Here is a 57,671-nt window from a genome sequence, read left to right as displayed (position 1 = left end):
CTCGGCTGGGGGTGAAAGTGCTTTCCTGGCTTTTGATCCCAACAATCCCAGATACGTCCTGGGAGGAAGCTATCAGGGTACCATTGAGGTACTCGATATGGAAACCCAAGGCTCCACCAACATTATGGCCGCTCCAATCCAGTACCTCGGCATGGACGCCAAGGACATGAAGTACCGCTACAACTGGAACGCACCGATCATCTGGTCTCAGCACGAACCAAATACGTTTTACCATGCCGCTCAAGTCCTGCTGAAAACTCAGGATTGGGGCAAAACCTGGACGGAAGTCTCTCCTGACCTGACCCGAAATGAGAAGGCCAAGCAGGGCAAAGGCGGCGTGCCTTACACCAATGAAGCCGTTGGTGCCGAAAACTACGGCACCATCGCTTATGTGATCGAAAGCCCACACGAAGCCGGAGTGATTTGGACCGGAAGTGACGACGGCTTGGTTCAGCTGACCCGAGACGGAGGAAAAACCTGGACGAATGTTACACCAAAAGGCTTGGCAGAATGCTTAGTAAATGCCATTGAAGTATCTCCTCACGATCCAGCCACCGCTTACATCGCCACTACCCGCTACAAATTCAACGACTACACCCCGGGACTCTACAAGACCACGGACTATGGAAAGACCTGGACCAACATCTCCAAGGGCATCCCAACCGGTGCCTTTACCAGAGTGGTGCGGGAAGACACCCAAGTGAAAAATCTCCTCTTCGCAGGAACGGAGACCGGGATGTATATCTCCAGAGACGGAGGAGCAAATTGGAATCCGTTCCAACTCAACCTGCCTCTCACACCGATTACCGATCTGAAAGTCGCCCACAACGACCTGATCGTGGCGACTGCAGGTCGCTCCTACTGGATTCTGGACGACTTGAACGTTGTGCGTGAACTTCAGGCCAAAGCCGATAAAATCACCGTGTACAACCCCGACGAAACCATTCTCGGCAATTGGTACAGTGCCATGAACGGTGACCTGACGGATTTCAAAGGAACGGATTCCTTCACTGGCATCAATCCGGCCAGCGGTATGGTGATCTATTACCACCTGCCGGAGACCGTATCGGATACCACCTCCCTGACCTTGGAAATATTGGACTCAAGCGGCAAACTGGTACGAAAAATCAGTTCCAAGAAAAATCCTGATTTCAAATCCTATGCTGGAGGTCCTTCTCCTGAGCCAGTTATTTCGGTGAAAAAAGGCCTCAACCGATTCGTATGGGATCTTCGTTATCCGACCGTGCCGGGAATTCCCACCGCTTACATCGAGTCCAGCTACAGGGGACACAAGGCGATTCCGGGTACCTACACCCTAAGAATCAGCTCAGGAAAAGAAACCGCTGAAGCGAAAGCCATCATCAAAGATGTACCGGGATACAACCTCACCCCGGCGGATTACCAAGCCTATCACGAATGGATGAGCAAACTGGAAGCAGAAGTCACTACGATGCACACGATGGTCAACACCGCCAAAGCCTACCAGGATCAACTGGGCGAATTGATGAAAAAGCTGGAAGGAAAAGCGGAATTCGCTGCTTTGAAGACCGAAGGAGAAAAACTGATCAAGGAATTGAAGGCTTGGGACGAGCAGATGATTCAGCGCAAGTCCACCGCTTACGATGACGTGGAAAACTTCCCTAACAAGTTCACCGCCAACTTTATGTTTATGATGAACCACGGGGAAAGCAGCATTCCGAAAATCAACGAAGGCACCAAAGCCCGCTATGCCGAGCTATTGGAGCAGTGGAAACCGCTGGAAACAGAAGGAAAACGACTGATTGAATCCGCTGTTCCGACTTTCAACAAACTCGCGACCGAAAAGGGAGTTGGGGTGTTGTTTGTGAAATAGAAAAATAAAAATTAGCCGGGTACTGGGTGGGGTTCCTATTCCACCTGGCATCCGGCTAAATTCAAAAGGTATAAAGAAGAACCTACGCCAACAGTGGGAATTGATTTAAGCCAATTTTATTTAGTTATTCACCCAACATCTGGAAAGTAAAAACCACTGATTGCATCCACTTTATTCCGCATGAGTACAATTTCAAATACGCCTAAACCTTTTTATAAAATTGCCGGAAGATTTCTTTTGGAATTCTTTCGTTACTCCAAAACCTATCCTATTCCATGGAAGGCTTTTTCCGAATTTCCTGTTTACTACAGCTATAATAAGATACTGAAGAGTCCTGCTGAATTAGGTTTGCCCTGGATAGCGCATGGAGCCTTTTTGTATAAGGAAAATTATTTGACGCCTACCATGCGGATTCTGGAGTTTGGCTGCGGCGGAAGCACACTGTATTTTGCCAAAAAAGCATGTCAGGTTATCAGCATTGAGGATAACCATGAATGGTATTCGGTAATGAAAGAGCGGACAAAAACTTTTTCAGATGTTGAATTAAGGCATATTCCAGTCGATAAAGAGTTTGTAGGCGGGGAATTTGCGAGTAACATGGATGAATTAAAACACACAAATTCCTATAAAAATTATGCTCTTGGCGCTTCCGATGTTCAGGATGAGAGTATCGACGTTTTAGTCATTGATGGGCGGGCAAGAATAGGATGTTTGAGAACTAATTTGAGTAAGCTAAAAAGAAATGGCATAGTGCTTTTTGACAATACCGACAGGACTGCTTATGCTGGTGGAATTCAGGAAATATTGGGAGAATGGGATCGTTTGGATTTTTCGGGTGTAACGGTGAGTGAGTATTACTTCACCCAAACGAGTATTTTCAAACGAAAGGCCCAATAGTCCTGTGTTATAAAGATTTCCTATTTTGTATAAAGGAATCCTGCCCAAGTCTGAATTTCTAAAAAGTCCCTGCATACTTTCCTAAAAGTCAAATTGTTTAGTGGTGACAGGAAGGCGGGATGTTGTTTGTGAAGTAATTGGATAAGTTAACCAATGGTATTTAGGTAAGGATTGAAGGGGTAAATTTGAAACTCTACCCTTCCCTTTTAAAATTTTGATTAATCCTAGCGATGGAGGCATTCTGTCCTCTTTTCATTCAGGTAGTTGAAATATCGGAGTGTTTGGTTTTTTAGTGTGGTATCCTAAACCCAAAATGGATTTATGAGTCATGAATTTACCCAGCCCATTCAGGCAAATGAACGTGCAGATATTTTAGATATACTTAGGGGTTTTGCCTTACTCGGGATTGCACTGGCCAATTATGGTACGCTTTCTCAATATTTCTTTATATCGCAAGAAACCCGACTAGCCCTCCCCACAGCAAATGTGGATCAATGGCTCAATGGAATAAACACCATTTTCATCAATGGAAAATTTTACTCGCTCTTTTCATTGCTTTTTGGTGTTGGCTTTGCCATTGTGTTTTCACGAAACACTGCACGAGGCCAAAATGGGGTGTCCGTCTTTTACAGAAGGCTTGGTGTTCTGGCCTTGTTTGGGCTTATTCATTGCCTGTTGATTTGGGATGGAGACATCCTCTTTTTCTATGCAGTGGTTGGCTCGTTTTTGCCCTTGTTCAGGAATGTGAGTGATAAAAATTTACTGCTCGTAGCCTTGGTGCTTATTTTTTCACCGCTACTGTTTGATGCAGTTAAAGTGGTCAGTGATGGAAATTGGAGCATGGGTAACTTAATTATTGGGCACCTTCAAAAAATCGATCAATCTCTTGGAATAACTGATGAAAATGTCGGAACCTGGTTGCAGGTAAATTCGAGTTATAAGGATCTCCTCCAATGGAATTCATCGGGGTTTCTATGGGGCTGGCATTTGCGATTGGATTCCAATCGCATTCCCAAAGTCCTGGCCATGTTTCTGATCGGCTTGTATGTGGGAAGAAACGGGCTTTTTCTTAAGCCGGAAAAGAACAAAAAACTCCTGCAAAAACTACAGGTTGCAGGCTTAACCATTGGTATTTCAGCAGGACTTGCCTCGCTTTGGTTTGAACATGACAATCAGCGGTTACCGGAAGCGGGTGGGCTGTGGGACACCCTGTTTCATGCACTCAATGTTGCACCGTTAAGCATTGCCTATGCAGCAACGCTCGCACTTTGGTACTTGAATCCAAAAACTAAAAAAATACTTCTAACCCTTCGTCCGGTAGGCCGAATGGCCTTGACCAATTACATCATGCAAGCAGTATTTGGAATAATAATCTTCTATGGTATTGGGTTTGGATTAGGTTCAGATCTTGGCCCGGCATACTACATGCCTATCGCGATAGCAGTATTCAGTTTTCAGATAATTTACAGCCATCTATGGTTTAGGCATTTCACTTATGGCCCACTGGAGTGGATTTGGCGACAGCTCACGTACGGAAAGCGATTGTCAATCCGAAAAACTGAAATCAAATTAACATGAAACCTCTCATTCGTTTTCTTAGCCTTCCTCGGATCATCCTACCTGAATTAGAGGTTGAACTATTCAGAAACCGAACAATATTGAAATCATCTTGCTCATTAAAAATCAATGGATAAAGAAGAATAAATTAAAATAATGCAAGCAGATATGGAACAGATAACGGCCCAATCTTACCAGTGGAGTGTATTTAAAAAGATGACTTTCCGTTTTGCGTTCATCTTTTTTATCCTGTTCATCCTATGTCTTGACTGGTCAGTTAATCCTGTTTTATCCTATCTCTTCTATGAGGGATACCTCGCAGAACTTTTGGATGGGGCTGTTCAATGGACAGGAAAAAATCTGTTTCACATCCCCTATACCATTATATCGCCCTATGACGGTCAACACAACGATCGAACCTATATCTATTTACTTTATTTCATCATGGCAGCTGCTGCTGTGCTGGGAACAGTGGTTTGGAGTATGTTGGACAGAAGAAAAGCCAACTATGACATACTGTATTATTGGCTCACGACCGTTCTCCGCTACTATTTAGCGTTCACGTTGTTCCTTTTTGCTTTGGAGAAGTTTTTCAAAGTGCAATTTCCTGATCTGGACCTGTATACATTGACCCAGACTGTAGGAGATATGTCGCCTATGAGTTTGGCCTGGACTTTTTTCGGTTATTCTTATGGTTACAATATTTTCATGGGTATTGCCGAAAGCGCGGCCTTGCTCTTGCTGTTCCGCAGAACAATGACCTTTGGTGCCATTCTTACAATATTTACTCTTGCCAACGTCATGGCCGTGAATTACAACTATGATGTTCACGCCAAAATGTACCCGACGGCCTTATTGGTCATGACCCTTTTTCTTTTGCTCCCCAGCATACACAGTTTATTCAAATTTTTCTTTACCGGTCAACCCACTTCCCTTCCCGTAATCCAAGCCCCTGTGTCTAAAAAACGCTGGGTTAATTATTCCAAAACGGCCCTCAAAATTTTGGTAATAGGATGCACTTTAGTTTTTATACTTAATGATTATGCTGATTACAAAAATCAATTAATCGCAAGCGAGTTGAGCAAAGCGCAAAGCGGACTTTCAGGAGTTTATGACATATCCTCCTTTGTACGCAATCAGGATACCTTATCAAGTGGAGACCCAATGCGGTGGCAGGAAATTATTATTGGGGGTGCCAGAGAAAGGATTCGTCTTCAGGGTGACAGCATTGCCTTTTTAAATGTATCAGAGGATAATCATGAAATTCTTGTTCATGGAGACCGACTAAGCTTGGGTATAAAAGAGCAGGAGATCTACAATGAGCTCGGTCTGACTATCAGTACTTACGACAACATGGATTCAATTATGGTTGCTCAACAGGCAAAAAGTCGATTGCAGTTCGAGTTGACTGATTCCGTCACACTGAAGCTAAAAGGCAAAATCAAAAACGATTCTGTATTCGTGATTGCTATAAAAAGGCCGGTTACTTTTAAAGACTTCCGCTTAATGAAAAGGGATTTTCATTGGATAAACGAAGTGGTTTATATGTATTAAAAAGAGAGTACATCGCCATTCAGCTGAAATTTGCCTATCTCTCCTATTAATTGATTCCACCTTTTGGAATTTTAACTTCCCGGCCAAGTGTAGTTTGACGCTTGCCTGAGCATAATTTGAAACCATGCTCTTCTATCCTTTCAAATTTGTTCTTCGCCCCCTCTAGGCTCAGTTTCTTCTCTGCAACTCTGAAGTTCGATATAGTGCTGAGTGAAGGCCCTGTTCGGATTTTGACCAAAATGGAATTTTTCTTGTGCTATCATGAACACCTTTCACTGCCCAAAACCCGCCAAGTCGATGATTTTTAAGCTTTTGTTGGATTGGCATGGTGTATGACCTGATTAACTTGAATTTTTCCAGTTCTATCTACCATTATGAACAAATCCCTCTTCCGAAGTTTTGAAGTGCCTATTATCGGATTGGCTTTTTTGGTTACGCTTATGGTAGTCCTTCGGGAGCATTTCTTGGGGGGAGTCGTGACGCACCATCTCTTGGCTCAGAAGGATCTCCCGGGCTTTTCAAATTGGTGGGGCCTGATTTCAATTCCTATGTTGACTTTGATAAGCCTCAAGGCCATTTTCTGGCGGGAAAAAAGAGCGAAAAGTCTGGGAATTTTTACGGAGAAATTTACATCATCTGTGGTATACTCCTTTCTTGGGGCCTTAGCCTTTGGAATTTTTTGTTCACTCCTTTATGAGTTTGACTTTATTGAACTGTTGAAATACGCCCTGTTCCTGCCCATCCTACTTGCTATTTTTCTTCCTGTCCATCGCTTCGAAAACCTTTTGGGGTTTGCCATCGGAATGCAGGTTTCTTTTGGTGGAGTGTTGCCGATTATTATCGGAAGTGTCTTGTTGGGTTTGAGTTTTTTTGTCTATCAGGTGATTCACCGAGGCGGCTTGTATCTGATTGGTACTTTCAGAAGATCTTGAATATTCGGAGGCTGATTTTTTAGCTTTCTTCTTTCAGACCAAACTTTTCAACAGAACCCCTAGCCTCAGGCTAGGCGTAGTTTCTTTTCAGTAACTCTGAAGCTCGATAAGGCGCCTGGTGGAGTTTGGCTGCCCTGCAAGCTGGCCGAAGGCTAATTCCGCTCTCTATCGGAATTCTTTACGCCTTGTCCTACCTCCTATCCTTGCCATTCCGATAATTATCGGGATGCAATTGGTTTTATATCCATAAGTCTTGTCTTGCCCTAGGCAAGTTTTATACCGCGCACCTCCATCCATCTGAATTTGCAATTCCCTTCCCCAATTTGGCGAGGTTCTTTTTCCTTGAGATGCTTGTGATATAGCCTAGGAGACAGTTGAGCGGAGCATAACAAAAGCCGCTGCCTATACTTTTTACGCTGAATACAGCAAAAAAATCAGGATAGCCTGAACCTTGATAGCAAGACGATGACCTGTTTAGGGTAATTCGTATTTTCAAGACAACCCTAACTACCTGATAGCCAAAATCGATCGAAGGAAGGAAGGTCAACTGCCCAGCACCGATCCGATTGAATTCAAACCTTCATCAATTTGACTGCGTTAAGTCCGGGAAAGTGTGGAGAAACCTGGCCAAAGAAATTAGGGGGAAGTTTCCCGAAAGCCATCAGTTTCTGATCTTACCACAACTTTCATTGATTACATTAAAAAAACCTTAACCAATAATTGATCACACGATGAAATGTCCAACCTGTAATGTGGCCCTAGTAATGACCGAACGAAGTGGCATAGAGATCGACTATTGCCCAGAATGCCGAGGGGTTTGGCTCGACCGAGGAGAACTTGATAAGATCATTGAACGCTCCTCCACGCCGGTCAAAAGTATCCATCCGGAATTTCACCCTGAAAAGCCCTACTATTCCAAAGACAGCGACTACCGCTACAAAAAGAAGAAAAGTCTGCTGGGTGATTTGTTTGACTTTTAAGAAAAGTCAATCCCTAACCCAATGGTGAGCATTCGGCTTGTCTTAGGTTGAAATTACACCATACGGCGAGGATGATTTTTTTGTTCCCCCTCCACTGGCGCAAGCCATTTAATATTCAGCTGATCAAAACCATAGCCCAGGTGGAAGATGAGCAAAGTCCCATCTAAAACCCTGGGCTTTGTCATTTCTGGCCGGAACGGAAAACCATTTCAAGGATTTTCATTTCCCATTCAATCCAATTTCAGCTTTTAGCTGAAGTGATTCAGCTCTGAGCCGATACTTTTCACCTTTTAGCTGATGTGTTTCAGCTTTGAGCCGATACTTTTTAGCTGATAGCTGATTTGTTTCAGTTCCGAGCCGATACTTTTTAGCTTTTTGCTGAAGTTTTTCAGTCCCGATCAGATACTTTTCAGCTTTTGGCTGAAGTGTTTCAGTTCCGAGCCGATACTTTTCAGCTTTTGGCTAAAGTGTTTCAGCTCTGAGCCGATAGTTTTCACCTTTTTGCTGATGTGTTTCACCTTTGAGCCGATACGTTTCAGCTTTTTGCTGATGTCTATCCCGATTTTTTTTTTACCAAACCTGACTGAGGCATTATTAATTTGTAATTCACCAATCAAAAAGCTCCCTAATCCAATTCATTGCAAATACCACCCCGCCTCGTTAACTTATCGGTATGGGCGATTCATTCACTGCCAAAAACAAAAAAACTGAGCGATTGGTGTTTTTTCTAAGCTTGGGAGCTTCGGCTTTTTGGGGGATTGGGAAGGTGATGGATGTCTACCAATTTGCTGCTGTCGGTGCTGTTTACGAGTTGCTTTGGCTTCCCTTTCTGACCTTACTAGTTGGGCTCCCTTTGGTTTCATTCGTTTTTTGGGCCAAGGAAAAATTCAAACTCAGTTCTCTTTACCTCTATGCAACACTGATCTGTGCTGCTACTTTAATTGGAATGATCGCTAGTGGCTAATCCCTCTCTAGTGTAAATCAATGCATACCTGAGCATGAGTTGAAAAACTTGCAAGCATCCCTTGTTCTGATTTTACTTCAAATTGACTTTTGGAATGGATGCGGAGGTATAGACTTCCGCAAGATTCTTCCCCCACCTTGAGTTGTGTATCACAATATCCCGAAGGTTCCCATATATTGAAGTAGAATACAACCAGCCGAACCTCTTTCAAAAAACTGCATGAGCGAAAAACCAGTGGTTACAAAAGGCCTGAAAAAAGTACTGGGATTTGGCTCCCTGTTTATTATCGCGATCGGTTTAGTGGTTTCCCAGGCATCAGTTGTATCGATCATTCAAGGGGCAGGTCTAGGCGGAGGTTCTTTTTTTATTGCCATACTGATCGCGTTTATTCTTACCGTTTGCTACATCTCCACTTATTCCGAACTGGCGTTGATGATGCCCAAAGCAGGCAGCATCAGTACCTACACAGCCGTCTCAGCAGGACATTTCCCGGCCATTGTTGCTGCCCTTTCAGCTTATGTGGCTCCGGCAATCTTTGCCTGGCCGGCTGAATTACTACTGATGGAACATGTGCTCGACAGCTTTTCGCCAGGTTCATTTACCCACATTTCCTTAGCCTTGTTATGGTTTTTTGCCATCCTTAATATTCTGGGCATTGATTTATTTGCCACCATACAAGGCTTCATTTCTTACACCATGCTGGTGACTTTGCTGGTAATTGGCTTTTCCGGTTTTGCAAGTGAAACAACAGATGGAACCCCTGCCATTGAAATATGGCAAGAACTGCTTCATTCAGACAGTTCGGTGTTTTCATTGGTATTACTTGCGCTATGGGCTTTTATTTCCTTTGAGGTGGCGTGTGACTTAATTGAGGAAACTAAAAATCCAAAAAAGCACCTACCGAAAGCGATGTTCCTTGCCAGTTTCACCATGCTTCTGGTTTACGGCTTACTTGCGTTTACGGCAATGAGATTGGTGCCTGCTACGCAACTAGCCAATACAGACATCCCCCACTGGGTTTTAGGTCAGGCCATTTTTGGAAATACCGGTAAACTTATCATTGTCGTGTTGGCAATCACGACTACCAGTGGAGCGATAAGTTCTGCTCTAGCTGCTCTTCCAAGGTTATTGTATGGAATGGCACACCACAAACAATTGCCCGCAATCTTTATGAGATTACACCCAACACGAAAAACACCCTGGTTTGGCATCTTGGTGCTTTCAGTGGCGACTACAATTCCCATTTTGATTTTTGGTAAAAATCCTGATGCCCTCCTGATGCTGCTTATCTCAGCGGCAAGCTGTTGGTTGCTTACTTATATCATAGCACATATTGATTTGATTATACTCCGAAAAAAATATCCAGCCCATCACCGTCCCTATAAATCCCCTGTGTTCCCTTCGCTCCAGCTAGTAGGGATCATAGGAATGGCTTTTGCCTTTATCAACTGTGCCCCAACTCCGGAATTGCGGTTAAAAATATACATCAATACCGCTTTGTTTATTGGGCTAACAGCAGCGTTTGCCTTTTTCTGGGTCAGGAATAAAATGAAAAAAGGATTGTTTGAAGCCGAAGCAATCGAGCAGGCGATAAAGGATTAAATGATGGAAAAAGATTGGAGGCTGTTTGTTTTGCCAGGTCCGAGCGTAAAAAGCGGATTGGCTTGAGTTAAGCCATTAAAACCAACTTAGATCCAGCACCATTCAATCTTTGGAAGAATCTAAAATTCATTTAATCACCAGATGATTTCTAGATAAGGATAGGATTAGTACTCCAAAAAGTTGTTCTGGTAATCCAAGTCTCCCTGCAGCTAGAAGTCAGATTGCAAACACCTCTTCCGGAATTGGAGGTAAAACTGTTATTCTTCGGCATTCCATAATTACCAAAAAATGTTCCCCGAAAAGAATTTGGATCGATTGGGAAGTTTATCCGTACAGTTCGTCCTAAGTCAGAGGTCAGGATGTACTTTTTTCCTTACATAGGTGTATCATATTTCCATCCTTCCTGATTGAAACACAGACAGCGGAAAAGAATAACCACGATCGGCCGTCCTTTCTCTTTTGGAATTCCGGTAATCAAAATGATTTGAAAAAAAACCGAATGCTCCGGATCCTTTTCGGAATGAAAAAAGAAAAGTGAATCGGCATTTACACCTTAAACCCATCAACCATGCAACGCAGAGATTTCATCAAAACCACCGCCCTATCCGCTATCGCAGTCAGTACTACGGGTTTTATCCGCTTCGACGGTAAACACTACATAGGCAACTGCGAAACAACCTCCGACGTTTTGGGGCCGTTTTACCGTCCCGACAGCCCGCTTCGCCAAAATCTCGTGATCGAAGGCCAAAAAGGTGACCCGATTGAATTGATGGGGAAAATACTGCACGAGGACTGCACAACTCCCTACAAAAACGCCAAAATAGAACTCTGGCATTGTGATGGAAATGGGGTGTACGACAATGAATCCGCGGATTTTAAATACCGGGGCACCGCCTATTCCGATCAGACAGGCAGCTATTCTTTCAACACCATTTTACCGGTTCCTTATGGCGAAGGAGAAAATTATCGCCCGGCACATTTTCACCTGATGATAACGACTGAGGGATATCAGCCCTTGGTGACACAGCTTTATTTCGTGGGGGACCCATGGATTGAGAAAGATGAATTGTCTTCCTCTCCTACAGCAATAAGAAGAATTCTGGAAGTACAAAATCTGGGAAACGGGTCCAAAAAAGTGGAATACAATGTGAGCATGGCTCAAAAACTTGCCGCTGAACCTGCAGCGATCGAACGGTTAGTTGGATTATACACCAACGAGAAGGACAGCACCAAAACCATGGAGTTGTTCAAAAAGGACAACCAATTGTGGATGAAAAACGAACCCTTCGGACAGAACCTGGAATTCCTCGGAATGAATACGTTTACCCTACCGGGAATCCCTCCACAACACAAGTTAACCTTCGTTTTTGAACCCATGCTTTCCGGTGCGGTAAAGTTGACGGAAACGTATTCGAATGACAAAGGAGATAAGAATGTTACGGTGTATTTGAAGTCGGCTTAAGGAAAAAACCGATTTGGATTTCTTGGCAGATTGCGAGTTTACCGTAGCGTCCAATTAGGAGAGTTATTTAAACTTCATCAGGAAATTTATTTCAAATCCAATCAAGTGCCGGGCAATCCCTAACCCAGAAGAGTTTTGACAACTGCAATCTGAATGGATCAAAAGGGTGGAATAAAATTCCGCCCGTCTTCCTAATGCAATCAAAAGACGAAGGAGAACACTTTGTTTGGCAGGAGAAATATTGAATTGCTTACCTTAGAAAAAGCAACTATTCCACGATGATCCTCAGGCAAATCCTCCTCAGTCTACTTCTCCAGCTTTGTTTTGCTACATGGGCCTATCCCCAAGAAAAGGTAATCTATAAACAAATCGATACCCTGGAACTGTCAATGGAGGTGTATCGGCCCAATCAATCATCGGAAACAGATACTTATCCTGCTCTGGTCTTCTTTTTTGGTGGGGGGTGGACAGGAGGTTCAACAGCCCAATTTGAACCTCATGCCCGATATTTTTCAGAGCGGGGCATGGTTTGTTTTTTGGTTGATTATAGAGTCAATTCTAGGAATCAAACTACCCCATTTGAGTCATTGATGGACGCCAAGTCTGCAATTCGGTATATCCGAATGCATGCAGATCAATTTAAAATTGACCCTTATCAAATCGTAGCAGCTGGAGGTTCTGCAGGTGGACATTTGGCAGCAGCTACGGCACTGATTGATTCCTTTAACGAATCCAGTGATGACCTAAAAGTTAGCTCCAAACCAAACGCCTTGGTACTTTTCAATCCTGTCATCGACAATGGCCCGGGAGGCTATGGGTTTGAACGGATCGGAGCCCAATACAAGGACTTTTCTCCTCTACACAATATCCAAAAAGATTCTCCCCCCACAGTGCTTTTTTTGGGAACCAAGGATGATTTGATCCCGGTGGAAACCATGGAATACTATCAAAAAGTTATGGAAAAGGTCGGCAGCAGATGTGAATTACATCTGTACAAAGATCAAATTCATGGATTCTTTAACTACCGGAATTTTGAATTTTACAAAGAGACACTTTTAAAGGCTGATGAATTTCTGGTTTCGCTGGGGATATTGAGTGAGTTCCCAAAAGTGGAAGTGAAGTAAGAAATTGAAATTGTATTGATTTCTTCCTTTTGGTTGCAATTGTATTATCGTAATAATCCAATTGAAATAAGGTTAAGTAATTTCAGAATAATTACCTCCCTTTTAAAACCAAGGTTCTAAAAGGATAAAATCGATTTTTTTGGTCGGATGAAATAGAAAAAAACTGAAGTACCGATTAGCGTTTTTTTTGAATTAAATATCTTGAATTTCAGTGGATTACACCCGAATTTCAATACCTTCTTACTCCAAAAAACTATTATCATGAATTCTTCTTTTCAAAAATTCCCCACTGAATCCAGTGATTTGTATTTAACAGATGGAGGCCTTGAAACTACCTTGGTTTTTCTTGAAGGATTCGATCTTCCGTGTTTTGCAGCCTTTGATTTACTAAAAGAAGAAAAAGGAATAGAAGCCTTGAGAAGTTACTATAGGCGCTTTTTGGAAATAGCAGCGAATAACCAAACCAATTTTATTTTGGAAAGCCCCACTTGGAGAACTAACCCTGATTGGTTAAAGCAAATTGGATATTCCCCCGAAGATCTCCTGACCCTAAATCAAAAAGCCATCCAACTGATGCAGGAATTGAAAGAAGAATATTCCTCTAAAATTCCACAAATCCTCATCAGCGGTTGCTTGGGACCACGAGGAGATGGTTACCAAGTCAGGAATCAAATGGATGCCAAAGAGGCCAAATCCTATCATGCCCCTCAAATAATGGCTTTTTCAAAATTCGGGGTTGATCTGGTCTCAGCAATTACCATGACAAATGTTGAAGAAGCCCATGGAATTGCCCAAGCCGCCTCCGATGCCAATATTCCCTGTGTAATATCTTTTACGCTTGAAACAGACGGCAAACTTCCATCAGGGATGCCCATTCAGGAGGCTATTACACTAGTAGACCATAGTGATTCAGTACCTCCCATTTATTACATGATCAATTGTGCTCACCCTGATCATTTTATGGATAAACTTATCCGGGGAAAAGAGGATCCTTGGATTCATCGAATTAGGGGGATTCGAGCAAATGCAAGTTGTAAAAGTCATGAAGAATTGGATAACTCCACAGAATTGGACCGGGGAAATCCGGCTGATCTGGGATTACAATACCGTGAAATCAAGGAAAAATTCCCTCACATGACTGTTTTTGGTGGTTGCTGTGGCACCGATGAAGAACATGTAAAGGAAATAATTCTACAGGTTAAGACTGTTAGCTAATTCAAACCAAAACCAGTGACTCTCCGAAAAGCTTAGCGATTACTGGCTTTTCACCTTAAATGCCAACAGCACATTTCCAGGCATTTCACCAAACATTCCATAGCCTGAATTGACATAGAGCATCCCATCAGCAACTACCGGTGATGGACCATCAATAGAACCTCCTTTTCCTTTTTGGCCATTTACTGTTTCATATTCCCTGACGGTATCAAATTCCCACAAAACGGTCCCGTCCTTAGCAGAATAAGCCCGAACAAATCCGTTGAGATCTCCTTCGAAGACTATTCCGGGAATAACCGTAGGTGCAGCGGAATTTGACTGCTGACAATCCTTACGAGGACCATTTGCACAAGGTGGGGGAGCAACTTTCCAAACTTGCTTTCCTGTTTGGAGATTGAGTGCATAGATCCCGGGAGTGGGAACAAGAGTAGAATCACTGGGATCCAAACCGTTAATATTATCGGAATTGGCAGCATAGACCAATTCACCGTCTGTAGCCATTCCCCAGTGTACCCCTCCCAAGGCTCCACCTTTTCCGATTCGGGTTTGCCAAATTACTTTGCCATTTTCCGGAAGTAAGGCATGAACTACTCCTGATTTTTGACCTACCACCAGGATATCTCTCTTACTGATTTTGTCATAAACCAAAATGGGAGCCATTCCAAAATCCACATCAGGGCCGGTTGGCGTCGGACAGTTAGGATTCCCTGGGCATGCCAAATTCCAGGTGTCATTTTTTGTAGCCTGCCAATTCCAAATTAGCTTTCCTGTTTTCAGATCAAGTGCCTGAATGGCATCACTGGTAGCTGTTGGCGGATAGGTATAGTTTTCACCTGTTCCGATATACAATAATCCTCTTTTGGAATCAATTGTAGGACTCGCCCAAACAGGAGCTCCGGCTGGTCCATAAAAAGATCCTCCATTTTGTTTTTTACCAGAAACTTTTGCCTCTTCGGCAATTACCCGATGTTTCCAGATTTCTTCCCCGGTATTTGCATCCAATGCCGTAACTCCTCCTGAAGATGTGCAACACCCATAATCCGGATCCTGAGCCGAGACTACCTCGAATGACGATATCGGGATATAAACAATATTGTTAAAGACAACCACTGAACCAGTCACAGAAGACAAAGGATGATGTCCGGCTCGTTTCTTCCAGATAAGTTCTCCTGTCCGGATATCTATTGAATAGGCATTGGTGGCATAATCTGCAAAAAATGCAGTTAGTTTATCCCCGGAAACAGTATAGGTAATTGCTCCTCTTATCGCTGCATCAGCCTGAAAAACCCATCCTATTTGTCCAGTATGTCGGTTTAATGCATAGACCTCCCCAAACTGACTCCCTACTATCATCCAATCACCAATGATGGCCGGTTTACTTCTTACTACGGATGCATTCGGAAAAGCAAAACTCCATTTTAACTCCAGTGAAGAAACGTTTTCGGGCGTGATTCCTGCTTGAGCTGCAGATCGGAAACCAGATCCTTCCAAGTCCCCTCCCCAACCTGCATAGTTAAACCCGGAAGCAATATCCTTATCTGAAATTTGAAAGGGCGTGTAAGCCGATTCCGGAATTTCAACTTTCACCAATTTTTTATTGGTTAAATATTGTGCCACAGCTTCCTTTTCTGAATCGCTTAATGCGGCTGCCTGAACACGCATTTTGCCCATATTCAGGGCTGCTAGGATTGCATGGGGAGACATTCCAGACAATAAGCCTTTCGCTGGAGCCAAATTCGTATTTCCTTCTGTATGACACGCGGCACAGACAGTGGAATAAGTCTGTTCCCCCAACTTTAGTACTTCCTCAGCTATCGGAGTATCTTCAGCGGGTAGACTTGATTCATTTATATTTTCCACCGGTTTTTGACAGGAAGAAATCAGAAATAAAACGAGTGCGGAATAAAAATAAAGTCTGTTCATGGCTTAAGTTATTCTGGGTTAAGTACTTAATCAAAAATTGACCAGAATCAATTTAAGAATAAAAATTGTGCATTTTTAATTTTTATTGTCTTTTGCCAAGAAAATCTTTCGGTTAAAAATTTCATTAGCTTAAAGGTGAATTTTGATTGAAATTTTATTGGAGATAGTCGAAAGAATCGCTTTTAAACTACTGGTTAGAAAAAACTGAAAACATAAAATTGATATTTCACCTTAGAAGACCTTTCATTAATGCACAAATACCGACACTCCTTCAAATCCTATTTTCCGGCGTATTTTATTTTTTTGCTTCTGGTCCAAACTCCTCTTTGGGGACAGGTTCTAGTTCATCAGGAACCAAGGCATAGGCCCGTTTTTGAAAATAAGGAAATCCGGATTTTAGATGTTCTTTTTCCCCCTGGAGACACTACCCAATATCACGTTCATACCACTCCCTCAGTCTTCATCAATTTCACCACTACTGCAGTGGGTTCGCAAGTGATGGGAAAAGAAAAAACAAACTCAGAATCCCGAGCGGGGGACATTTTAGTAGAGGATTTATCCGGTTCCAATACTCGGACACATCGGGTTTGGAATAGAGATAATGCCGTTTTTCATGTGATGGATGTGGAATTACTTTACCAAGATTTTGATTGGGAGGTCCCTCCCTTGGATTTGTCAGATCTCAAGTTGGAAATTGATACCACTTGGGTCCGGGTTTACAGGCTGAATCTATCCGAAGGAAAGCAGTTTCAGTTGGAAAAACCCAAGCAATCCTTCCTTTTGGTTTCGCTTCAGGATGCCTCAGTAGAAATTGAAAGCAATGGAAAATCCCAGACTCAAAATTTAAAGCAGGGAAGCTTTATCACTATCCCAAGAAAGAAATCTTTTTCAATCAACCATTCAGGAAAACAGCCCGCTCAATTGGTATTACTGGAATTTCCAAAGTGATGAGTCAAGTCCATTATAGCTTTAAAGGAATGAAATGAAGAAACAGTGAACCTGACTTTTTATTCCCCTGAAATCAATCAGATTGGATTCTTTCTCCAGATTTTGTACCTCGTAATTATTTCTTACTAGAAATGCTGGACCAAAACCCGTTGTATTTAATTCATAGCAAACATGGCTAAAAAGCGAATTTTCTTTACTGGAGGTTCAGGAAAAGCAGGCCGGCACGTCATCCCTTACCTTCTGGAGCAAGGCCACCGCGTAATGAATGTGGACCTCACTCCCTTGAACCATCCCGGTGTGGACAATCTGACCGCAGACATCACTGACTCAGGACAGATGTTCAACGCGATGAGCATGTATGCCGGGTTTGACGAAATGGAGCCTGGCACTGGCGTCCCCGCATTTGACGCCGTTGTGCACTTTGCTGCCGTACCTCGCATCCTAATCAAGCCCGACAATGAAACCTTTCGCGTCAACACCGTTGGGACGTACAACGTGATCGAAGCGGCCGTGAAATTGGGCATCAAAAAGATCATCATTGCCTCCTCCGAAACGACCTATGGCATTTGCTTTTCCGACGGAAAAACCGATCCGAAGTACCTCCCGCTCGACGAAAACTACGATGTCGATCCCATGGACAGTTACGGCCTTTCCAAGGTAGTAAATGAGCAGACGGCCCGAAGTTTTCAGCGCAGGACAGGAGTCGATATCTATTCGCTACGAATCGGAAATGTGATCGAACCCCACGAATACGCCACACTTTTCCCATCTTATTTCAAAAATCCTGAGGTGCGACGCCGCAATGCCTTCTGCTACATCGATGCCCGGGACTTGGGACAGATCGTGGATCTATGCCTTCAAAAAGACGGTTTGGGGTACCAGGTATTCAATGCCGGCAATGATCACAACGGAGCAATCATTCCGAGCAAAGAACTGGCTGAGCGCTTTTTCCCAGGCGTACCTCTTACCCGGGAATTGGAGGAGCACGAGGCCCTGTTTTCCAACCGGAAAATCCGGGAAGTGTTGGGCTTCAAAGAGCAGCACAATTGGCGGAAGTATGTGAAAGGAGAATAGTGCTTTTATTGTTATTTTCAGCTTCTTGCCCACGGTTTCAACCGTGGAAAATTCAACAAACTACCATGAGAAACCTCTTACTGCTCACTCTTTTTTACCTCCTATTGAGCTGCGATCCGCCAAAGGAACAGACCGAAGAAGTTGTTTTGGTGGACTCCACTTTTACGACTCCTCTAGGTAAAACTTTTGAAATTCCCAACCCTTCTGAAAAGCTCTTAGCCCAATACGAAGAAGCAAAAGCAGCCTTTGAGGCCAGTCCGGATGATGTGGAGGCCATTATTTGGTTTGGAAGACGTACCGCTTACCTTGGTCAATACCGCCAAGCCATCGACATCTACACCAAAGGCCTGGAAAAATTCCCCAACGACCCCCGACTCTACCGTCACCGGGGTCATCGCTACATTAGCATCCGGGAATACGACGAGGCAATAGATGATTTTGAAAAAGCTGCTCAACTAATCGAAGGCACACCGGATGAAATCGAACCAGATGGCATGCCTAATGCGATGAACATCCCGGTCAGTTCACTTCACAGCAATATTTGGTATCACCTTGGACTGTCTTACTACCTTACTCACCAATACGAAAAAGCATACACCGCATACCTTAAGTGTCGGGAAAGTGGCAAGCATTATGACAACATTGTTTCCGCAACTCATTGGCTGTACATGATTCAGCAGCGCTTAGGAAATCCAACTAAAGCTGATTCCCTTTTGACCCCAATTCATGCTGACTCTACGGTAATCGAAAATCAGAGCTATGCGGATCTTTGCAGGCTCTACAAAGGTTGGATTCCGGTGGATTCCCTGATTCAGGAGGGACCCGGCAGCCCATCCAATGACGCCGTGCGCTACGGAGTGGCCAACTGGTACCTGTATCATGGAGATTCTGTCCAAGCCAGGCAAATGATGGAATCGCTGGTCAATGAAAAGGCTTTTACCTCATTTGGCTACTTGGCAGCGGAGAGTGATCTAATGCGGATTTTTGGAGCTAAATAGGAGGATAAACCTCTCCTCGTTTCACCAAATCCAGATCAGAATACAAAAAAATACGGTCAATCTTTATCCTTAAGAAAATCATAATTTCATCATGAATGGTACCTCCGACGATCGAATTGCCAAAATGACTTTTGCTACTGTCTTTCCTCTTTACCTTGCCAAAGTGGAAAGAAAGGGAAAAACTAAGGAAGAGTTAATCAAAGTTATTGAGTGGCTTACAGGATTTGATCAACAGCAACTTCAGGAGTTGGTGGATCAAAAGGTGACGTTTCAGGAATTTTTCTCCAAAGCCAAGCTCAACCCGAATGCAAAACTAATTACCGGTGTAATCTGTGGCTATCGGGTGGAAGAAATCGAAAATCCCCTAACTCAGCAAGTCAGATTCATGGACAAACTGGTGGATGAGTTGGCTAATGGCAAAAAGATGGAGAAAATACTACGAAACTAGAAATTAAGATTAGCTAGGCTGATCCTTAACTACCGCTCCCGACTTTTACGCCACCGTTATCACCTTCCTCAGGGTATAGCCATCCTGCAGATTTCCCGTCACAGAATCCGCCATGTTTCCTGCCAAACTGTTGCGAAAAACTCCGTCCTTTTCATTTGGCGTATCTTCCTTCCCTTTGTATCCCCTGCTGGCGTAAACTGCTGAGGTGCTTTCTTCCGGAAAGGCCACTTGCGTGCTGAGTATCATTTTTTCATCTTTCAGTACATCCACATGAATATGGGGAGCTCGCCCGGGATACCAACCGGGAAAAATACTGATAAAAGAAACCTCCCCGTTTGCGTCGGTAGTCTGTCGCCCCCGTAGGAAAGAAACTTGGGTGAAATCCATTTTCTGAAGACGGTGATTTCCATATTCCGAATAATAGCCCTCCGCATCGCAATGCCAAATATCAACCTGTACTCCTGACAAAGGGGAGCAGGATTCACTTTGATCCTGAATTTTCAAATTGATCAACAAGGCAATCCCCTGTCGATCGGCGACGATGTTTGCCCGCATTAGTTCAGCAGGAGATTTGATGGGGAAAGGGCCACGGGTTTCCTTGGGAGAAACCTCACAGGCAGCATCCTTGGAATCTGAATTAATTTTTGAATCAGATCCCATCACCGGCAGAGCGACAATGGTTCCAAAACTTGCCAGGGTTTTCTTTAAAAATTCGCGCTTCTTCATGGGTTTGGTTTGGGTTGAAAGGATAAAAATTACTGAAATTCACTGACTTACCAACAGCTAGAAGTAATAAAGAAAAAATAGAAATGGAATGACAGTGAAGGGCTACTAAGAAGACTAATTCCCTATCTCCAATCCAACTGAAAATCACTACCTTCAGATTAGCACCCTTTTTAAAACCTGCGGAAAAAATGAAGGCAACTCTTTCGGTATTTACAGCCCTTTTGCTGAGTATCAACTCTTTCGGTCAAACCAAAATCACCTATGACCTCGTCCTCTCCGGAGGAAGAGTAATCGACCCTGAGACTAAATTGGATGAAGTCCGGAATGTGGGAATCATCCAAAATCGGATTGCAGAAATCAGTTCGGAACCTCTTCAGGGGAAAGAAATTCTGGACGTTACCGGACTAGTCGTTGCGCCGGGGTTTATCGACCTTCATATTCATGGCAGAACCAATGTAGAACAAGAATACCAATTGCATGATGGAGTCACCACGGCATTAGAGTTGGAGTGGGGAATAGAAAATCTTGGGACTTGGTATGAGACACGAAAGTCCAAAGCATTGATCAATTATGGAGCAAGTGTCAACTGGCCCTTTGAAAGGTACCGGGGGATGGCAGGGCATGAAGCCGGATTAACCGCATTGGATTCCATCACAAAATCCGGAAATTCTCAAATTCCAAGCTTGAGCAACATTATTTCAAATTCCTTTTCAACAACCCCATCTCAAGAGGAATTCTTAAGCATGGTCAAGCACATCAAAGCTTCTCTTGCAGAAGGAGGTCTTGGAATTGGCGCTCCGATTGGATACTTGCCTCAAACTAAGCCTGAAGAATTTTATCGAGTATTTGAGCTTGCTGCTGAGATGGATGTCCCTGTTTTCGTCCATACGAGGCAACCTAACCTTATGACTATCCAAGAGGCTATTTCCAATGCCATGCTAACCAAGGCATCCCTGCATTTGGTTCATATCAATAGCATGTCCTTGGGAAATATTGGCCTCGCTTTGGAGCTGGTTCATAAAGCCCAAAGCCAAGGATTTGACATCACCACCGAGCTATATCCTTACACTGCTGCTTCGACCAGTTTGGAATCCGCCATGTTTGATCCTGGATGGCAGGTAAGAATGAACATCAGTTACCAAGACTTGCAATGGGTTGCAACGGGTGAACGGCTGACGGAAAAAACTTTTGATGAATATCGAAAAACTGGAGGTACGGTGATTATTCACATGATGAAACCAGAGTGGATCAATCAGGGAATTTCCTCTTCCGGGGTTTTGATCGGTTCAGACGGGATGAACTACGCCAAGCTGGCCCATCCTCGAACAGCAGGCACATTCTCAAGAGTATTGGGAAAGTATGTCAGAGAGGACAAAGTGATCGATTTGCTTACTGCTCTTGAAAAAATGACCTTACTTCCTGCTCGTCGACTGGAAAATATCGCTCCCATGATGCGCTTTAAGGGAAGAGTTCAAGTAGGAGCGGATGCTGACCTGACTATTTTTAATCCCAATACTGTCATCGACAAAGCTACCTTTGAAAAAGGATTGGCCTTTTCCGAAGGAATAGAATATGTATTGGTCAATGGAACGTTTGTATTAAGAAATGGAAAAACTGTTTCCGGCGTGATGCCTGGGCAACCCATTTATGGAAAATTTAAAAAGTAACAGATTCCATACAAGTGACTTACAAAAGCTTCAATAGCAGTCTTTTTTCGATCCAAAAAAGCATTCAAAACGTTCGGGCCATCCTATTTGACATGGATGGGACCTTGGTAGACAGCATTCCTTTTCATCAGGAGGCATGGCTCAGGTTTTTGGGAAATCATGGCATTCACCTTCGTCCGGAGGATTTTCATGCCCAAAACCATGGCAACTTGAATGAAATGATCAGAAGGTTTTTTCCACATGAAGCTTCCCGGGAAAAAAGATTGGAACTGGGAGAAGAAAAAGAAATCACCTTCAGAAAAATCTACCAACCTTTTCTGAAAGAAATTAACGGTTTGACTGCCTTCCTTGAAGCCCTGAAACACCATCAAATCAGTTGTCACCTGGCTACCATGGGAGACCAAAACAACATCAATTTCACTCTCGATGGCTTGCGAATCTGTCATTTTTTTGACACGATCACGGGAGGGCACGAAGTTCTGAAAGGCAAACCCGATCCGGAGATTTTTCTCAAGTCCATGGAAAAAGCAGGGGTGAACCCAGAATCCGCTTTGGCTTTTGAAGACTCGGGCGGAGGTATCCGTTCTGCCAAAGCTGCTGGCCTGCAAGTGATTGGAATTGCCACTACGCACAGCAAGAAGGAACTGCTTGAAATGGGGTGTATTGAAGCATTCTCTGATTTCGTTGAAGTCCTGGAAGAAATTAAAAAGCCAACGGTTCACAGCTGATAATCCGCTATGAACCGTTGGCTTGGATCAAATTTGGTAACGCTCCTACTTCCTCAATTTTTCAATCCTATTCAATCAGGGTAAACACCATCTGTCTAAATTTCCAACCCGTCTCATCACCATTTCCAGCCCCTGAAGTCTGTTTGAAAATCAACCCGATGATTCCGGTCTGAGGATCGGCAAAATACTGCGTGTTGAAGTAACCACCCCAGTCAAAGGTGCCCAAACTGCCGTTTCCACCGATCTGCACACCTTTTTGATCCACCAAACCAAAGGCCAATCCGTAATCTTTTCCTCCCTCACCCAGCAAGTCTCCAACCTGATTGGTCATGATAGTTTGAATGGTATGCGGACTCAGGATTCGCTTACCGTTATAGATTCCACCATTGAGGTACATCTGGAGGAATTTGGCATAATCTTCCGTAGTGCTGGAAAGTCCTGCTCCACCGGAAAAGAAGGTTTTTGCCCCAGTTTTGGGATAGGCAGGGTCATAGAAAGTCACCGGAAAGGAAACCCACTTGTTGTCCTTGCGGGTATGGACGGTCACCAACCTTGGAGCTTGGGCATCACTGAGGTAAAAACGGGTATCATTCATTCCCAGCGGATCAAAAATCCGGGTTTTCAAAAACTGGTCAAAAGGCATCCCGGATACAATTTCGATCAGGTATCCCAACACGTCCAGTCCTTCGCTGTAGGTATATTTTGCTCCCGGCTCGTGATGCAGGGGCAGTTTGGCGAGGCGTTTCACACTTTCTCCGATGGTGATATTTTCGGTGGTAAAGAGATCCATGACGCCGGCTTTGTGATAGATCATTTTCATCCGCTCATCTCCGTCAATCACCCCATACCCCAAACCGGATGTATGAGTCAACAGATGACGAATCGTAATTTCTTTTGAACTTGGTTTGGTGCTGTAAGTTGTATCTGCATAACGGAACGCATTCAGCACCTGAGGATTTTTGAACTCCGGGATGTATTTGGAAATCGGATCGTCCAGTCTGAATTTCCCTTCTTCCCACAGCATCATGATCGCAGTGGAAGTAATCGCCTTGGTCTGAGAAGCGATTCGGAAAATCGAGTTTTTCTCCATTGCCTTTCCGCTTTCCACATCAGAAAAGCCTTTGGCTGAATGATAAACAACCTGTCCGTTTTTCACTACCATGGCAACCAGTCCCGGTACCTGTTCCTTTTGGATCGCTTCTTCCAGCATGGCATCCAGTTTGGCAACTCTTTCCCGAGAAATTCCTGCGACGGGAGTTTTTCCGGGTAAGCTAAGGGTTTGGGAAAAGGACACCTGGATTACTGCCAAGAGGCCACCCAGAAAGAATAATATTTTTGACTTCATAGTGATTTTGGGTTTTAAGAAAGCTTAAAGTAGGAAAAAGAGGGCAATAAAAAAGCCGGCTCTCACCGGCTTTCCTAAGTATGCTATGGGAAAATTAATTTCCTCCGACTTCAAAATAATACTCCGTACCATCAGGGAACATACCCAGTACCACGATTTCTTCACCTTGGGTTTCCTCCAGGAAGTCAATCATTTCCTGAGCGCTGCTGATGCGGGTCCTTCCGCTGTCTGAGATGACCGAAGTGATGATGAATCCATTTCGTGCACCTGCTTTTCTCCAGGTTTCGTTTCCGATAGACTTGATGACAGCACCACCGCTGATTTCAAGTTGAGTCTTGGTTTGCTCCTTGACATCTTCAAACTGAAGGCCTTCAAAGGTGTAAGTTTTCGGCACCTCACGCTTCACGATGTTAGTGTCTCCGGAGAAGTTCTTGAGGGTGGCAGTAGTTTTGGAAGTCTTCCCATCACGGATGTATTCGACATCAATCTTGTCTCCTGGGCGCTTTCTGGCCACAAGTTCCTGAAGGTTGGCCACGTTGTTCACAGGCTTTCCATCAATTCCGATGATGATATCCCCTTCCTTCAGTCCAGCTTCCTGACCGGCAGAATTTTCATTTACACTGCCCACATAGACTCCTTGCTCAACTGGGAATTTTTTGTCCAGGTAATCTGCCAATTCAGGACTTACATTTTGAATTTGAACTCCCAAAAGACCCCTCTGAACTGCTCCGTACTTCATGAGGTCATCCATTACTTTTTTCACCAAGGTGCTAGGCACTGCGAAAGAATAGCCTGCAAAAGTACCGGTATTGGAAGCGATGGCGGTGTTGATACCGATCAGTTCACCGGCAAGGTTAACCAAAGCACCACCTGAGTTACCGGGATTGACCACCGCATCAGTCTGAAGGAAAGATTCGATCTGAAGGTTGTTTTCCACCCCTCTCAAAATCCCAATGTTCCTTGCTTTCGCGGAAATAATCCCAGCTGTAACGGTGGAATTCAGGTTGAATGGATTGCCTACAGCAAGCACCCATTCACCGATTTTGGTATTGTCGGAATCTCCGAACCTCACAAATGGAAGATCAGTGGCTTCAATCTTCAACAAAGCCAAATCGGTAGTAGGGTCAGTACCAATTACCGTTGCTTCATACCGTTTATTGTTTTCCAGTGAAATGTCAATTTTAGTAGCCCCGTCCACCACGTGGTTATTTGTCACGATGTAACCGTCTGAAGAGATAATCACACCCGAGCCTGAACTCACAGGCATGTCACCACCTGGTCTTCCCTGTCCGTCTCTTGGGTCAGGAAATCCAAAAAACTCTTCAATTGGATCTCGTTCAGATTTAGGAGTGTAGGCCACTTGGCTGTTAACGTGAACCACTGCAGGTGTTACTGCCTGTGCAGAAGCCACAAAATTGATCCCGTCAGGAATCGTGAAATTTTCCCCGGAAAGCATGTTGACGAAGCTTGCTTGCTGCTTTTCGTCAAATCCACCGGCACTCTGAGGCTTGATCAGAAAACTCACACCCGCCAAAGCCACCATCCCACCGATCAAGGCAGCGAGAAGCATACCCAGAAAGAACTGTTTCTTGCTCATAAATTTTTCTGATTTCTATTTTTTCCCAGTACAAATTTTCAAAGTTATAGACTCATTTCGAAACCACTTGGGTTAGTCTATCCGTCCAAATTAACAAGATTTAACCGCTTTTTTGGGACTCTAAAGGGTATAACAAAAATAAATGAAGAGTGGGTTTCCCCACTCTCCGATTACTTTACCTCAATAGTCGCTTTGTTGACTTTCTTTTCCCTTTTTGGAAGGACCAATTTGAGAACTCCATCCTCATAGGTCGCCTCGGTTTTGTCCTCGATTACATCTTCCGGAATGAAAAAAGACCTTCTGAAAGCGCCATACTGGGTCTCTAAACTGTGGAAGTTTTTGCCTTCTTTTTTCTCTTCCATTTTTCGCTCTCCGGAGATAGTGAGCTTTCCGTCTACGAGTTCGATTTTGAAGTCGGACTTCTTCACTCCGGGCACGGCTACATGGATTTCATAGGACTTCTCATCCTCTGCGATATCCACTGCCGGATTAAACTGCTTCAATGCAGCACCGAAAGAATCGTTGAAGAACCGGTCAAGCATTCCGCTGAATGTAGCCGGAACCTGAGGGTCGAGTTGGTTGTATCTTACAAGTTTCATAGTAGAAGTTGGTTTAAATGATCTATTCTCCATTCTAGAAAATTCCATTCCAGTCGAATTTTTCGGTCTTTTTGTCTCAAAAATGAATCTCCAAAACCCAATTTTCAGCCAAATTGACCGAAAACTTATTTTTTTCATCCCAGAGTTGACAAAAATCATGAACCGACCCTCACCTACAATACTGGATAAAATCCCTATTTTTCGTTGGATTTCTAATGCTCAATGAAAAAGTATTTCCCGTTTCTTGTCTCTTTCCTCTTTCTGGTTTCATCCTTGGGATTTGGTCAGGATTCCCTTCCGATCAGAAAAATTGACAGCCTGCTGATTTCGGCAAAAGACAGTTTGATCATCATGGATTCGACCCTGATTGGACCTGAACTTTCGCAGCAATTGCTCACTCCATCTCTCGAGGAACTCATCAAAAAAGGCCGGACCTACAGCCTTATGGCCCATGAAATCATGATGGAGCTTCAGGAAAGCATGGATACTACCCGCCTTGCGGAGGAGATTCCAAGCATGCAGCAAACCGTTACTGCCATTCGAGAGAGGACAAAAAATCCAAACACACAGTTTAATTTCCGCTATGTCAATGCTCTTTTACGGATTTTAAAAGCTACCGAAGAAAACAATCAGGAACTTGATGTGCTGGTCCAGAAAAGATTGGATCGCTTGAATGACTTGGACAGTTTGCTCAAGACCGTCAAAAACGATCAGTTTTTCAAATACAAAATCCGGGACACCCTGCTCCTTCCGATGTATTCAGATGAAATTTTTCACCTTAAAGAAAACCTCCATATTCTGGACAGCACGATTTATAAGCAGGAATTACAGGCAGCCCGATACCAGTCCCAACTGAGTAATATTACAACCGGTATCAGGGAGCTTAGACGGTACGTGGATATCAATAAATCGCAATTGGAAAAGAATCTCTTCAAAAAGGAGATAAACTTCATTTGGGAGTCTTATTCAATTCCTTCCCCAAAGTCAATTTTTCAAATTACAATCGAATCGATTAAGCTCAATTACCTGTTTTTGGTAAGGCAGCTTAAAACTGACCTTTTCATCACTTATCTAGCCCTGATTATTCTAATTGGCGGTTTTTTACTGGTCTACCGGACACTGAAAAGTATTCGAAGTGACAAAGAGTTTGGAAGTATTATTCTAAGCAGGATAAAGTACCTCGACAAAAGACCTTTCGCTTCAGTCATGGTGGCTTTGCTCCCCTTGGTCTTCTACATGTTTGACACAGGCTCGATTGCCCTACTCACATTTTTCATGTACCTGTTGGTCTTTTTCTCATCGTTTTTGATCTATAACGCTTTTCCGATTCGTGTTTTTATAAAATGGATGATCTTAGTGGTCATTTTTATCTTTTTCACGATCAGCAACCTTTACTGGGAAATAGCCTATCAAGAACGGATGTATTTCCAGATCGGAAATATCCTTACCCTGATTATTCTGTCTCAAATCCCTAAAAAATTCACCTCTGACGATCCTAGTGAGGTTACCTTCTTAAAAAGGCTTCGGATTTTGACCATGATTTTATTGACTGCTGGCATCCTTTCCAACATACTCGGAAGATATAGTCTTGCCAAAATCCTGAGTATAACCGGTTTGGTAAGTTTTGTCTATGCGGTCACTTTGTATTTCTTCATTAAAGTGATCATGGAGATCATTTACATAATCGTTGAAAACAAAAAAGAAGTAGACTCCTTCACCTCGTACATTGATTTTAAGGGGATTCAGGAACGAATCAGAGGTGTGTTCCTTTTCTTGGCCTTTCTTTTTTGGACAGTAATATTGCTTCATAATCTTTCACTCAGTGAGTATGTCTATACCGGACTGGAAGAATTTCTAAGTAAAGAAAGGACTCTTGGAGCTGCCAGTTTTACCTTCAGCAGTATTTTACTGTTTGCGTCTTTGGTTTTTGTCTCCTATATCCTCGCAAATAATATTGCGTACTTCGCTTCGATTAAAGATCAGAAAAATTCCAATGACCGAACCAAAAAACTGGGGAGTTCTGTACTACTGATCCGATTGGCCATTCTGACCCTCGGGTTTATTATCGCAGCCACTGCAGCACAAATTCCTTTGGATAAAATCACCATTGTTCTCGGGGCACTCTCTGTAGGTATTGGCTTTGGTCTTCAAACTATCATCAATAATCTTGTTTCAGGGGTTATTCTTGCATTTGAACGACCCATTCAGATCGGTGACGATATTGAGGTGGGCAACATGAGCGGACAAGTCAAAGAAGTTGGCATACGCGCCAGCAAAATCCTTTCTTATGACGGTGCTGAGGTCGTAATTCCCAACGGGGATTTGCTTTCCCAGAGTCTTATCAACTGGACTCTTTCGGATAAAAGAAGACGGATTGAACTCAATATCGGTGTGGCCTACGATTCAGACATGAAGCTGGTCCGACAAATTCTTGAAAAAGCTTTGGATCGGGATCGAATCCTCAAAGTCCCTCCACCGAGAATTTTGATGCAGAAATTCAATGACAGTTCGGTGGATTTCAGACTTCTGTTCTGGATAGAATCGATGGATATTTTTCTGGAAATGAGAAATGAGGTTATGACAGCCATTTTTGATGCTTTCCAGGAAAACGGAATAGAAATACCATTTCCCAAAAGAGACCTTTACATTAAGAGTCTCCCTGAGGAAATGCAAAAACCCACTGAAAACAAAAAATCCCCTGAAAATTGATTTCAGGGGATAATTTACACTAAAACATTCTCTTGAATTTCTTAGGCCTTTTTGACGTTGATGGCGTTGGGTCCTTTTTTACCATCTTTGATGTCGTAGGTAACTTTGTCATTTTGAGCGACTTTGTCAACTAACCCAGTAGCGTGTACGAATACATCTCCCTGAGTTTCGTCATCAACGATAAATCCGAAACCTTTGGCTTCATTGTAAAATTTTACTGTTCCGGTAAACATAATGAATTGTGATAAATTGTAATTGAAAGTGCGTTAAAAGTAAATATTTGATTGAAAAAAACAAAATAATCGTTTTTTTTCGACGAAAATGAAGAAAATTATTTTGATCAGACATGCAAAGTCCTCGTGGGATAATCCCTGGCTTAGCGATCATGACCGCCCATTAGCGGAACGGGGAATAAATGATGCGCCAAAAATGGCCAAAAGACTCAAAAAAAGAGGGATTAAGCCAGATTTGATCCTCAGTTCAACTGCTTTGCGGGCTTCAGAAACCGCCAAAATCACGGCTAAAGAACTGGGTTATTCGATCGATGATATAGTTTGGGAAAAAAACCTGTTTCATGGTTCACCCAATACCATTTTAAAATACATCCACATGCAAAAGGATTCCAAAAACACAATCCTTGTTTTTGGTCACAATCCGGGCTTTAATGAATTGATCAATTTTTTAGGGGGTGATATTGAAAATCTTCCTACCTGTGGACAGTTTGGATTTAAGCTAAAATCTGAAAAATGGGCTGATCTCAAACCCGAAAAAGCCGAGGTTTGGTTTTTTGACTTCCCAAAAAAGAAGGATTAAGGCAATTTAAAATTTCTAACATCCTGAAGAACCTCCGGGAAAAGCTCCGAATGGGTCAATAGGTAAAAAATCTTTTCAGCAACCTCGGCAGCTGAACTCAGCTGATTTGATTCTTTATAGCTTTTGAATCGATCCAAGGCAGGGAAATCCGATTCGTCCGCCGCTCTGATTTCAGCCTGCATTTCTGTATCGACTATACCCGGAGCCAATGAAAAAACCCGAAATCCACTGTCGCTCAATTCTTTGGCTGCCACCTGAGAAAACATAGCCAAACCAGCCTTGCTACTACAATACTCTCCCCAACCAGCAAGTGGCTTATGCGCCGCACCCGAGCTGATGTTGCAGATCACCTTTCTTCCTTTTACCTCTGAATACGCCTTGGCAAATGCATTGGTGAGTATCATGGGAGCCAATAAATTGAGATTCATCACCTGTCGGATTCCTTTTGGATGAAGCTTACCCACAGGCTTGACTTCTCCGATCCAACCGGCATTGTTGACCAGCATCACCTCATCAAAGTCTCCGGTAGGAAAAATTTTGGATAGGTGGGCCTCCAGTCCCGCCAAGTCACTCAAGTCCAAATGCACTTCTGTTAAGTTGGGATGCTGAATCTCCAAACCGGTCCTGGATATAGCTATGATCTGGGTATTTTCAAGAGATAAAAATCGTTCCAAAATTGCATTGCCCAGGCCTTTGGTATGCCCTGTGAGAATGAGAAGAGATTTTTTCATTGCACGAAAAAAGGCACCGAAGTGCCTTAAATTAATTACAGAATATACTGAGAAAGGTCTCTGTTTTTGACCAATGTGCTCAGCCTTTCCAAAACCATTTCCTTGGTCACCATGATCTTGGAATTTGCCTGAATCACATCCGGCACCTCAAAGAGAAAGTCATTCAGCAAGTGACTCATCACCGTATGCAATCTCCTTGCTCCGATATTTTCCACTTCCTGGTTGATCAGAAAAGCCAGTCGGGCGATCTCCTCAATCGCATCATCGGTGAAGTCCAACTGAACTTCCTCCGCCTCAAACAGTGCTTGATACTGTTTGGTCAGCGCATTTTTTGGTTCGCGAAGGATTCGTGAAAAATCCTCCTGTGTCAGACTTTGCAACTCCACCCGAATCGGGAACCGACCCTGAAGTTCCGGGATCAAATCGGAGGGTTTGCTAACATGAAATGCCCCAGCTGCAATGAACAGAACGTGATCGGTATTGACTACTCCGTACTTGGTATTGACAGCGGATCCCTCCACAATCGGTAACAAATCCCGCTGAACTCCTTCACGGCTGACGTCAGGTCCACCACCACCTTTTCCGGATTTAGAAGCAATTTTATCAATCTCGTCGATAAAGATGATTCCATTATTTTCTGCGAGTTTGATTGCTTCTTCTTTGACTTCGTCAAAATCGACCAACTTCGAGGTCTCTTCTTCCAATAGCACTTTTCGAGCCTCGGCAATACTGAGTTTTCGCTTTTTTGTCTTTTTCGGCATCATGCCGGAGATCATATCCTGAAGACCTGCCATGCTGGCATCGTCGATCATACCGTTACCGATCATCCCGATTCCCACCGGAGAAGCGGCTTTGACATTGATTTCAATCTTCCGGTCGTCCAACTCCCCGTTTCGGAGCTTCTCCCGAAACCGCTCTCTTGTCCGCTCATTGAGTTCAGCATCAGAATTGGGTTCGGATTCTCCTTCGGGATTGAACGATACAGGCCGGGTAAATCCAGCGCTTTTGACAGGAGGGATGAGAATATCCAGGATAATTTCCTCCACTGATTCGGCAGCTTTTGCCTTGACGGATTCGTTTTTGACTTCGCGAACGAGGTGAACAGATTGCTCCACCAGATCGCGAACCATACTTTCCACATCCCGACCAACGTACCCGACTTCGGTAAATTTGGATGCCTCCACTTTGGTAAACGGTGCTTGGGCAATTTTTGCCAAACGACGGGCGATTTCGGTCTTACCGACACCGGTACTTCCGATCATCAGGATATTATTGGGCACGATGTCCTTTTGGATATCGGACTTTACCATCATTCGCCGGATGCGGTTTCGCAGGGCAATTGCCACGTTACGCTTGGCATCTTTTTGTCCGATAATGTATTTGTCCAACTCTTCGACAATCTGTCTGGGAGTGAGTGATTCGATTTGATTCATGGTAATTGTTGTGGTATTGGTCTTGAAACTGGTTTAGGTTTCCAAAAGATTTAAAAGGCTTCCTTTTTTCTGAGGAAGCCTTTTCTCGTGTTCTTATTCCGCTGGTTTGGTTTCCGGAGAAAAAGTGAATTTCAGTGGTTTGTCGACTTTGGACTGAGTCAAAGCGATTTTCAACACTTCATCCACCCGATCCACAAAGTGAAATTCGATTCCTTTTACATATTGAGGATCGATTTCCTCGATGTCCCGAAGGTTCTTTTTGCAAAGGATGATCTCTTTTATTCCTGCACGTTTTGCAGCAAGAATTTTTTCCTTGATCCCACCCACAGGCATTACTTTCCCGATCAAACTGATCTCTCCTGTCATAGCCACTTTGGCTTTTACCTTTCGTTGCGTATAAACTGAGGCCATTGCGGTCAGCATGGTGATCCCTGCAGATGGACCATCCTTAGGCACTGCACCGGCAGGTACGTGAATGTGAAGATCATATTGATCAAAAACCCGATGGTCAATTCCAAGCGTTTCCGCTTTGGATTTTAGGTAAGAAAGTGCGGTCATCGCTGACTCTTTCATTACATCACCAAGCTGACCTGACAAAGTCAACTTACCTCTGCCTCTGCTCAAGCTGGATTCAATAAACAGGATCTCGCCGCCGACGCTGGTCCAGGCCAGGCCTGTTACAACTCCAGCCACACTGTTATCCTGATAGGTTTCCTTGTCAAATATCTCGGCACCTAGGATCTTGCGAACCGCTTCGGCTGTAATTTTATGATCGTATTCCTCCTCCATGGCAATGGATTTGGCAATGTTTCGCACCACTTTTCCGATTGCTCGTTCCAGACTTCTGACGCCTGATTCGCGGGTATAATCCTCGATGATTTTAACCAAAGCCGCCTTGTCAAAATTGATGTCTTTGGCTTTCAATCCATGTTCTTTCCTTTGCTTTGGTACCAGGTGACGCTTAGCGATTTCCAGCTTTTCTTCCTGGGTATATCCCGTCACCTCGATGATTTCCATTCGGTCACGGAGAGCCGGCTGGATGGTATCCAGGGAGTTGGCAGTAGCAATAAAGAGCACTTTGCTCAGGTCATATTCCACTTCCAGGTAATTGTCCAGAAAGGTGCTGTTTTGCTCAGGATCAAGAACTTCCAAAAAAGCAGAGGAAGGATCACCTCTGAAATCTGAGGAAAGCTTATCAATCTCATCCAGTACAAATACCGGATTGGAGATCTTCACTTTTTTCATGTTCTGGATGATCTTACCTGGCATCGCACCTACGTAGGTCTTACGGTGACCACGGATTTCGGCCTCATCATGCAGTCCCCCTAAAGACATTCGAATGTATTTTCTTCCCAAGGCTGCAGCGATGGACTTTCCGAGGGAAGTTTTACCCACTCCCGGAGGGCCATAAAGGCAAAGAATCGGACCTTTGAGGTCGTTTTTCAGCTTGAGTACTGCAAGGTATTCGATGATTCGGTCCTTCACTTTTTCCAAACCGAAGTGATCCGAATCCAAAATGGCCCGTGCGTGCTTCAGGTCAAAATTATCCTGGGTGAACTCGTTCCAAGGCAACTCCACCATCGTTTCGGCATAGTTGAGCGCAATTGGGTATTCCGCTGCGGAAGGGTTGATCCGAAGAATTTTGTCCAGCTCTTTTTCGAAGTGCTTTTTCACTTCTTTTGGCCAGTTTTTCTTTTCTCCCCGAGCTCTTAGATCCTCCACTTCCTTCTCCGGGCCCTCCTCACCAAGCTCATTCTGCAGGACTTTCATCTGCTGACGGAGAAAATAATCCCGCTGCTGCTGATCGATATCGGTATGAACCTTCTTCTGAATCTCTGACTTCAACTCCAGCATCTGGATGTCTTTCATCATGAGTTCGAGCAAAAGCGTAGCCCGTTCCACCCCATCGTTGATTTCTAACAGCCGCTGCTTGGTTTCAACCGGAGCATTGATGTTGGAAGAAAGAAAATGAGTCAGGAATGGAGTATTGTCAATGTTGTCCAAAGCCACCTGAGCCTCACGTGGAATCTCTGGATTCAGATGTAGAATTTTGGTAGCGGCATCTTTGAGGGACTCTTCCAAGGCTTTGATTTTCTTGGAATTCTTAGGGAAATTTTCATCCAGGTAATCCACCTTAGCCATGAAATATGGATCATCGGTGACCTGTTCACGGATTTTGAACCTCTTTTTGCCCTGAATGATGATCGTGGTATTTCCATCCGGAAGCACGATCATTTTGATGATTTTGGCCAAAGTACCCACCTGATAGATATCCTCCCAAGCCGGATCATCATTGTTGGGATTGATCTGGGCGCATACACCAATAAGTTTATCGCCTTTGTGAGCTTTTTTCACGAGGCGGATGGATCGCTGTCTACCTACTGTAATGGGAATAACTACCCCCGGAAAAAGGACGGTATTGCGAACAGAAAGAATGGGAATGTCTTCACCAAAGGTCTCCTTGCCTTGATCTTCCTCTTCCTCATCGGTAATCAGTTGGATCAGATCACCTTCACCGGCATAGTCACCGTTCATAAGGTTTTGGAATAAAGAATTTTCGAATTGGTTCATATAGACAGAATGACAGCCGGGCTGTCAGAGAATAGCTAAAATAAAAGAAGAACCTTCTAAATACGAAGGTTCTTCCAATTAAGTCAAGGTCAGTGCCAAAAGGGGATTGGGTCAAATTGGCAGGCTTATTAAATAATTTTATTCTTCTTTTATTCAATTGGGTTACCTGAATTGAAAGTAATCAGGATCAATTTCGTATAAAATGGCATGAGAGGCATTATAATTTATCTGGTAAAAATATTTTCCAATTTGGAACCCAGTCTCAGGATTTAATCCAAAATAAAAGTTATTTATCCTTCTAAATTGCCATGTTTTCGAGTCCATTACAAAGGAATTGGCAAAAGCAGGAAAATAAATTTTTTCTCCAAGTACATAGATTTCATTAGTCGAAATTTGAACAGGTTCAAGATTCTCAAGAAATTTATCCCAAGTTTTGGTAACTGAATTAAATCGGACAATTTCAGCTCTATATTCAGAATTCCCTCTCAGAATTCTATAGCTGTAGAGTACACCATTTACCCGAAAATGTTTATTCGAAACGTAATTATGGTTGGTAGTAATCGAATCTAATTCTTCCCATTGCAAGGATTGGAGGTTGAGTCGGAATCTTCTTCGGCAGTTTTCGTTGAACCAAAAATTTTCCACGGATCCATATTCTGAATAGAGATATCCGTCTTCCACAAAAAAACCCATATTCTGTATAGAATAGTTAGGGAGATCAGGAAGTGACCGTAAAGTGCTGGTAGACAATGAATAACTAAATAACTTTTTACCATCCGATACAAATATTGCCCCCTCACCACCTGTAGCATAAATAGGCTTGTTTTGCGAAAAATAAGGGATTGACCCATGAATTTTCTTGGGTTCATTTGTAGAATTAGCAAATTCAAAAATGCCTTCATGGGAAACAAAATAACCTTTCCCTTCAAAACTAAGCCCAATGGAATTAGGTTGCCCTATGAAATTCGCGTAAGGCAAAAGCATCACCGGAACCTGAGGATATCTCAACTCTAGGATATAGGAATTGATGCTTTTTCCAGGGCCCATTTGGGTATTGAGGTATATTCGTCTGTCATGAACTCCCCCATAAGAATCTACAATTACCCTCATTTCAGAAGAACTTACTTCCTCAATTTGATAAAAATGGGAAGTCGATCCAGTTATTATCAATTTATTAAATTCGGCACCATAAGGATTGAAATTTTCACCTTTGATCCTAATATCTGCATAGCTTCCATAAAACTCACTAATTTGAGAAGCCTGGATCACAGTCGGCTTTAACTTGAATGTATTGGATAAGGCGTAGTCAATTCCTCTGATGGTTAGAGTAACTTTGGGTTGACCTTCCTCAAAAAGAGCTGTTGGCAAAAACTCAATCAGATTTTCTCCGGCATTTACCACCTCAAGCATTTGAACAGAACCACTTGGAGAGACATATTTCACTGATACTTGACTTCCCTTCAGGTAATTTCCTTTGATTTTTATTCTGTCAGAGTAGGAAATTTCCTCTGAACTAGTCAGTTCAAAGCTCGGTTTTCTAAAATTCAAAACCTTTTCTACCACCAAATCTTTGACTCCTACTTTGAGCCTGATTTCAAATAAATTTTCGTTTGCCCTAATAGGATCGAATGGAAAAACATCCGGGATTTTAGCTCTGAACCCTTTTTCTTGAATGCCGTAAACCTGTGCCTCTACCCCTTCAATAAAAACTTGGATTTTGGCCATGTTTCTTGGAAAATTTTCTCCTTCAAAAACCAACTCATCCCCGAAGTAGACAATTTCTGGCACTTCAATCTTTGTCAATTCAAAACCGCTTGAACCTTGGCTGGTAAATTTTTTACCTACCGAATAAACAACCCCTGAACTCGTCCGCACGAAAGCCATTACGATGTATGTCTTACCCACAGTCAACCCCTGGGTAGCCCTCATTTTAAATTCTCTCTCAGGCTTTCCTGATTGAACAAGAATCTCAGAGTTTATATCATCCACCCTGGGATTATTCCCACCGTAAACGAATCCATATTCAATTATTTCCTCCGAGCCATAATCATAGATATTGGCAGAAAACTCCGCACCTGAGGAATTCACCTCCTGGACCATCGCAACACTAAATCTGGGATTGGTGCGGGGAATTACCTCTTCCTCTGTACAACCTAAAAAAACAGCCCAAACAGTGGCAAAAATTAATAATCTCTGGATCATAGCTTAAAATTCAAAACCTAAACGAAGAGAAATTTTATTGCGGGAATATTCCGGAATGGAAGGATAATCATCCAAAACAAACTGATAATATGTGATTTGCCTATTTGCTTCAAGTTCTGCAAATGCATTCAAACCCTTATAAAGGGAAAAATTCGCCCCAACTTTCAGTCCAGGAATAAAATTCTTTCCTTTCAGGCGCGTGTAAGATTTTTCATAAACTGTGGTCTCATTCCTTACCAAAATTTTTTCGTCCAATTTCCCATTGGCGAGTTCTACTTTATAATTCAAGTACCCGAAACTGACACCTGTATAAACTTCCAAAAAATTATTTTTAATCAAATCATATGAAAAACTCAAAGGAACATAAATGGATGTTTCGTTTAAATCTTCAGAACCTGTCCTACGCACTTGTGGACCATCAAAACTCGACAAAACTTGTGTATTGAACAGTGTGTATTCCAATCTCACTTCTGTACTAAGTCTGGGAGTCCATCGGAATTCATGAAATCTAACACCTATAAATCCTGAATATCCAAAATTATTGTCCAATTGGTCTTTTCTCTCCTCAAATTGGGTTTCCTGAAATATGGAATATTGCGATAAGCCAAATCCCAAAGTGGGCGATATTCTGACAAAAGGGACTCCCTCTACGTGAATAGTATAGTTCGCACCAGTACAAGAAAAATAATTCGTCAAAATCCGAATCAAAGCCAATTCATTAAATGGCATTTTGTCTATTTCCGGATAAAGGGGTACTCCGCAATCATCTTCCATGTATTTTTTCAAGTACATGAAGAAAGGCCGGGATTTTTTTTGAATTTGGTTGCCATTCACCTCTTTTTTGGCATAAAAGGCCTCTAATTCCACGTTTTCAATTCCGTTGTCTATAAAAAATCTGCCCTTGTAGAAACTCAATTCGATCGGACCGGAAATAATGATCTGAACAAAAAAGTCTCCCTCTAACTTGGCTACCGGTCTAGAATGGAATATCTGTCCGTTATTAAGCCCAAAGCCTAGAATATCTTTTGGAAGATAGGTAGTTTGGCTCCCATTTGACTCAAATTGAATCTGGTCATAATTGGTCTGATTGTATCCCCGGAGGATTTTGCCCAAGACCTTCTTTCCATCCCTCGCCAAAATAAAATCAGAACTTTCTCCATCACTTGCCTGGACAGCTGCCCAGTCCAATTGGGAGGCTTTTTGGGAGAAAGTTTGGGAAAAGCAAAATCCAAAGGATCCTATCCAGAGGTACAATCCAAGCAAAAAACTTTTATTCATTTTCAGTTAAAATTTTCATCATCAAAAACTAGAATCCCAACTCTTCTGTGGCAGATTGGAATTCCAGTTTGATGATATTTTTCCAGCAAGTAAAAAATAGTTTATAAATAATCACCGGGTTTTGCTCAAATAAAAAATTATAGTTGAATATGTAATTGAAAATCTTGGTTTTAATTTTTTCAGCATGGATTTTTTTGACTTTAAACAATTAAAAAGCCCCGCCTCGTGAATAAATGGGGCGGAGCTTTTCTTCAAATATCCAGAGGAAATTACCCTCCCGTAAAAAGCTTCAGGATATCATTTCCGATGGCAAATACCATCAAAGCGAGCAGGATGACCATACCGACCTTTTGTGCATTTTCCAAAAACTTGTCTGAAGGAGCTCGGCCGGAGGCCATCTCATAAAGCAAAAACATCACGTGACCGCCGTCCAAAGCAGGAATAGGAAGCAAATTCATGAATGCAAGAATCATGGAAATCAATCCGGTAATACTCCAGAATTTAATCCAGTCCCACTGATTTCCGTAGATTTTGGCCATTCCGATCGGACCGCTTACATTTTTGGCAGACACCTCACCGGTAAACATTTTACCCAAGGCTTTAGCGTTGACGATGACTACTCCAAAGGCTCTTGCAGTGCCTTTTGACATGGCTTCGCTGATCCCATATTCTCTTCGGGTCGGTTCGATCAACGGGTTGGCCGCGATGCCGATGGTGCCTTCTGCTGAAACAGGGATAGAAAGGGTATCGGTTGAGGAAGCACCTTGTCTTACGATTTGAGCTTCCTGGTTTTTGACTTTTTCAAGCGCCTTCTGCAATTCATCAAAGTAGGTCACTGGCTGACCGTTGACAGCAATTATTTTATCTCCAGCTGCAATTCCTGCTGCCTTAGCCGCACCATCTTTGGAAACATCCCCTACTTCAAACGGAAACCGGATTCCAACAAATTTGGAGAATGATTCCTCGCTGTTGAAGGTGTTGATAAATCCTCTTGGGATTTCCACTTTGATCTGCTCACCATTGCGGTCTACGGTATAATAACCGTTTTCGCTAAGTAAAGCAGAACCACTGCTCAGGTCAGTAATACTTTGATACGGCTCACCATTAATATCCAATACTTTGTCACCGGTCTGAAAACCAATCGCCTCACCATATTCGTAGGCTACGATTCCATTTTCGATGACCTGATCTCTTGAAAAATAAGTTTCACCGTTTTTGTAGACCAAGGAGACGAAAATGATAATCCCTGTGATCACATTGACGATAATCCCACCTAACATCACAATCAAACGCTGCCAGGCTGGTTTTGCCCGAAATTCCCAAGGCTGGGGCTCGGAGGACAACTGGGCTGTATCCATGGATTCATCCACCATTCCGGAGATTTTCACAAATCCTCCCAAAGGAATTGCCCCAATTGAATATTCGGTTTCTCCCCACTGAAATCCTGCGATTTTAGGAGGAAAACCTATTGAGAATTTTTCCACTCTCATGCCAAACATCTTGGCTGTAAGCAAGTGACCCAACTCATGTAAACCCACCAGGATGGATAATCCCAGGAGCAGTTGGCCCACCATAATCAAAGTTTCCATTATACTTTAGACTTAATTAATTTTTCTGTAATAGCTCTTGCCTCAAGGTCTGTTCCTATGTAATCTTCCAAACTTGGATGAGAAATAAAGGTTGCTTTCTCCAAGGTCTCCTCGATCAAATCCGACATTTCGAGGAATCCCACTTCTCTGTTCAGAAAGGCTGCCACGGCGATTTCATTGGCAGCATTCAGGATACAGGGAGCATTTCCTCCTTTTGCTAAAGCGTCAAATGCCAGCTGAAGGTTCCGAAAAGTTTTCAAATCCGGCTGCTCAAAGGTCAATTGAGGATATTTGGTGAAGTCAAACCGCTCGAAATTGCTCTTGAATCGATGAGGGAAGCTGAGTGCAAACTGGATGGGGATACGCATATCGGGCAATCCGAGTTGTGCTTTGATTGAGCCGTCTTCAAATTGGACCAGGGAATGAATGATACTTTGCGGATGAACCACTACCTCAATTTGCTCAGTTTTTAGACCAAAAAGCCATTTCGCTTCGATCACTTCCAAGCCTTTGTTCATCAGGGATGCCGAATCAATTGTGATTTTGGCACCCATGTCCCAGTTTGGATGCTTAAGCGCTTGTTCTCGGGTGACTGTCTTCAAAAACGCTCTGTCTTTTCCTCGGAAAGGACCTCCTGAAGCAGTAAGAATGATTTTCTCGATCGGATTGTGAAATTCCCCCACCAAACATTGAAAAATCGCAGAATGCTCGGAATCCACCGGGTAGATATTCACCCCGTTTTCCTTGGCTAACGCAGTGATGATTTCCCCTGCTACTACGAGAGTTTCCTTGTTTGCCAAGGCGATTTGCTTTCCGGCTTTGATGGCATGGACAGTGGGAATCAATCCGGAATATCCAACGAGGGCAGTCAATACGACATCGATGGTTTCCATTTCCACCACCTGTGCTATGGCTTTTTGCCCTGCAAAAACCTTGATATCGTGAGGAATGAGTGCCTCTTTTACTTTTCCGTAATTGGACTCATTGCCGATCACCACTGCATTGGGTTTAAATTCCAAAGCTTGGGTAATCAGGAGATCGCAATTATTTTGCGCGGTAAGCACCTCCACGGTAAACTTGTCTGTGTGCTGACGGATGACATCCAAGGTTTGGGTTCCGATACTGCCGGTGCTTCCAAGGATGGCTACGCGCTTAGTTTCTGTCATGCAAAAAGGTTTAAAAACCAAATAAAAACCTTCCATTGAGAGGAAGGTTCTGAATCAGGCTGACAAAATTACCAATTGCCCAGACTTTTCCTTGCACATCTCGTCAGTTTTATCCGAATGGGATGATTTTTGAAAAATGATCCAATAATTCAGATTAATGTTCTTAAAACTTGTGAATCCAACCCGACTTTCAAAACCTAATTTCGTGCTTTCAGTAAATTAATCTCATGAACACACTGGTCAAATCAATCGGACTTCCCTCTCTGGCCGGATTAGCCGGAGCAGCACTTTGGACAACGATCGCATCAAACACAACTGATGAGGACAGGCGATTTAAGGATCCTTTTTCATCTGCGCCAACCCAGTTTGCTTCTGAAATCCCTTCTCAAGGATTCAGAACGAATCCGCCCATTTCCTTTGTCGAGGCTTCTCAAAAAAGCACAGGATCAGTTGTTTTCATAAAAAATTTTACCGGGACTGATCCCAGAAGGTACAGCATGTTTGATTACTTCTTCGGAACGGGACCAACGCCTCAGGTTAGTACCGGATCAGGGGTGATCATCTCCAAAGACGGCTATATCATTACTAACAATCACGTGATCGATCAGGCGGAGACTATCGAGGTAGTACATCAAAAACGGACCTATCAAGCAAAACTGGTAGGAACGGACAAAAACACCGATATCGCCGTACTCAAAATCGAAGCTGAAAATCTCCCGCAAATCACCCTAGGAAACAGCAGAAACCTCCAAATCGGGGAATGGGTACTGGCAGTGGGGAACCCTTTTAACCTGACCTCCACTGTAACTGCAGGAATCGTTTCTGCCAAAGAAAGGCAGATCAATATCCTGGGTGGGGATTTTCCTTTGGAAAGTTTTATCCAAACCGATGCGCCTATCAATCCGGGAAATTCCGGAGGAGCATTGGTCAACAGCAACGGTGAGTTGGTGGGAATCAATACCGCCATTCTTTCCAGAACCGGATCTTACACAGGGTATGGATTTGCAGTACCGGTGGACATCGCCATGAAAATAGCCAATGACCTGATCAAGTATGGGGAAGTACAAAAAGCCATTCCGGGAGTGGATGTGGTTGAAGTCACCCCCGAACTGGCAGAGGAAATGAAGCTGAAAACTCTGGATGGGGTGATCGTTACCCACGTATTGCCTGATGGGTCCGGGGAAAACGCCGGGCTTCAAAAGGACGATGTAATTACCAAAATCGCTGATTGGAAAATTACCGGCAAGGGAAGTTTTGAAGAAGCGCTATCCTATTATTATCCGGGAGACAAAGTAACGGTGGAATACATTCGGGGAGGAAGTCCAAAAACAGCCCAACTGACCTTACAAAACCTGGAAGGTGAAACTGGGGTCATTAAACGGGAATATTACAGTTCTGCACTCTTGGGAGCAAGATTGGAAGCTGTAAATACAATTGAAAAAGACCGGCTGAAAATTCCCTATGGAGTCAAAATCACTTCCCTGACTCGCGGCTACCTGAGAGACCTGGGATTCAGAGATGGATTTGTGATCACCCATATCAATCAGGTGCCTGCCAAAGACCCGAATGAAGCAGGAAAATATCTGGAAAAATTCAGCGGTAGACTGAGACTTGAGGGGGTGGCTCCTAATGGCCAGCCTTTTATGCAGAGCTACAATGTTCGATAACAAAAAGTGGTTGGAGTTCAAAATTCCAACCGGTTTTTTCGAATTCCCGGCCATTTTTCTCTAATTTGAAAGAAAGAAAATCCCAAAATGAAAACCTTACCGCAATCCTGTGAGGAGTGTCTAAAACAATTCAGCACCGCTTTGGAAGAGCTAAAGACTTTTGCAACCCGAGGCGAAAAGACTGGATATTCGGAATCTCAATCCCGGGAATTGATTATTCATTTCGAAGTGGCACATGAGCTTGCCCTGAAATTGATCGGTAAGTACTTCCAAAAAATGGGAAAGGGACCCTTTTCAGGATCAAGAGACACCACTGTTGAAGCCTTTCATGCCGAACTGATCGACGACGGCAAATCCTGGTTGGACATGATTATCGACCGTATTCAGTACAATCCTGTTTATGCGCTGGATACCCAACAAAAATTCCTGGAAAATATCCGGCACAACTACATCTCCCTGCTCGAGAAATTTGAAGATACCATGGAAAAAAAGTTGGATGAGTAAAATCCTAAAATGACAAAATCCAAACATTGGGAGGAGGATGTAACAATTCTCCTCCCATTTTTTTGACTAAAACGAAAACCCGGAAGGTCCTCTGCCTACCTCCATTTTTCGAAGTTCTGTGCCTTGTTCGGAGTATATCACAAATTCACCGTTACCCTGAAATCCTTTGGAGTTGGCTACATAGAGCTCTTGCCGCTCCGGATCGAAGCCGATTCCATAAAATCCTGATCCGGTTTTCCAGGTCGGAGTAACGGAATTGTCGTTGAAATTGACAATGGCCACCGCATCCCGATACTCCGGCCATCCGGAGCTGGTAAGAATGTAGATTCGGTTGCCTGACCCAATTGTCATGCGACTGGTAGCACTAGGCAAGCTAACTTCTTTCAAGCTTTTCAGGGCGAAATTGTCCATTCGGAAAGATTGAAAATAGACCTTTTCCGAATCAAAGGAATACAGCCAAAGGTCTCCTCCTTTTTCAAAAAACTGGACAGGCTGACCCTTCACATCCAGGCTTAGGATGACAGATTCGGTACGGGCATCGATTAATTCCACTTTCCCTTCTTCCGATCCAGCCACCAGGACGAAATTTCCACTCACATACAAGTCTTCCGGTTTGTTGGAAACTGCTATTTTCTTTTTTACTGTGCCTCCATCCAGTCCGGTTACCACAGCCACATAAGAATCCGGGGTATTGTAGCTGGCGTCGTAAGGACCATAATCAGAAATAAACAGCTTCCCTTCTACCGCTTCCAGAGACCTTGGTTGATCCAAGTCTCCGACTACTGCACCACGGGACTTGAAATCTCCAGCATTCACGATCTCGACTTTTCCAGTGTTGGCGACCAAATAAAGCCTTCCATCCGCTTCAACCACATCTTCCAAAAGTCCCGCAAATGGACGCGCGTTTTCAAGTTCAAACACATTTTGTTTCAAAGCACCCGAAACCGGATCAAAGTGAAAAATCTCCCCGTCATTGGCTCCAAAAGCGCCTTCATTTAGAATCAAAACTCCTGTTTCATAGGCTCCAAGCGGATTTTCTCTTCCTGAATCTTCACAGGAAAAAAGGACAAAAAGCAGGGCAAAAGCCCCGAGTTGGGATTTCAAAGTAAATTTCATAAGTCTAGGATTAAATTAAATTGATATGATCTGCCGGGCATTGCCCGGAGGTAAAGCACCTGATAGTCCTTATCGAAAAGGTTCAAGACCTGAAAACTGAGCGGCATCCGGACTTTTCCCCATGTTATTCCTGAAAAACCAACCGATGTATTCCAAAGCTGGAATCCATTCAGGACCCTCGAATTGCCAGTTCCAACAGCTCGCTCTCCCACATAAAAAGTCCCAAGATTGACCCAAAACCGACCTACTTCGGTTTTCAGAGTTCCATTGGCCTGATGACGAGGAGTATAAGGCAACTGCTGGGGCTGGGTAGCATCTGAGGTAAGGTCCAAGGCATCCGAAAAAGTATAGCTCAACCCCAATTCCCAATTCCAAGTCCCTGTTTTCCAGTTGCTTTTTCCTTGGTATTCCACTCCCTGGTTACGAACCTCACGGATATTTTCCGGACTCCAGATGCTCCCCTGAGGCAACCAGATGATCCAGTTGTTCACGTTCATTCGGTAATAGGTCAGGCTTTGGGTAAGGGAAATGTTGGCGTTTCGGGTAAAATGAAAGCCCAGTTCTCCATTCCAACTTTGCTCCGGAAGGAGATTGGGATTTCCTCCCGGATTCCAAAATCGATCGTTGAGCGTGGATACTTTAAATCCCCTTCCCAGAGAAGCTTTTAACTTCAACCCCTGATTTTCCTTTTCCCAAAACCCCCAATCCAATCCAATACTTGGTGTGAATGGAGCAAAAGCCCCCGAATAAATGAGCTGCCTGAGATTAAGTGAAATGGCCAGTTTTTCAGCCGGAACAAAACGGGTGGACTGGTAGAGTTCAAGCCGGTCCTCCCTTGCCTCGTAGGTACTGAGATCGCCTGCGGCTAACGTAAATCGGGCACCGGATCTGGAAGTCCATTTTTCTGAAAAAGCGTAGTCCCAATCTCCTCCCAACAAAAACAAGCTGGTGGCATTTGATGTCGAATTAAAAAGTTGATTATCCTGAAAGAAGCCAATTTTGAGATTCAAAACAGACTTTTGCCCAAATCGGAAATAATCCAAAACAGCTCTCAAACTTTGATCCTGCTGGATATCCTGCGTCCTCGAACCCATGACGGGCTGAACCTCCCGCTCGGCTTGATTCCACCAGATGGAAGTTTTTAACTGGGATTTTTCAGCAATATTCCAAGCCACGTCCTGTACAATCCCCCGTTGCTCAAATCGTGCATGCTCTAGCCTGATTTCCGGTGTCCCAGGCTGAGAAAGGTCCTGATAGGGAAAATCATTTTCGGTAAACTCCCGGTAGACTTTTGTTTGGAAGGTGAATTTTTCGAAAGAAAATTGGCCACTCAATCGGGAGTTGAAAAGTCCAAAACTTCCGATTTGTTGGGAAAAGTGCCCGGTAAACCCTTTTCCAAATTCAGGTTTGGTCTCCAGATGAAGACTTCCCCCGATGGCTTCATTTCCAAACAGTGCTCCTCCACTCCCAAAGTGAATCCCCAACCGATCAATCCCCGCGACGGGTAGAATCGACAGATCACTTTGTCCAAGGGAAGGGCTGTTGATGGGGAGACCATTCCAAAAAACGGCAGTGTGGCCGGCTGAAGTCCCACGAAAGGATGGCGAGGCCAACATTCCTGCCCCGTATTGACGGACAAAAACCGGGCTTTTCTCCTGCAACAAATCCCCCAAGGACCTTCCGGAATAGGTCAAAAGCTCGCGCTTCCCGAGTTGGACGATCTTTTGCCCTTCTGCAAACCGATCCAAGGCAGGCGCATACACTTCCACTTCCACCAGGGAAACGGTGTCCTGCTCCGGCATAGAGCCGAAGAAAGAAAATACCCAAAACAGTAAAATCATGCCTGATCGAATAGAAATGGTTCAATTCGATTCGGGCTTGAAGAGAAATGGGAAGAAATGAAAACTTTCGCATTCCGATCTGCCACGGAGGACAAGTCATCGGAATGGAAATCGACATGTCTTCTTCGCTTTTCCTCCGAAAGCACAGAATCAACTGATCAAGGCAGGTCTCCTGGCTCATCTGACTTTTACCGGCCTTCTCATCCCGATAGTAATCGGGACAATGGCATAGTGGAGTAAAAGCTTTTTCCGATCCCGAAAATTCGGGAAAGGACAGACTGACAGTTGCGGGGACAGCTCCGGTTTTTCACCGGATTCCCTTTTAATCCCAAGAGCCGATCAACGGATTGGGAACCTTCATCGCTGACAAAGAAAGGCGATTTTGCCCGGTCAAAAAAATCTCCTGACATCGAAAATTTTGGAAAGCAGGTATGGACTCCTTTACCTTGGTGAAAAATTTCACCTTTCATTTTCCATGTCAGGAAATTCCAAAAACTCAGTTTTTTACTTTAAATCAGCCGCTTACCTCCTCTTAGGATGGCTATTGATCCTCACTTTTTCCTGCAAAAAAGAGAACTCGGATTCCAGTGAAAAAACTTCTGTCCCGCTCAGGTATGCCAAAGGATTTGAGATTTTTCAAGGCGAAAATTTCTGGGAAATCCACGTAACCCAAGGGTACACCGGGGCTGAAAAAACGTATCGATACCTGGTTTTGGAAGAGAATTCAAAGGCAGAAAAAACCGGGTTTGATGCCGTAGTCCAGCTACCTGTTACAGATTTGATCCTGACTTCCACGACTCAAATTCCACATTTGGATCTTCTTGGTGAGACCGAAAAACTGGTGGGATTTCCGCAGCCCGATCTCATTTCCTCCGAAAAAACCAGAGCCTTGATCAATACCGGCAAGGTCAAAGACCTCGGAAACGGGCCTGCCGCCAACCCGGAAATGGTCATCGACCTCCAGCCGGATTGGATCATGATCTCCACCTTGGGAGAAGATTTAAGATACCTCGAGCTCTTCGCTCAGGCAGGAATTCCGGCCCTGATCAATGGGGAATACGTGGAGCAGGACCCTTTGGGAAGAGCCGAATGGATCAAATTCACCGGGATTTTACTTGGAAAATACAAGGAAGCCGAGGCCGTGTTTACACAAATTGAGGCTGACTATCTGGAGGCAAAAAAGCTGGGTGAAACCCTCTCGGAAGCCCAAAAACCCAGTGTCCTGAGTGGAGTGATGTATCAGGATATTTGGTATGCACCCGGCGCGGACAGCTGGGGAGCCCAAATCCTGGAAAACGCCGGAGGACGCTACATTTTCTCCGATCAAGCCGGAGAAGGAAGCCTGCAACTGAGCTATGAATTTGTACTGGACAAAGGGCTTGAAGCCGATTTTTGGATCGGTTCGGCAGACTTTCCAAGCCTGGAAAATATGATTCAAACCGAACCCCGTTACCGGTCATTCCAGGCGCTCAAGGACGGAAAAGTCTTTACCTACACTGCCAAAAAAGGCCCAACCGGTGGCCTGGAGTATTTCGAATTGGGGTACATGCGCCCGGATCTGATCCTCAAAGACCTGATCAAAATCCTCCACCCGGAACTTCTGCCCAATTATGAGTTATATTTCTATCAGAAGTTAAACTAAAAGAAAATCATAGCCGAGGTTCATATCACCACGAACCTCTCCGAATTTAACAAATGCCCCTCCGCCCTTACCTCTTCCCCATCACCTTCCTCCTACTCGGGCTGAGCGTTTTGCTCAATCTGAGCTTGGGATCGGTGTGGATTCCGTTTGGGGAGATCGTTTCGGGGATTTTTTCAGGAAACTGGGCCAGGGACTCCTGGGAGGAAATCATTCTCAATTATCGGTTTCCCAAAGCACTGGTAGCCATTTTTGCCGGTATTGGACTGAGTATTTCTGGCCTTCAGATGCAGACCTTTTTCCGAAATCCTCTGGCAGGACCTTATGTACTCGGGATCAGTTCGGGAGCCGGACTGGGTGTGGCGATTTTGATGTTGGCGGGTTCGGCTTTTGGGTTTGCCCTAAGCGGGATCAACTCCTGGGCTATTGCTTTGGCGGGGATTTCAGGAGCGGCCTTAGTGCTGATGGGTGTCAGTCTGGTGGCCTGGAGAGTGAAGGACAGCATGACACTGCTGATCGTGGGATTGATGTTTGGCAGTGCGGTTTCGGCGGTGATTTCGGTGCTTTCCTTCTTTTCCGGAGCGGAGGCTTTGAAACTGTTCACCGTTTGGTCAATGGGAAGCCTCGGGGCTTTGGGTTGGTCTCAGGTGGGGATTTTGGGAGTCTTGACCGGACTGGGATTGCTTCCTGTTTTTTTCTCGATCAAATCATATAATGCCCTCCTGCTGGGAGAAAATTATGCCCGAAGCATGGGCATACGGCCTGACCGCATGCGCTGGCTCATGATCGGAAGTACTGGGATTTTGGCAGGCGGAATCACCGCCTTCTGCGGGCCGATTGCTTTTGTGGGAATTGCAGTACCGCACTTGGCGCGCATCGTTTGGAAAACTGCCGACCATCGAATTCTTTTTCCTGCATCAGCCCTAATCGGTTCCATTTTGCTGTTGCTCTGTGATGCTGCAGGTCAACTCCCGGGAATTGCAAGCACGCTGCCCATCAATGCAGTCACTTCCCTAGTCGGAGCACCCATCGTAATCACCCTGATTTTGAAGCGTAATTTCAGCAAGGATTTCTAAGCCGATGGAAAAATTTCAGCGACATATCGCCCTGGAAGGAAAAGAATTAAGTCTGGGTTACCGAAAAGGAAAAACCTCGAAAGAGATCCTTTCCGGGTTAAACTTTCAGCTTTTTTCAGGTGAAATGACTTGTCTTCTCGGTCCAAATGGCGTCGGAAAATCGACCCTGATCAAGGCAATTCTCGGTCAAATCGCTCCCTTTTCAGGAAATCTTTCTCTGGAAGGTAAGGATATCAAGACCTTTTCTCTTGAGTCACTGGCAAAGCAAATCGCAGTAGTCTTGACTGACCCGATTTTTCCCGGAAATATGACGGTGGGACAGTTGGTAGCTCTGGGCAGAACTCCCCATACGGGTTGGTCCGGAAGGCTAAATGAGCAAGACCGGTTCTTGGTTGAAAAAGCACTTTCAGATACTAAAATCACCTACCTCCAAGACGAGCGACTCAGCGAAATCAGCGACGGTCAGCGCCAAAAAGCCATGATCGCTCGGGCACTCGCGCAGGACGGGCAAGTCCTCATCCTTGACGAACCCACCGCTCACCTGGATCTGGTCAACCGCTTTGAAATCATGTCCTTACTCAGGGATATCGCAGTAAATCGAGGAAAAGGAATCTTAGTCGTGACCCATGATCTGGATATTGCCATTGAGACTGCCGATCGGTTTTGGCTGCTCAACTGCGGTACCCCATTGATTTCCGGTAGACCGGAGGATCTCATCCTTTCCGGTCAGGTCAACCAATTGCTCCCTAGTGACAAATACAGGTTTAACCTCATTCGCGGACGAATTGAACTGGAAGGTGATGCTTCGGAATTCTGGATCGAAGGTCCGCAGGAGCTGGTTTTTTGGGTTAAAAAATCGCTCCGTAAAGCTGGGATTTCTGAAGTTCAGGGTCAAATCACCATCCAACACAACCCCCTTTTTCTTACCTACTCCGGACAGAAATTCGGGACACTCGAGGGACTCATCCAATACCTCAAAACCTAAAAACTCCCCAGAAGCTACTCTTTCTATTCAAAGAAGACAAAAAACAGTTTGATCACCAGATCAGCACCTCATCATGAGCAAACTTGTTTCTCACATTATCCCTGAACAAGTTGAGCGTAACCGTGAATTCGTGCGTGCTGCCGGGTAGCAAGTAACTTTGCCCCATCGGGAATTCATAGACATAACCGACTTTCATCCGCTTGGTCAGAAACCCAAACTGCAGGTTGCTCGCGTAGTCAAAGCGGATTCCCCCACCGAGCCACACCCTGTCCATCAGCAGGGCTTTCATGTTCAGCTCCATCACGTTGGGCAGATCCTTCCTGCTTCGGAAAAATGCATTCGTGATGATGGAAACGTTCGGCGTCAACGCTTCCCGGAAACCGGCCTGCACAAACTGCTCCGTCGGATAACCATCCATAAATTCATCCCCTTTGCTGACCTTCCCCCCGTTGAGTCGTTGGACGGCATAGGAGAAATAGTATTTCCGGTGCGTCAGGGCAATCCCCGCATTCAGGTCAATCAACTCCATGTCGGAAAAGGTCCCGTAGTACTGCCCCAAGGTGGGGTCGTTCTGTTCCTCCGTAGTCATCGCACTTCCGTCCAGACGGATGGACTGGTAGATCACCCCCACTCCCAATCTCAAATTGTGGTTTTCGGTCAGTCTCACCCGTGAGGCATAATTGAGCAACACTTCATTTTCGCGGAATGCACCGTAGGTATCATGCATCAGGTTTAGCGAAACGGCATTTTTCCCCATCAGCGCAGGATCAATCTCCCCTGACAGTTCGCCAAAGTCGATTTCGGTACTGAAGAAAAACGTCTGCGGTGCCCCTTCAAATCCAGACCATTGGTTTCGCACAAATCCACGAACCACAGAGCCTTCGTAGCCCGTCAAACCCGGGTTGAAATACCCCTGAAACTGGGAAAACTGCGAAACGTTTTTTCGGGATTGGGCCTGAAGTGAATTAGGCCACAAGAGTGGAAGAAAGATCAAAAGAATGAATACCGAAGTCTGGACAAGGATTCTTTTGCACCCGAAAATAATTTCTTCTTCGGGGTTTTGGCCACAAAATCCGGAACATAAACTTCTCTTCATCGATCGGACGGGTTAATGAAAAAAGCGCAAAACCAGACTGAATGCCCAGTATTGATACGAAGAACCCCACAAACTTTTTCATCTCAAACCCTGTCCAAAGGAACTGACAGGCGAAGTAAATGAAGTGGTTAACAATTTTTGGATTTTAACTGGAGCACCTCATTTTCAACAAGTCTCCGATTTTTTCAGGACAAAGGTCCAATCCCTCAATTCTTTCGAACAGGATAATCTGATGATTTTTTCAAATTCTGGTATCAGAGATTCTGGTTTCAAGCTTGGTTCACAAGTCCTTATCCCCTATTTTGCTTTGCTTTCAAAAAAGCTTTCCAACCCAAAAACCTGTAGACCTATGAAGAAGTATCTTTGTTTGGCTGGAATTTCCGGTCTTTTATTTTTTGCCTGCGATACCACCAAGCCCCAACTCACCCAAGAACAGTATGATGCCCTGACAGACGAGCAAAAGCGCTCGGTGGAATTTGCCCTGGACGGGATTGAGGTGCTGGACGACCGGCTGCAACTGACGCTTTTCGCATCCGAACCCATGATGACCAATCCCACCAATATGGACATCGATGACCGCGGACGGGTGTGGATTACAGAGGCCTACAACTACAGAAATCAACTTAATCCTAAAAATCCTGTCAAAGCCGAAGGAGACCGAATCCTGATTTTAGAGGACACCGATGGGGATGGCAAAGCCGACAAATCCACAGTCTTCTACCAAGGAACAGACATCAATGCGGCCTTGGGCATAGCTGTGTTTGGCAACAAAGTTTTCGTCTCCGTAAGCCCGAACGTCTTTGTCTTCACGGATGAAAACGGGGACGATGTTCCGGATAAAAAAGAGGTGCTTTTCACCGGAGTCGGCGGTGTGCAGCACGATCACGGCATGCATGCCTTCACCTTTGGGCCTGACGGAAAGCTTTATTTCAACTATGGAAACGAAGGCAAAGGACTTCACTATGCAGACGGAAGTCCGATTTTGGATCCATTGGATCGCCCGGTCACTTCCGAAACAGCTCCCTATCAGGAAGGCATGGTTTTCCGCTGCGATCCCGACGGCAGCAATCCGGAAGTCCTTGCCTGGAACTTCCGAAACAACTACGAACTCGCCGTGGACAGCTATGGCCGCATGTGGCAGAGTGACAACGACGACGACGGCAACCGCTCCACGCGAATCAACTTCGTGATGGACTATGGCAACTACGGCTTCAAAGACGAAATGACTAAAGCCGACTGGAGAACCCGACGTGTGAATATGGAAGATTCAGTTTGGAGACAACATTGGCACCTAAATGATCCCGGAGTAGTACCCAACCTAATCCAAAACTATGCAGGTTCGCCCACCGGAATCCTCGTTTATGAAGGAAAACTTCTTCCTACCGAATACCAAAATCAGGTCATCCATGCCGATGCCGGACCCAATGTGATCCGAATGTATCCCGTGCAGCCTTCCGGAGCAGGATTTACGGGTGAAGTCAAACCCATCCTGGACGGCAACAAACGCGACAACTGGTTTCGCCCATCCGATGTGACCGTAGCACCTGACGGTTCGATCTTCATCTCCGACTGGTACGATCCAGGAGTGGGTGGACATGCGGTTGGTGATTTGGAAAAAGGCCGGGTGTATCGCCTCGCTCCGAAAAAGTCAAAATACAAGGTGGAAGCGCCGGATTATTCTTCTGTTGAATCCCTGATCGAACTGGTTCAAAATCCCAATCGGGCGATTCACTTCAAGGCCTTTATGGCACTGAAGGAAAAGGGAGCTGAAGCCAAAGAAGCATTGGAAAAGCTTTATGAGTCAGAAGACTCCCGAATGAAAGCCCGTGCATTTTGGCTCTTAACCAAGCTTCCGAATGGTAATGATTACATCCAAAAAGCCGCAGCAGATGCCGATGAAAATATCCGTGTGGCAGCAGTCCGTGCCTCACGCATCAACGGGATGAAGGACTCAGCCTTCCTGCTCCAACTTGCTGCCGATCCCTCTGATCAGGTGCGTCGGGAAGTAGCGGTGGCCATTCGATATGAGGATGCTCCGGACGTGTGGCTGAAATTGGCCGAAGGCTATCGCAGCGGAGACCGATGGTACCTGGAGGCTTTGGGCATCGCGGCGGAATTCCGTTGGGACAGCTATTTGCCTGCCTATCTGGCAAAAGTCGGTCAAGGTTGGAGCAATTCTGCTGAGGCCAAAGACCTGATTTGGAGATCGAGATCGGCAGGCACTCCGGCACTTTTGGAGGAACTTATCCTGGCAGAAAACAGTCCGGCAGATCATCGCTACTACCGGGCTTTGGATTTCCAATCGGCTGATCTGAAAAACCTAACCCTGAAAAATCTGCTTGCCAAAGGGCAAAACGAGGATCAGGTCATCATCCTGAGACAGGCGGCTTTTGACTCCAAAAAACCAGACGCACAACTCCTCAGCTTGGCAAAAGCCAAAGCGGGAGAGATTGCAGATGACCGGGATTTCCTTGAGATCGTCCGCAAATACCAGTTGAAAGACCAGAAGGAGCGCCTACTTGGACTAGTCTATCAGGAGGAAAACAGGGGCTTGGCCAATCAGTCTGCCGGACTTTTCGCTTCCCTCTACGGCATGGGCGAGATCGAGCAGGCCATGAAGAATTCGGATGAAACCAAGGCCATAGCAGCCATCCGCAAGTTTGGCGCAGTGGATACCCCTGACATGGCAAACCTGCTCAGCAAATTCTGGAAAAACGACAAAGCCTCCACCGCTGTCCGAACCGCTGCAATGGAAGAAGCCAAAGGCTATCAGTCTGAGGCGGTGCTTTGGGAACTGGCCAAAGCAGATCAGATTCCTGCAGACCTGCTGCCGATCGCACAGAAGATCCTGATGAGCAGCTGGAATGGAAATATCCGCGTCCTTGCGGTGGAAAAATACGGAAACAGTATCGCTGAGGGATACGACTTAATCCGAATGCAATCAGCCAAGGGCAATCCGGAAAACGGCAAAACCCTCGCTACCTCCTACTGCCTCACCTGCCACAAAGTAGGCAACGAAGGGATCGACTTCGGCCCTGCACTGACCCAAATCGGAGGAAAACTCAGTCGGGAAGGACTGATCAATGCGATCATCAATCCATCTGAAGGCATGGGCTTCGGCTACGAAACCCAACTCGTCAAATTCAAAGATGGTAAGGAAATCCGCTGCATCGTCAACTCCAAGACCGAGAACGACCTGATCGTGAAGCTGGTAGGCAGCAGCGAGCAAACTATCTACAAGCTCGCCGACATCGCCTCCATCACCCAACTATCAGAATCCCTGATGCCAGCTTTCCCACTAAGCGAACAGGAACTGGTGGATTTGGTGAGTTATTTGGAGGGGTTGAGGTGAGAAACAATTTAAAAATACCCTCAACTATTGCGCAAGGCATCCAAATAGGCATGCCTTGCTCAATAATTGTGTAAACACAAACATTGGCAGCATCTAACATGATTAGGAAAAAGAGACCTAATTTGACATACAACTCAACAAAGACATTTTGGAAATGGTCAACAAGAAAAACAATAGGATATGGACTTCTTTTTGTGATTGTAATTCTATTCCTCTACCGTGCCACATCAAAGACAATTGAGAATATTAGACTTGCTCAATATGGGTCGTGGGCAAAAGCAATTGTCATTGACAAGCAAAAAGTTGGAGGAAAAGGAACAATAGATTTTAAAGTAAAATACAATGTTAACGGTCGACAATTTGAGAACACAACAACAAACGAACCTTGGGACATATCAGACACCGTTGACATTTTATACCTAAAAAGCGATCCTAATGTCATGAGGAGTTACAGATTTATTAAAGAAAATTACTCCACCGACATTGAGTTAAAGTGAAGTCAACCCGTATGGGTGTATGACGATGGCCTAGACGTAGTTTAAAACTACGCCTTTATATCAAAACGAATTTGTAATCCCCCAACAAATGACTTTTATTTCATTGTAGTAAATTATGAAAAACCTAATTTTTAATCCAATTGGACTTTTTTGCACATGGACAATGGCTTGTGTGTTTTTCTGGTTTATTATTCAAATTATAAGTGATGATTTTCATCCTAGCTCCCAAACACAGTTTGTATTGAGAACTTATCTCTTCATTTCATTAGTGTGTGGGATATTCCTGATTAGTCTGTTGAATATGTTTTTGTTTAAAGAATGGGTCAGGAGGTTTTGGTTTTTCAATGGATTTTTGACTTTAGTGACTGGAGGCACTATACTATTTTTCATTATAAAGATCTCCACAATATAATCCCCCTATATGGTCGTAAAATCAGCAATTGACTGAGCGGTGTTTACAACTTCCCCCTGGGCTTAGTCCCCTCTTTTTTCGATCAGGCACCACATTAACGATGGCATAGGCGAAGTTTGCAATTACGACTTCATATCAAAACGAATTTGGATTTCGCTGAATGAATTGAAAATGAGATGCTTTAGGCTAAAAAACGATGGGAATTGAGCAAATTGTTTTGTGAAAATAAAACCTCTTGTCAATGTTTTATATTTAAAACCTTTTTGTGCCCACAATGAGGACAAGTTTTTTCAATTAACTCTGATGTCCCTTTCTTAAATTCCTTCTGTAAGGTGAAGGAAATTGGGTAATATTTCTGACAATTTCCACATTTGGTGATTCCAGATCGAGAATGTTCAATTTTTAAATTAGGAATATCTTTCGAAGCATTTTTAATAGCATTTGTTGAACGATGTATGGAGTTTCTTAGTTGCTTCAATTCATTGTTTTCAACTTTCCCTGAATGGACTAGTATATTTAATAGTTTATTTGTTGACTCTAGTTGTTCCTGATGAGCAATTACTAAATTATCCAAATCTGACTTATATTTTTCCTTAATGATTTCCAGATCCATCAAAAGTTTTCTCTTTTCCTTTTGAAAGCTTTTACCCATAGTGATTATATGATAGCCCGCAACTATAGCTCCAGCTGCAAATAATAACCCTAATGCTCCTATCATCCAAGCAAGAGGATTTCCAACCAAAGAAAGTTGTTCATTGCTTTTCTCCAAAAGCTTGATGTAGGACTCGTGGTATAGAGGATCCACCCGATCAATATATAAGGTATCAACCCTTGAAACACTTTGTTGCAAAGAATCAGAATTTTGTATCATTGGCGAAAATAATTTTCAGGAATGTGTTCTTTAACCCGAAAGATTTCAAAAAGATTGACGTTTATTTTTCAAGAATCCTCTTCAACAATTCCACCTTCTCTTTCTCTGATTCCAATAGTCGCTCGTAAAGTTTTTTATTTTCTTCAAGTGTCTCAACCCATTTTTCTATGGGATTCACATTAAAAGTGGTATGATAATTTACACCGCTGAATTGACCATTGAATGAAGAATTAAAAAAATTGATGGCTGTTTCATCATTAAAATTCTTAATCGCCTCTGCCGGAACTTTCAAAATCTCGGCGACCTGACGCAAGAGCTCCTCCTCCACTTCTTCCTTTTGCTCCAGCAGGCTGATCTTCTTCTGGGACCAGTCTTCTCCGAGTTCCTGAGCCAGGGCTTCCTGCTTGATGCCCATCATCTCTCTGAATCGCTTGATATTCCGGCCGTGGTGGATTTTTTCGTTCATAGTCTGAAGTATTAGAAAGGGAAATTAGGAAAATCTCCCCATAGTCTTTGGACTAATTTATTCCTTAGTACTGATTCCAGCAAGGGAATCGGGGTTTTGATTGAATTATCCGGACAAAAAGTGTCGGGTACCGTCATTGCGGGTAGTAATAATTTAGAGATGGCAGGATTTTGCCATTGTTAAGGCACCAGATTCCGAAACAACTTTTGAGTTCGCCATTCTAGCACAAACTATCGATAGGAAGGGCGCGGTGGCCCGACGTGGCAGCGGGCCGGCGTTCAGCCTCGTGCGGTAGGAGCTTTGCCACGTCAAGGGTTTTTGGTTACTTTTTGCCCCACAAAAAGTAACAAATGGAAAAAATTGCTGACAAGATTAAAAAAGGAAAAGGCAGCCTTACCCATTGCGCCGAATGTTTTGTCATTGATAGGGACAACCTACAATGAAATAATGGGCTAATCAGCTCACTGCCCAAAAGCAATATATTCTAGGAAGTCCCAACCGATTACTTCATGCTTACTAAAAGATTGCTTCGGGATCATAAGACTGTAAAATAAGTCGATTATCAAAATATTATCCCTCGCAATAGCGGAGAGCCTAAAGATTGCTTCGGGATCGCAAGACTGAAAAACAACCTGATAATCAAAATATGATCCCTAGCAATGACGCTACTTTTCGTCATTGCCCCGTGGATCGATAGCCTTTCTCCTTAGCTCTGAGATCAGCAAGGGAATCGGCGGGACGGGTCATTTTTTCTGGACAAAATGTGCGGATTCTGTCATTACATCCTCATCCACGATTGAGTTTACCCTCCTAGCACAGAATATTAATCGGATAGGCGCCCAGGGAAAGACAAACTGTAAAGAAACAGCCCACTGGGCTGTTTTAGGTTTGGGCCAGCCTGCAGGGTGGGCAGCGAGCCCCCCGCGCCTTTCTGATTGATGATTTGTACTCAGCTGGCGAAACAATACTTAATATCACCCTTTGAAGAATGGGTGTAGGTGACACCAACCTGTCATGGCTATTTTGTATTTGCCGGAATTTTTAAGACTCGCAATGACGCGAGACACAACCCGAATATTTTATTCCTCCTCTTTTCTAATTCATCCCCGCATGGAATGGGACAGAAGTCCCGATTCATCCAATTTTCCGGCGAACAAAATCAGGAAAAATCATGAGTTTCGTATACCTCTCCAATTTCAACCAATCAGCCATCTCCTTTGGAGGCAACTTGACTGTCAGCTATGGCACTGATTCAAGCGGGTGCACCGAACTCCTACTCCAGGCTATCCAAATGAACAGAAGACTTGTCGCCGCAATTTCTTCAGAGTGGGAATCAGAAAACCAATGCCTGGATCATGTCTCCCGGCTAATCGAGGAATGCATGAAATTGGAACTCACGGTCGCTGAAAATCTTAAAACCAGACAGCCATGAACCCATTGACCTCCATTCCAGGAAAAGAACTCC

45 protein-coding genes and 1 riboswitch (1 of these 46 running past the window's edge) are annotated in these 57,671 nt (G+C 44.1%); of the genes, 27 read left to right on the top strand and 18 right to left on the bottom strand.

Translation table 11 applies throughout. The features are described 5' to 3' along the window. The 11 genes from D0X99_RS15360 to D0X99_RS15305 all read left to right on the top strand — a co-directional run. A protein-coding gene (locus tag D0X99_RS15360; protein WP_119478876.1) for a VPS10 domain-containing protein crosses the window boundary here: on the top strand, positions 1 to 1,852 show its 3' portion. The gene continues 1,283 nt to the left of window position 1, outside the view; 1,852 of the gene's 3,135 nt are visible here — the last part of the coding sequence; its start codon lies off the left edge, out of view; the stop codon is at positions 1,850 to 1,852. 180 nt (positions 1,853 to 2,032) lie between these two features. Next, a complete protein-coding gene (locus D0X99_RS15355) occupies positions 2,033 to 2,749 on the top strand; it encodes a class I SAM-dependent methyltransferase (RefSeq protein ID WP_119478735.1) in 717 nt (238 codons plus the stop codon). A gap of 321 nt (positions 2,750 to 3,070) precedes the next feature. Beyond that, positions 3,071 to 4,327 (top strand): DUF418 domain-containing protein, encoded by a 1,257-nt coding sequence (locus D0X99_RS15350; RefSeq protein ID WP_119478734.1) that lies wholly within the window; start codon positions 3,071 to 3,073, stop codon positions 4,325 to 4,327. Positions 4,328 to 4,474: 147 nt separating this feature from the next. Next, positions 4,475 to 5,860 carry a hypothetical protein gene (locus D0X99_RS15345; protein WP_147392241.1) on the top strand — a complete coding sequence of 462 codons (1,386 nt, stop codon included), beginning with the start codon at positions 4,475 to 4,477 and terminating at the stop codon, positions 5,858 to 5,860. Positions 5,861 to 6,234: 374 nt separating this feature from the next. Further along, positions 6,235 to 6,792 carry a hypothetical protein gene (locus tag D0X99_RS15340; protein ID WP_119478732.1) on the top strand — a complete coding sequence of 186 codons (558 nt, stop codon included), beginning with the start codon at positions 6,235 to 6,237 and terminating at the stop codon, positions 6,790 to 6,792. A 752-nt stretch (positions 6,793 to 7,544) separates the two neighbouring features. Then, positions 7,545 to 7,772 (top strand): TFIIB-type zinc ribbon-containing protein, encoded by a 228-nt coding sequence (locus tag D0X99_RS15335; RefSeq protein ID WP_233553738.1) that lies wholly within the window; start codon positions 7,545 to 7,547, stop codon positions 7,770 to 7,772. 673 nt (positions 7,773 to 8,445) lie between these two features. Next, positions 8,446 to 8,736 (top strand): hypothetical protein, encoded by a 291-nt coding sequence (locus D0X99_RS15325; protein WP_119478729.1) that lies wholly within the window; start codon positions 8,446 to 8,448, stop codon positions 8,734 to 8,736. A 219-nt stretch (positions 8,737 to 8,955) separates the two neighbouring features. Then, entirely contained in the window at positions 8,956 to 10,338 is a 1,383-nt protein-coding gene (locus D0X99_RS15320; protein ID WP_119478728.1) for an APC family permease, read from the top strand. Between the two features lie 568 nt (positions 10,339 to 10,906). Beyond that, positions 10,907 to 11,800, top strand: coding sequence for a dioxygenase family protein (locus D0X99_RS15315; RefSeq protein ID WP_119478727.1), 894 nt, complete (start codon positions 10,907 to 10,909; stop codon positions 11,798 to 11,800). Between the two features lie 278 nt (positions 11,801 to 12,078). Beyond that, entirely contained in the window at positions 12,079 to 12,924 is an 846-nt protein-coding gene (locus D0X99_RS15310) for an alpha/beta hydrolase (protein WP_119478726.1), read from the top strand. Positions 12,925 to 13,185: 261 nt separating this feature from the next. Next, complete coding sequence (locus tag D0X99_RS15305; protein WP_119478725.1) at positions 13,186 to 14,139, top strand: homocysteine S-methyltransferase family protein; 954 nt, start codon at positions 13,186 to 13,188, stop codon at positions 14,137 to 14,139. Between the two features lie 39 nt (positions 14,140 to 14,178). Here D0X99_RS15305 and D0X99_RS15300 read toward each other — a convergent pair whose 3' ends face one another. Further along, a complete protein-coding gene (locus tag D0X99_RS15300; RefSeq protein WP_119478724.1) occupies positions 14,179 to 16,062 on the bottom strand; it encodes an outer membrane protein assembly factor BamB family protein in 1,884 nt (627 codons plus the stop codon). 249 nt (positions 16,063 to 16,311) lie between these two features. Here D0X99_RS15300 and D0X99_RS15295 point away from each other — a divergent pair, with 249 nt between their 5' ends. The 4 genes from D0X99_RS15295 to D0X99_RS15280 all read left to right on the top strand — a co-directional run bounded on the left by D0X99_RS15295 (position 16,312) and on the right by D0X99_RS15280 (position 19,530). Further along, positions 16,312 to 17,010 (top strand): hypothetical protein, encoded by a 699-nt coding sequence (locus tag D0X99_RS15295; RefSeq protein ID WP_119478723.1) that lies wholly within the window; start codon positions 16,312 to 16,314, stop codon positions 17,008 to 17,010. A 171-nt stretch (positions 17,011 to 17,181) separates the two neighbouring features. Beyond that, positions 17,182 to 18,084 carry an NAD-dependent epimerase/dehydratase family protein gene (locus D0X99_RS15290; RefSeq protein ID WP_119478722.1) on the top strand — a complete coding sequence of 301 codons (903 nt, stop codon included), beginning with the start codon at positions 17,182 to 17,184 and terminating at the stop codon, positions 18,082 to 18,084. A 65-nt stretch (positions 18,085 to 18,149) separates the two neighbouring features. Then, the gene (locus tag D0X99_RS15285; RefSeq protein WP_119478721.1) at positions 18,150 to 19,082 is read left to right on the top strand and encodes a tetratricopeptide repeat protein; all 933 of its coding nucleotides are present in this window, start codon (positions 18,150 to 18,152) and stop codon (positions 19,080 to 19,082) included. A 91-nt stretch (positions 19,083 to 19,173) separates the two neighbouring features. Next, a complete protein-coding gene (locus tag D0X99_RS15280) occupies positions 19,174 to 19,530 on the top strand; it encodes a DUF2200 domain-containing protein (protein WP_119478720.1) in 357 nt (118 codons plus the stop codon). A gap of 45 nt (positions 19,531 to 19,575) precedes the next feature. Here D0X99_RS15280 and D0X99_RS15275 read toward each other — a convergent pair whose 3' ends face one another. Beyond that, a complete protein-coding gene (locus tag D0X99_RS15275) occupies positions 19,576 to 20,256 on the bottom strand; it encodes a dioxygenase family protein (RefSeq protein WP_119478719.1) in 681 nt (226 codons plus the stop codon). Positions 20,257 to 20,444: 188 nt separating this feature from the next. On the opposite strand from D0X99_RS15275, the gene D0X99_RS15270 reads away from it, so the two are divergent. Together D0X99_RS15270 and D0X99_RS15265 are read left to right on the top strand one after the other, a co-directional pair. After that, positions 20,445 to 21,923: an amidohydrolase family protein gene (locus D0X99_RS15270; RefSeq protein WP_119478718.1), complete on the top strand. Its 1,479-nt coding sequence runs from the start codon at positions 20,445 to 20,447 to the stop codon at positions 21,921 to 21,923. A 14-nt stretch (positions 21,924 to 21,937) separates the two neighbouring features. Next, positions 21,938 to 22,651 carry an HAD family hydrolase gene (locus D0X99_RS15265; protein ID WP_233553737.1) on the top strand — a complete coding sequence of 238 codons (714 nt, stop codon included), beginning with the start codon at positions 21,938 to 21,940 and terminating at the stop codon, positions 22,649 to 22,651. A 67-nt stretch (positions 22,652 to 22,718) separates the two neighbouring features. On the opposite strand, the gene D0X99_RS15260 is transcribed toward D0X99_RS15265, so the two are convergent. From D0X99_RS15260 to D0X99_RS15250, 3 genes are all read right to left on the bottom strand, one after another. Then, positions 22,719 to 23,996: a serine hydrolase domain-containing protein gene (locus tag D0X99_RS15260; protein WP_119478717.1), complete on the bottom strand. Its 1,278-nt coding sequence runs from the start codon at positions 23,994 to 23,996 to the stop codon at positions 22,719 to 22,721. A 94-nt stretch (positions 23,997 to 24,090) separates the two neighbouring features. Beyond that, the gene (locus tag D0X99_RS15255; protein WP_119478716.1) at positions 24,091 to 25,593 is read right to left on the bottom strand and encodes a S1C family serine protease; all 1,503 of its coding nucleotides are present in this window, start codon (positions 25,591 to 25,593) and stop codon (positions 24,091 to 24,093) included. 170 nt (positions 25,594 to 25,763) lie between these two features. After that, positions 25,764 to 26,192 carry an Hsp20/alpha crystallin family protein gene (locus D0X99_RS15250; RefSeq protein ID WP_119478874.1) on the bottom strand — a complete coding sequence of 143 codons (429 nt, stop codon included), beginning with the start codon at positions 26,190 to 26,192 and terminating at the stop codon, positions 25,764 to 25,766. 222 nt (positions 26,193 to 26,414) lie between these two features. Between D0X99_RS15250 and D0X99_RS15245 the strand changes: the two genes are divergently transcribed. Then, entirely contained in the window at positions 26,415 to 28,901 is a 2,487-nt protein-coding gene (locus D0X99_RS15245; RefSeq protein ID WP_119478715.1) for a mechanosensitive ion channel family protein, read from the top strand. Positions 28,902 to 28,942: 41 nt separating this feature from the next. Here D0X99_RS15245 and D0X99_RS15240 read toward each other — a convergent pair whose 3' ends face one another. Then, positions 28,943 to 29,134 carry a cold-shock protein gene (locus D0X99_RS15240; protein WP_067545283.1) on the bottom strand — a complete coding sequence of 64 codons (192 nt, stop codon included), beginning with the start codon at positions 29,132 to 29,134 and terminating at the stop codon, positions 28,943 to 28,945. A gap of 88 nt (positions 29,135 to 29,222) precedes the next feature. On the opposite strand from D0X99_RS15240, the gene D0X99_RS15235 reads away from it, so the two are divergent. Continuing rightward, complete coding sequence (locus tag D0X99_RS15235) at positions 29,223 to 29,714, top strand: SixA phosphatase family protein (RefSeq protein ID WP_119478714.1); 492 nt, start codon at positions 29,223 to 29,225, stop codon at positions 29,712 to 29,714. Here D0X99_RS15235 and D0X99_RS15230 read toward each other — a convergent pair. The 7 genes from D0X99_RS15230 to D0X99_RS15195 form a co-directional block, all read right to left on the bottom strand. Then, positions 29,711 to 30,445, bottom strand: a complete 735-nt coding sequence (locus D0X99_RS15230) for an SDR family NAD(P)-dependent oxidoreductase (RefSeq protein WP_119478713.1) — start codon at positions 30,443 to 30,445, stop codon at positions 29,711 to 29,713. The genes D0X99_RS15235 and D0X99_RS15230 overlap by 4 nt on opposite strands. A 35-nt stretch (positions 30,446 to 30,480) precedes the next feature. Next, the gene (gene hslU / locus D0X99_RS15225; RefSeq protein ID WP_119478712.1) at positions 30,481 to 31,878 is read right to left on the bottom strand and encodes an ATP-dependent protease ATPase subunit HslU; all 1,398 of its coding nucleotides are present in this window, start codon (positions 31,876 to 31,878) and stop codon (positions 30,481 to 30,483) included. A 93-nt stretch (positions 31,879 to 31,971) separates the two neighbouring features. Beyond that, positions 31,972 to 34,449, bottom strand: coding sequence for an endopeptidase La (gene lon / locus D0X99_RS15220; protein ID WP_119478711.1), 2,478 nt, complete (start codon positions 34,447 to 34,449; stop codon positions 31,972 to 31,974). A gap of 162 nt (positions 34,450 to 34,611) precedes the next feature. Next, on the bottom strand, positions 34,612 to 36,651 hold the full coding sequence (locus tag D0X99_RS15215; protein ID WP_119478710.1) for a Kelch repeat-containing protein: 2,040 nt from the start codon (positions 36,649 to 36,651) through the stop codon (positions 34,612 to 34,614). 3 nt (positions 36,652 to 36,654) lie between these two features. Further along, positions 36,655 to 37,929, bottom strand: a complete 1,275-nt coding sequence (locus D0X99_RS15210) for an outer membrane beta-barrel protein (protein WP_119478709.1) — start codon at positions 37,927 to 37,929, stop codon at positions 36,655 to 36,657. 269 nt (positions 37,930 to 38,198) lie between these two features. Beyond that, positions 38,199 to 39,518, bottom strand: coding sequence for an RIP metalloprotease RseP (gene rseP, locus D0X99_RS15200; protein ID WP_119478707.1), 1,320 nt, complete (start codon positions 39,516 to 39,518; stop codon positions 38,199 to 38,201). Then, on the bottom strand, positions 39,518 to 40,684 hold the full coding sequence (locus D0X99_RS15195; protein WP_119478873.1) for a 1-deoxy-D-xylulose-5-phosphate reductoisomerase: 1,167 nt from the start codon (positions 40,682 to 40,684) through the stop codon (positions 39,518 to 39,520). The genes rseP and D0X99_RS15195 overlap by 1 nt, the downstream gene beginning before the upstream one ends. A gap of 227 nt (positions 40,685 to 40,911) precedes the next feature. Between D0X99_RS15195 and D0X99_RS15190 the strand changes: the two genes are divergently transcribed. Further along, entirely contained in the window at positions 40,912 to 42,351 is a 1,440-nt protein-coding gene (locus tag D0X99_RS15190) for a S1C family serine protease (RefSeq protein WP_119478706.1), read from the top strand. An 87-nt stretch (positions 42,352 to 42,438) separates the two neighbouring features. Further along, positions 42,439 to 42,855 carry a nucleotidyltransferase substrate binding protein gene (locus D0X99_RS15185; protein WP_119478705.1) on the top strand — a complete coding sequence of 139 codons (417 nt, stop codon included), beginning with the start codon at positions 42,439 to 42,441 and terminating at the stop codon, positions 42,853 to 42,855. A gap of 66 nt (positions 42,856 to 42,921) precedes the next feature. On the opposite strand, the gene D0X99_RS15180 is transcribed toward D0X99_RS15185, so the two are convergent. Together D0X99_RS15180 and D0X99_RS15175 are read right to left on the bottom strand one after the other, a co-directional pair. Then, a complete protein-coding gene (locus D0X99_RS15180) occupies positions 42,922 to 43,971 on the bottom strand; it encodes a YncE family protein (RefSeq protein WP_119478704.1) in 1,050 nt (349 codons plus the stop codon). Then, positions 43,968 to 45,812, bottom strand: a complete 1,845-nt coding sequence (locus D0X99_RS15175) for a TonB-dependent receptor plug domain-containing protein (protein ID WP_119478703.1) — start codon at positions 45,810 to 45,812, stop codon at positions 43,968 to 43,970. Before D0X99_RS15175 ends, D0X99_RS15180 begins: the two co-directional genes overlap by 4 nt. A gap of 145 nt (positions 45,813 to 45,957) precedes the next feature. Further along, positions 45,958 to 46,186: riboswitch (cobalamin riboswitch) on the bottom strand. A gap of 101 nt (positions 46,187 to 46,287) precedes the next feature. Here D0X99_RS15175 and D0X99_RS15170 point away from each other — a divergent pair. From D0X99_RS15170 to D0X99_RS15160, 3 genes are read left to right on the top strand one after another with little or no spacing between them, the layout of a single operon-like run. Then, complete coding sequence (locus tag D0X99_RS15170; RefSeq protein ID WP_119478872.1) at positions 46,288 to 47,454, top strand: ABC transporter substrate-binding protein; 1,167 nt, start codon at positions 46,288 to 46,290, stop codon at positions 47,452 to 47,454. Positions 47,455 to 47,507: 53 nt separating this feature from the next. Continuing rightward, the gene (locus D0X99_RS15165; protein ID WP_119478702.1) at positions 47,508 to 48,527 is read left to right on the top strand and encodes an iron ABC transporter permease; all 1,020 of its coding nucleotides are present in this window, start codon (positions 47,508 to 47,510) and stop codon (positions 48,525 to 48,527) included. A 4-nt stretch (positions 48,528 to 48,531) separates the two neighbouring features. Further along, positions 48,532 to 49,512, top strand: coding sequence for an ABC transporter ATP-binding protein (locus tag D0X99_RS15160; RefSeq protein WP_119478701.1), 981 nt, complete (start codon positions 48,532 to 48,534; stop codon positions 49,510 to 49,512). A gap of 52 nt (positions 49,513 to 49,564) precedes the next feature. Here D0X99_RS15160 and D0X99_RS15155 read toward each other — a convergent pair whose 3' ends face one another. Beyond that, the gene (locus tag D0X99_RS15155; protein ID WP_119478700.1) at positions 49,565 to 50,608 is read right to left on the bottom strand and encodes a PorP/SprF family type IX secretion system membrane protein; all 1,044 of its coding nucleotides are present in this window, start codon (positions 50,606 to 50,608) and stop codon (positions 49,565 to 49,567) included. A 349-nt stretch (positions 50,609 to 50,957) separates the two neighbouring features. Here D0X99_RS15155 and D0X99_RS15150 point away from each other — a divergent pair, with 349 nt between their 5' ends. Together D0X99_RS15150 and D0X99_RS15145 are read left to right on the top strand one after the other, a co-directional pair. Continuing rightward, positions 50,958 to 53,960 carry a PVC-type heme-binding CxxCH protein gene (locus D0X99_RS15150; RefSeq protein WP_119478871.1) on the top strand — a complete coding sequence of 1,001 codons (3,003 nt, stop codon included), beginning with the start codon at positions 50,958 to 50,960 and terminating at the stop codon, positions 53,958 to 53,960. An 83-nt stretch (positions 53,961 to 54,043) separates the two neighbouring features. Further along, the gene (locus D0X99_RS15145) at positions 54,044 to 54,457 is read left to right on the top strand and encodes a hypothetical protein (RefSeq protein WP_147392240.1); all 414 of its coding nucleotides are present in this window, start codon (positions 54,044 to 54,046) and stop codon (positions 54,455 to 54,457) included. A gap of 650 nt (positions 54,458 to 55,107) precedes the next feature. On the opposite strand, the gene D0X99_RS15135 is transcribed toward D0X99_RS15145, so the two are convergent. Together D0X99_RS15135 and D0X99_RS15130 are read right to left on the bottom strand one after the other, a co-directional pair. Continuing rightward, positions 55,108 to 55,740 (bottom strand): hypothetical protein, encoded by a 633-nt coding sequence (locus D0X99_RS15135; RefSeq protein WP_119478697.1) that lies wholly within the window; start codon positions 55,738 to 55,740, stop codon positions 55,108 to 55,110. Between the two features lie 61 nt (positions 55,741 to 55,801). Next, complete coding sequence (locus D0X99_RS15130) at positions 55,802 to 56,206, bottom strand: helix-turn-helix domain-containing protein (RefSeq protein WP_119478696.1); 405 nt, start codon at positions 56,204 to 56,206, stop codon at positions 55,802 to 55,804. Positions 56,207 to 57,377: 1,171 nt separating this feature from the next. Between D0X99_RS15130 and D0X99_RS15120 the strand changes: the two genes are divergently transcribed. Next, positions 57,378 to 57,638 carry a hypothetical protein gene (locus tag D0X99_RS15120; RefSeq protein WP_119478694.1) on the top strand — a complete coding sequence of 87 codons (261 nt, stop codon included), beginning with the start codon at positions 57,378 to 57,380 and terminating at the stop codon, positions 57,636 to 57,638. Positions 57,639 to 57,671 lie beyond the last annotated feature (33 nt).

The sequence above is a fragment of the Algoriphagus lacus genome (assembly GCF_003583985.1).
Taxonomy (GTDB): Bacteria; Bacteroidota; Bacteroidia; order Cytophagales; family Cyclobacteriaceae; genus Algoriphagus; species Algoriphagus lacus.
This window is presented reverse-complemented; position numbering and strand designations above follow the sequence as displayed.

Coding starts and splice junctions, on each gene's coding strand:
- D0X99_RS15350 (WP_119478734.1), top strand. CDS start 3,071: ATGAGTCATGAATTTACCCAGCCCATTCAGGCAAATGAACGTGCAGAT.
- D0X99_RS15355 (WP_119478735.1), top strand. CDS start 2,033: ATGAGTACAATTTCAAATACGCCTAAACCTTTTTATAAAATTGCCGGA.
- lon (WP_119478711.1), bottom strand. CDS start 34,449: ATGAACCAATTCGAAAATTCTTTATTCCAAAACCTTATGAACGGTGAC.
- D0X99_RS15160 (WP_119478701.1), top strand. CDS start 48,532: ATGGAAAAATTTCAGCGACATATCGCCCTGGAAGGAAAAGAATTAAGT.
- D0X99_RS15285 (WP_119478721.1), top strand. CDS start 18,150: ATGAGAAACCTCTTACTGCTCACTCTTTTTTACCTCCTATTGAGCTGC.
- rseP (WP_119478707.1), bottom strand. CDS start 39,518: ATGGAAACTTTGATTATGGTGGGCCAACTGCTCCTGGGATTATCCATC.
- D0X99_RS15150 (WP_119478871.1), top strand. CDS start 50,958: ATGAAGAAGTATCTTTGTTTGGCTGGAATTTCCGGTCTTTTATTTTTT.
- D0X99_RS15320 (WP_119478728.1), top strand. CDS start 8,956: ATGAGCGAAAAACCAGTGGTTACAAAAGGCCTGAAAAAAGTACTGGGA.
- D0X99_RS15130 (WP_119478696.1), bottom strand. CDS start 56,206: ATGAACGAAAAAATCCACCACGGCCGGAATATCAAGCGATTCAGAGAG.
- D0X99_RS15270 (WP_119478718.1), top strand. CDS start 20,445: ATGAAGGCAACTCTTTCGGTATTTACAGCCCTTTTGCTGAGTATCAAC.
- D0X99_RS15280 (WP_119478720.1), top strand. CDS start 19,174: ATGAATGGTACCTCCGACGATCGAATTGCCAAAATGACTTTTGCTACT.
- D0X99_RS15325 (WP_119478729.1), top strand. CDS start 8,446: ATGGGCGATTCATTCACTGCCAAAAACAAAAAAACTGAGCGATTGGTG.
- D0X99_RS15175 (WP_119478703.1), bottom strand. CDS start 45,812: ATGATTTTACTGTTTTGGGTATTTTCTTTCTTCGGCTCTATGCCGGAG.
- D0X99_RS15210 (WP_119478709.1), bottom strand. CDS start 37,929: ATGAATAAAAGTTTTTTGCTTGGATTGTACCTCTGGATAGGATCCTTT.
- D0X99_RS15250 (WP_119478874.1), bottom strand. CDS start 26,192: ATGAAACTTGTAAGATACAACCAACTCGACCCTCAGGTTCCGGCTACA.
- hslU (WP_119478712.1), bottom strand. CDS start 31,878: ATGAATCAAATCGAATCACTCACTCCCAGACAGATTGTCGAAGAGTTG.
- D0X99_RS15345 (WP_147392241.1), top strand. CDS start 4,475: ATGGAACAGATAACGGCCCAATCTTACCAGTGGAGTGTATTTAAAAAG.
- D0X99_RS15170 (WP_119478872.1), top strand. CDS start 46,288: ATGTCAGGAAATTCCAAAAACTCAGTTTTTTACTTTAAATCAGCCGCT.
- D0X99_RS15190 (WP_119478706.1), top strand. CDS start 40,912: ATGAACACACTGGTCAAATCAATCGGACTTCCCTCTCTGGCCGGATTA.
- D0X99_RS15315 (WP_119478727.1), top strand. CDS start 10,907: ATGCAACGCAGAGATTTCATCAAAACCACCGCCCTATCCGCTATCGCA.
- D0X99_RS15255 (WP_119478716.1), bottom strand. CDS start 25,593: ATGAGCAAGAAACAGTTCTTTCTGGGTATGCTTCTCGCTGCCTTGATC.
- D0X99_RS15180 (WP_119478704.1), bottom strand. CDS start 43,971: ATGAAATTTACTTTGAAATCCCAACTCGGGGCTTTTGCCCTGCTTTTT.
- D0X99_RS15155 (WP_119478700.1), bottom strand. CDS start 50,608: ATGAAGAGAAGTTTATGTTCCGGATTTTGTGGCCAAAACCCCGAAGAA.
- D0X99_RS15275 (WP_119478719.1), bottom strand. CDS start 20,256: ATGAAGAAGCGCGAATTTTTAAAGAAAACCCTGGCAAGTTTTGGAACC.
- D0X99_RS15120 (WP_119478694.1), top strand. CDS start 57,378: ATGAGTTTCGTATACCTCTCCAATTTCAACCAATCAGCCATCTCCTTT.
- D0X99_RS15305 (WP_119478725.1), top strand. CDS start 13,186: ATGAATTCTTCTTTTCAAAAATTCCCCACTGAATCCAGTGATTTGTAT.
- D0X99_RS15165 (WP_119478702.1), top strand. CDS start 47,508: ATGCCCCTCCGCCCTTACCTCTTCCCCATCACCTTCCTCCTACTCGGG.
- D0X99_RS15240 (WP_067545283.1), bottom strand. CDS start 29,134: ATGTTTACCGGAACAGTAAAATTTTACAATGAAGCCAAAGGTTTCGGA.
- D0X99_RS15185 (WP_119478705.1), top strand. CDS start 42,439: ATGAAAACCTTACCGCAATCCTGTGAGGAGTGTCTAAAACAATTCAGC.
- D0X99_RS15295 (WP_119478723.1), top strand. CDS start 16,312: ATGCACAAATACCGACACTCCTTCAAATCCTATTTTCCGGCGTATTTT.
- D0X99_RS15290 (WP_119478722.1), top strand. CDS start 17,182: ATGGCTAAAAAGCGAATTTTCTTTACTGGAGGTTCAGGAAAAGCAGGC.
- D0X99_RS15260 (WP_119478717.1), bottom strand. CDS start 23,996: ATGAAGTCAAAAATATTATTCTTTCTGGGTGGCCTCTTGGCAGTAATC.
- D0X99_RS15230 (WP_119478713.1), bottom strand. CDS start 30,445: ATGAAAAAATCTCTTCTCATTCTCACAGGGCATACCAAAGGCCTGGGC.
- D0X99_RS15245 (WP_119478715.1), top strand. CDS start 26,415: ATGAAAAAGTATTTCCCGTTTCTTGTCTCTTTCCTCTTTCTGGTTTCA.
- D0X99_RS15195 (WP_119478873.1), bottom strand. CDS start 40,684: ATGACAGAAACTAAGCGCGTAGCCATCCTTGGAAGCACCGGCAGTATC.
- D0X99_RS15300 (WP_119478724.1), bottom strand. CDS start 16,062: ATGAACAGACTTTATTTTTATTCCGCACTCGTTTTATTTCTGATTTCT.
- D0X99_RS15310 (WP_119478726.1), top strand. CDS start 12,079: ATGATCCTCAGGCAAATCCTCCTCAGTCTACTTCTCCAGCTTTGTTTT.
- D0X99_RS15235 (WP_119478714.1), top strand. CDS start 29,223: ATGAAGAAAATTATTTTGATCAGACATGCAAAGTCCTCGTGGGATAAT.
- D0X99_RS15135 (WP_119478697.1), bottom strand. CDS start 55,740: ATGATACAAAATTCTGATTCTTTGCAACAAAGTGTTTCAAGGGTTGAT.
- D0X99_RS15215 (WP_119478710.1), bottom strand. CDS start 36,651: ATGATCCAGAGATTATTAATTTTTGCCACTGTTTGGGCTGTTTTTTTA.
- D0X99_RS15340 (WP_119478732.1), top strand. CDS start 6,235: ATGAACAAATCCCTCTTCCGAAGTTTTGAAGTGCCTATTATCGGATTG.